This window comes from Caballeronia sp. J97 (assembly GCF_905220305.1).
In the GTDB taxonomy this organism is placed as follows: domain Bacteria; phylum Pseudomonadota; class Gammaproteobacteria; order Burkholderiales; family Burkholderiaceae; genus Caballeronia.
This window is the reverse complement of record NZ_CAJMZL010000035.1, coordinates 1-56,489: the sequence shown is the minus strand read 5'-3', so window position 1 is coordinate 56,489 and position 56,489 is coordinate 1. Positions and strand designations below refer to the sequence as shown.

Sequence of the window (56,489 nt, the reverse complement as noted above, 5' to 3'; positions counted from 1 at the left end):
AGATCGCCGGATCGGTCTCCATCGGCGCGGTCGATTCGGCGATGGGCGCGCTCGCGTCCGTCGTCACCGAACTGAAAGGTCAGTATCCCCGGCTCGATGTGCGGCTCTTCACCGGCAAGGCGCTCGCGCTCGCGCCGCAGGTCGAGGCGGGCGAAATCGACGCGGCGGTGATCGTCGAGATGGCGGGCAAGACGCCGGCGAGCCTCAACTGGACGCCGCTCTATTCGGAGCCGCTCGTCGCGATCGGCTCGCCGGGAGGCGCGGCCGCGAGCGCCGCCGAGATGCTCGCGAGCCGACCGTTTCTGCGTTTCGACCGCGCGCAGCGTACTGGCGCGCTGATCGAGCGCGCGTTGAAGCACAACCGACTTGCGGTGAACGAATTCCTCGAACTGAATTCGCTGGAAGTGATCGTCGAGCTCGTGCGGCAGGACGCGGGCGTTTCCGTCGTGCCGCTGCTCGAATACGGCTCGTGGGCGAGCGACCCCGCATTGCACGTAATTCCGCTCGCGAAGAACACGCCGCGCCGCGTCGTCGGCATGCTGGAGCGCAAGATCCACGATCGCCACGCGGTGATGAGCATCGTGCAGGAACGCATCCGCACGCGTTCGCATGGCGCGGTCGGCACGGAGCAAAGCTAAAGCTTTCCTTAAGTCGCGGACAAGAAATATCAGCTTTCGCTGTGAATTCCGGCCGTCGACAATGCTTCGGGCGAGGCAATGCAGCCCGCTCACTTCATCGAACAAGAGGAAAGCATGTCGATCATTCCCGAGATCGCACGGTCGCGCGACGAGATTCAGGCCATTCGCCGCGATATCCACGCGCATCCCGAACTCTGCTACGAAGAAGCGCGCACCGCCGAACTGGTCGCGCAAAAGCTCGAAAGCTGGGATATCGAAGTGACGCGCGGGCTCGGCAAGACGGGCGTCGTCGGCGTGTTGAAGAAAGGTACGGGCAAGCGCGCGATCGGCCTGCGCGCCGACATGGACGCGCTGCCCATTCCCGAGCTGAATACCTTCGCGCACGCATCGCGCCACGAGAACAAGATGCATGCATGCGGTCACGACGGACACACTGCAATGCTGCTCGGCGCCGCGCAATATCTCGCGAAACATCGCGACTTCGACGGCACGGTCGTTTTCATCTTTCAGCCCGCCGAAGAAGGCGGCGGCGGCGCGAAAGCGATGATCGAGGACGGCCTGTTCGAGCGCTTTCCGGTCGATGCCGTGTTCGCGCTGCATAACTGGCCGGGCATGCCGGCGGGCGAGTTCGGCGCGCGCGTCGGCGCGACGCAGGCATCGAGCAACGAGTTCGAAATCCGCATCGAAGGCGTCGGCGCGCATGCGGCGATTCCGCACGACGGCGTCGATCCCGTGTTCACCGCGCTGCAGATCGGCACGGGGTTGCAGAGCATCGTGACGCGCAACAAGCGGCCGATCGATGCCGCCGTTCTCTCGATCACGCGCATGCAGGCGGGCCATGCCGTGAATGCGATCCCGACCACCGCGACGCTCGCCGGCACCGTGCGCACGTTTTCCGTCGACGTGCTCGATCTGATCGAGACGCGCATGAAGGAGATCGTCGCGGCGACGGCGGCGGCGTATCGATGCAAGGCCGAGGTCAGTTTCGTACGCAACTATCCGCCGACGGTGAACACGGAAAGCGAAACGCACTTCGCGCTCGGCGTGATGCGCGATGTCGTTGGCGCGGAGAAGGTGAACATGAACATCGATCCGACGATGGGCGCGGAGGACTTCTCGTACATGCTGCTCGCGCGTCCTGGCTGCTATGCGTATATCGGCAACGGATCGGGCGGGCATCGCGATCACGGGCATGGCATCGGGCCGTGCATGCTGCACAACAGCAGTTACGATTTCAATGACGACGTACTCACGCTCGGCTCGACGTATTGGGTGCGGCTCGTCGAGAAGTTTCTCGCGCGCGGCTGAGGAGGCGTCCATGTTTTCATCGACATACCGTGAGGCGCGCCAGCGATTTCTCGATGCGGCCGCCGCGCGGGATCTCGCCGTCGATACGCGCGTGCTCGAAAGCGTCGCCGGTCTGGAAGGCGAGACGCTCGCGACCGATGTCGTGCGCGTCGGTCCCTCAGATGCGAAGCGCCTGCTCGTGCTGACATCCGGAACGCATGGCGTCGAAGGTTTTTGCGGCTCGGGCGCGCAGATCGCGCTGCTGCGCGACGAGGTGTTGCATGCCGCGATGGAGCAACTCGGCGTCGCGATGCTGCTCGTCCATGCGATCAATCCGTACGGCTTTTCGTATCTGAGCCGCACGACGGAAGGCAACGTCGATCTGAATCGCAACAGCGTGGATTTCAGCGGGCCGTTGCCGCAGAACTCCGGCTATGCGGCGCTGCACGACCTGCTGATCCCCGCGGCCTGGCCGCCCGACGAGGCGAATGTCGCGGCGCTTCGCGGGTATATCGAAACGCACGGCCAATGGGCCTATCAGCAAGCCGTGACGACGGGCCAGTACACGCATCCGCAAGGCATGTTCTACGGCGGCGCGCAGACGGCGTGGAGCACGCGCACGATGCGCAGTCTGCTCGCGGAATACGGCGAGACGTGCACGGCGATCGGCTGGATCGATTTTCATACGGGACTCGGGCCGAGCGGCTTCGGCGCGAAGATATGCGTGGGCGATGTAGCGCGCGCGCGGCGCTGGTGGGGCGCGGACGTGACGAGTCCTTCGGACGGCACGTCGATCGCGGCGGATGTCGCCGGGCCTTTGCTCGATACGCTGCGGCAGACGTGCGCGCATGCCGCGATTGCATCGATCGCGATCGAGTACGGCACCGTGCCGCTCACCGACATGCTCGACATGCTGCGCGCGGACGTGTGGGTGCGTCATCATCCGGACGCGCCCGATGCGCTGAAGGCCGGCATTCGCAGGCAGATTCGCGCGGCGTTCTACATCGACGACGATATCTGGCGCGGCATGATCGTCGGTCAGGCGCGCGCCGCCGTGTTGCAGGCGCTCTACGGCCTGTCGCGCGAAGAGGGCGCCTAGTGCAATTCGAGCCACATCGGCTGATGATCCGATGACCGGCTCGACCGATCCGCTTCGCACCCGGCGATGTGCGGCTTCAGGTCTTCGGTGACGAAGATGAAGTCGCACGCGAACGGACCATCGGGCCACTGATCGTGATCGTACAGGTATGCATCGGTCGTTGGATCGGTTCGTAATGGCGCGATGACAGTGGCGGCTGCGTCAGCGATTGCGACCTGCACCGCTGACGAAATCATCGTTGAAACCACGCCGGGCGGTCAGACCTATCGCCTTGGCGAGCTTCAACGAGGCAATCGATCTTGCGATGACCGGCGCTGGTGGCATGGACACGGGCGCGCCGGTATCGGGCTTCGCCGCCATCTCCGTCATCTACAACTCAAGGAACGGCGCGACGGCGCTGCTCGGCGTGAACGCGACGGCAAGCAGTGTTCGGTTGCCCGCAAGATTCGCAAGGGTGGTCACATCAGGGAGTCATCGGTGCGAATGATGCGCGATAAAAACCGAACGATTGAGCGCTGCCTGCTGGAGCTCAGGAAGGCCTTTAAACCCCGTCAAATTAGGAACAGGGCTGCACGAACGATCTGATCAAGCCCTATACGCTCTGATTTGTCAACGCGGAACGGCGTTCGCCACGCCTCCGATGCAGGAACGGCCGCTCAACGAGTGCGTAGGAAATCGTGGCGGCAACGATCGAACACATTGTCGCAATGAAGGCCCAGTGCCAGAAATGCGCAATGCTCCATTGCGAGATCGGCTCCAATCGATCCGCCATTCGGATGGAGATCTGCAGGACAGTCAGATGAAGGAGATACAAACTGTAGCTGATCGTTCCGAGCATTACTAATGGTCTGAGCCTCAGTATGCCGGGTTTCATTGCCATAGCCACGGAGAACATTGCGCTTACGATTACCCATTGAATCAAGACAACGAAAAGATCGGCGAACGGGCTAACGCCTGCGACCGCAGAAAGGGCGGTTGCGATTACTTCTTTCGGGAACATGATGTAGCCCAACGCAAGAATGCAGAATGCGAGAGAGCCCAACAACGGACGGGATTGGGAGCGAAAACGAATCTCTGCGGTGACGGCTCCCGACAAGAAGAAAAGTAGCAAATACCATTTGACGTCGTAGGCGATTATCAGCACTGCGAGAACGAACAGCCCTACAGCCGTCGTCCATCGCCTCGTTCTCAAGCCAGCAAGCAATGGCAGTAACACATAGAAGCCCCATTCGTACGGGAGCGTCCAGGTAATCGTATTGAACATCGTGGTATCGCTTCCGTTGAAGCGACGCTGCTGCACGATGCCAAGCGCCAACTGTGCGAATATATCGTGAGCGAGCCCGAGCGCGGTTGTGTGCATCTTGAATCCGTCGATTACACTCAGTGTGAGCATCATCGACACTGCGAAGAGCAAGTAAGCAGGAGCGAGTCGCAGAAATCGATTTCGATAGAATTGTGCCCAGTCGGTGGGTTTTCCAGAAACTACGACCTTCTTCCAGAACAGATAGCCTGTAATGCAGAAGAATAATTGGACACCGAGTGACCCAAGATACCCAGGGACGTAAAATCGCTGGCTCCCTTTAACGAAACCAAAAAGTGCGGGATATGTCGAATCCAAAGACACCGCTGCAAACGGAATGTGATTTAGGACGACGAAGAGCGCCGCAATGCCGCGCATTCCTTCAATCTCAACATCTTTTATTTCGTCTTTCATGTGACGCGAATTTCCACAGATCAAACGATTGAGATAGCAACCCAGCCTCAGAAGGTCGAAATTGTATGAACTCGGGCTTGGCACTTTGGACAGGCGCCTTGTCGTATCGAAGGTTACGGTACATTGGTGCGCGATTTTACCTGAGACGCGCGCCGTCTTTCCTGGACAGGCCCAATTGGTGTAGTGATACGACCGTCGAACGAATCTCCAGCCGCCTTCGGGCGGCTTTTCCATGCCCACGCGGTTCAACGGAGGAAACACCAGATGTCGGAGTTCTGGACCAAGGGCTTCAAGTCGATTGTGTCGGCTCTCGGGAGCGTGGGCACCTTCTGGGCGGTAGCGTTGAGAGCTGACGCTCTCTTCACTCGGCAGCAAGCCGCATGCTGGGTCCGATCATCCCGGCTTATTGCAAAAAATCTGAAATTAAGTATTTCTTACCGTCCCCGGCGAAGACAGCGATACAATCTGCGCCGGTGAAACAAACGTCGTCCGCAACATGAAAGCAAGCATCCGCCTCTCCCTCGCCGCGCTCCTCCTGGTCTCGGGCAGCATCGCCTGTCAGGCGCAACAAGTCCAACCCGCGCAGCAAAAGATTCAACCGGTTGCGCAATCGCTCACGAAAGAGCAGCAGGCCGCGCTCGACAAGCAGGATCAGGATATCGCGCAGGTGGCATCGAGCATCATCAAAATGATCGATCAGAACAAGGCGGCCGAAGTGTGGGACGCGGCGTCGCCGATCGCGAAACAGATCATTTCGCGCGAAGACTTCACGAAGAAGGTCGCCCACGACCGTTCGCCGCTCGGCACGCCGGGCGTGCGCATGCCGATGGGCGTGAAGCACTATCGCTACGACGGCAGCGGCAACATGCCCGCCGGCGCGTATATCAACGTCGTCTTCGATACCCAGTTCAGTCAGGCCGCCCAGTCGTCGCGCGAGATGGTGACATTCATCCTCGACTCGGACAACATGTGGCGTTTCGTCGGGTACTCGGTGCACTGAATCCGCGTCACATGTTCGTCCAGGACGCGCACCATCCCTTGCCGGCTACGAGTTTGTCGTTGAACAGCGTGCAGCCGCTCCACGCGTCGCTCTCCTTGCCCTGATACAGCGAGCAGTTGGCGCATGTCTGCCCGGCCGCGAAGTTCGGATATTTCGCTTTGTCGACCTTCGCGGCATCCTCCTTGTAGCCGACGGCGACCGCCGCCGGGTCGGTTTCGCTCAAGTGCGGCACATCGGCGCGGGCTCGCGTGAGCCACAACGCGGAGCCGATGCCGATGCTGACAAACATGAAGCTGCGACGGGACGTGTTCATTGTCGTGGGCCGGTTTTTTTGTCTGTGGGGAATGTCGTCGTGCGCGCTCGGGCGCTAATCGAACGATACGCCTGCGCACGCCGCCGCGCCCGAATGGCGAGACTCGTCCGGCATACGTTTGCGCATCGAACGAGCGTTCGCCGCACGAAAAGCGCCGTTTTTCGCTTCCTCCTTCAACGTGGCCTCAACGTCGTTCATTCCTTCTCGCTAAACCTTTGCGCGCGCGTGCCGTAAATCAGGCCAGAAGAGTTTGCAATTGCGTGAATCACCCCCGCGGCGCCCCGGCCGCGGATCAATTCGAAGGAGAAGAACCGTGAGTGAAATCGATTGGATGATGGCGGGCGTGTATCTGGCCGCGCTCGTGTGCGGCACGCTGTTCATGAGCGTGCTCGCGCGTCGCAGCTTGAACCGGGTGGAGGATCGCGGGCACTGAGCGGGTCGAAAGCGTCGTCTCATCGAAGTCCCGTTGCCTGCCGGGTATCAAACTGGAGTTTTCGATTTGCGAGCAACGGGGAAATGCATCGATCACGGCACCGGCGCGGATCATGCGAATCATTCATCGGCAAAAGCAACGCGCGCCGTGAGCCGATCGATGCATCGGCCCGCCGGCGCGCGGAAGCACCCTTCAGCGAACTACTGAAACAGCTTGATCGCCTGCGTGAGCGTGTTCGTCACGCCCCATGCGAGCGGAATCAGCACATACGCCCAGAACAGCAGGAGCAGTCCTTTATTCGACGGGTGCATTGCCTGAGTATCGATGCGGTCGTTCATCGCGAATCTCCTCGTTGACGCTTAGCTTGCGGTCTGTACCGACGTGTTCATGTGATGCTTCTCATGCACGCGCGAGACGAGCAGATTGCAAACGAAGCCGATCACGAGCAGCGCCGCCATGATTTGCAGCGTCATCGTGTAGGCCGCCGCGCCGACGACGCCGTGCGACACCTGAAAAGCGCGCACGTAGTTGACCAGCACCGGACCCGCGACGCCCGCCGCCGCCCACGCGGTCAGGAGCCGCCCGTGAATGCCGCCGACGAACGCCGTGCCGAACATGTCGGCGAGATACGCGGGAATCGTCGCGAAGCCGCCGCCGTACATCGACAGGATGATGCCGTAGGCCAGCACGAAGAGCGCGATATTGCCGGCGCTCGCGAATTGCGGCACGAGGAAATACAGCACGGCGCCCAGCGTGAAGAACACGAAGTAGGTGTTCTTGCGGCCGATCCAGTCCGACGCCGATGCCCACACGAAACGTCCGCCCATGTTGAAGAGCGACAGCAGGCCGACGAAGCCCGCGGCCGCGCCTGCCGTGATCGACGCCTTGAAGCTTTCCTGGATCATCACCGATGCCTGGCCGAGCACGCCGATGCCCGCCGTCACGTTCAGAAACAGCACGAGCCACAGCAGATAGAACTGCGGCGTCTTCAACGCCTGGTCGATATGCACGTGGTTCTTCGTGATCATCTTCTTCGCGGTCGCGGGCGGCGTCCAGCCAGCCGGCTTCCAGTCCGCCGGCGGGATGCGGATCGCGAGCGCGCCGATCGTCATCGAGATGAAGTAGAGCACGCCGAGCACGAGAAACGTTTCGGCGACGCCGGCGCTCGTCGCGCTCTTGAAGTGGTTCATCAGCGCGACGGAGCCGGGCGCGGCGATCATCGCGCCGCCGCCGAAGCCCATGATCGCCATGCCGGTCGCCATGCCGCGACGGTCCGGGAACCAGCGGATCAGCGTCGATACCGGCGACACATAGCCGAGCCCGAGCCCGATGCCGCCGATCACGCCATAGCCGAGATACAGCAGCCAGATCTGATGCACGTAGACGCCGAGCGCCGAGACCAGAAAGCCGCCGCCGAAGCAGCAGGCCGCGGTGAACATCGTGCGGCGCGGGCCGACCTTTTCCAGCCACTTGCCCGCGAACGCGGCGGACAAGCCCAGAAACACGATAGCGAGCGAGAAGATCCAGCCGAGCGTCGTCAGCGACCAGTCATCGGGCGCGGACTTCGTGATGCCGATGATCTTCGTCAGCGGCGCATTGAACACCGAGAACGCATACGCTTGCCCGATGCACAAGTGAACAGCCAGCGCGGCGGGCGGCACCATCCAGCGCGAGAAACCGGGCCGGGCGATGGTCGCTTCTTTCGAGAAAAAACTTGTCGGGCCGTGCACGGCCCCTTGATTGATTGTGCTGTTCATTCTGGTCTCTGTGGCGCGTCATGCATGCGCGTGCGCGCTCATCGTTTGCTCTTGACATGCCGTACGGGGTCGCCGCACAGCAGCCCGCCGTGGTCATGCGCGCGCGCGACACGGTACGCATCGGGCGCTTGCAAGGCCATTTCGCGCCGCCCAAACATGCGTTGAAACGACATATAGGTGCGACGCTGTGCCACGGCTGGCATGACCATAGACAACTGCACAAGCCTTTGCAATATGAACACTCGTGCCATAAGCGTTTGCCCGCAGCGCTGGCGCGTCTCGCGCGGCAATCCTCGCGCATCCCGGGCACCGTGACGGAATGCGATCGTCGCTGTATCGCATCGCTACAGAGCGGGGCAGGTGTTCTGAATGTGAACAGTGCGCATAGCCCTCGTATAAACCCTGACGATGTCCCGCGAAACCGCGTGACGATGCGGCTTGCGCGCCCGTCGCACTCGCGCTCGCGCGATGGCATGGAACTCGCAGACAAGAGCGACCGGCGCCGGACATCGGCAGTGCCGGCCCGTTCACGTCGACATGCGAGGAGCACATAGAAATGAATCACGCAGAGATGCAGTTCCTGAGCACCGAATTCCCCTACAAAAAGCAGTACGGCAACTTCATCGGCGGCAAGTGGGTGCAGCCCGCGGGCGGCGAGTATTTCGACAACATTTCGCCGATCACCGGCGAGCCCTTCACATCGATTCCGCGCTCGCGCGAAGCCGATATCGAAGCCGCGCTCGATGCGGCGCACGCGGCGAAGACATCGTGGGGCAGGACCTCCGTCACCGATCGCGCGAATCTGCTGCTGAAGCTCGCCGATCGCATGGAGCAGAACCTGCCGCGCCTCGCGCTGGCCGAGTCGATCGACAACGGCAAGCCGCTGCGCGAGACGATGGCCGCGGACATTCCGCTCGCGATCGATCACTTCCGCTACTTCGCGAGCGCGGCGCGTTCGCAGGAAGGCGGCATCTCGGAGATCGATCACGATACGGTCGCGTATCACTTCCATGAGCCGCTCGGCGTGGTCGGGCAAATCATTCCGTGGAATTTCCCGATCCTGATGGCCGTGTGGAAGCTCGCGCCCGCGCTCGCGGCCGGCAACTGCGTCGTGCTGAAGCCGGCCGAGCAGACGCCCGCGTCGATCCTCGTGCTGCTCGAGGTGATCGAAGATCTGCTGCCGCCCGGCGTCCTCAACGTCGTGAACGGCTTCGGTCTCGAAGCGGGCAAACCGCTCGCGTCGAACAAGCGCATCGCGAAGATCGCCTTCACGGGCGAGACCACGACCGGGCGGCTCATCATGCAGTACGCGAGCCAGAACCTGATTCCGGTCACGCTGGAACTGGGCGGCAAGAGCCCGAATATCTTCTTCGAAGATGTGCTCAATGCCGACGACAGCTTCTTCGACAAGGCGCTCGAAGGCTTCACGATGTTCGCGCTGAATCAGGGCGAAGTATGCACGTGCCCGTCGCGCGCGCTGGTGCAGGAGTCGATCTACGAGCGCTTCATGGAGCGTGCGTTGAAGCGCGTCGCGGCGATCGCGCAGGGCCATCCGCTCGACACGAAGACGATGATCGGCGCGCAGGCTTCGCAGGAGCAACTGGAGAAGATTCTGTCGTATATCGATCTCGGCAAGCAGGAAGGCGCCGAGTGCCTCTCCGGCGGCGAGCGCAATACGTTCGACGGCGAGCTGAAGAACGGCTACTACATCAAGCCGACGGTCTTCAAAGGCCACAACAAGATGCGCATCTTCCAGGAGGAAATCTTCGGGCCGGTGCTCTCGGTGACGACGTTCAAGACGGAGGAAGAGGCGCTCGAAATCGCGAACGATACGCTCTACGGTCTCGGCGCGGGCGTGTGGACGCGCGACGGCACGCGGGCCTATCGCTTCGGCCGCGCGATTCAGGCGGGACGCGTCTGGACCAACTGCTATCACGCTTATCCAGCGCACGCGGCGTTCGGAGGTTACAAGCAATCGGGGATCGGCCGCGAGAATCACAAGATGATGCTCGACCACTATCAGCAGACGAAGAACATGCTCGTCAGCTATAGCGACAAGCCGCTCGGCTTCTTCTAAAGCGCGTGGGGCCGCCGCCGGTTTCGGCGGCGGCCGGATCGAACAACGGGGACATCATGAGCGAACACGAAGTGCAGCGCGTGACCGCGACGCCCGCCGCCATCGACCTGATCGAGAAGCTCAAGGCCGAGCACGGCGAGGTGCTGTTCCATCAATCCGGCGGATGCTGCGACGGCAGCGCGCCGATGTGCTTTCCGGTCGACGAATTCCTGGTCGGCGGTTCGGACGTCAAGCTCGGCGCGATCGGCGGCGTGCCGTTCTACATGACCGAATCGCAGTACGAGTATTGGCAGCATACGCAGCTCATCATCGATGCGGTGCCGGGCAACGGCGGCATGTTCTCGCTGGAGCGCCCGAGCGGACTGCGCTTTCTCACGCGTTCGCGCTTATACAGCGACGAAGAGAACGCGTGGCTCGAGAAGCATCCGGTCGAGCACGTGAGCTGAAGCGTTCAATCCCAGCGCGGCGGACGCTTTTCGATGAAGGCTTGCGTGCCTTCGAGCGTTGCGTCGTCCATCATGTTGCAGGCCATCGTTTCCGATGCGAGCGCGTATGCAGCTTCGATGCCGGTCTCGAGTTGCCGATAGAACAAACCCTTGCCCGCCGCGACCGCTTCGCGCGGTTTGGCGGCGATGGTCGCGGCCAGTGTGCGCACGGTATCGTCGAGTTCGCCCGGCGACGCGACGCGATTCACGAGCCCGCGTTCGCGCGCCGTCGCCGCATCGATGAACTCGCCGGTGACGAGCATCTCGAACGCGGCCTTGCGCGATACGTTGCGCGTCAACGGCACGCTTGGGGTCGCGCAGAAGAGCCCGAGATTCACGCCCGACACCGCGAAACGCGCTTCGCTCGATGCCACCGCGAGATCGCACATCGCGACGAGCTGACATCCCGCCGCGGTCGCGATGCCCTGCACCCGCGCGATGACCGGCTGCGGCATGCGCTGGATCGTCAGCATCATGCGCGAGCAGCGCGCGAAAAGCGCCCGGTAGTATTCGACCGCAGGTTGCGCCCGCATCTCTTTCAGGTCATGGCCCGCGCAGAACGCGCGGCCTTCACCGCCGAGCACGACCACGCGCGCATCCGATTCGGCGATGTCGTTCAACGCGCGTTCGAGCGCTTCGAGCATTGCTTCCGATAGCGCATTGAACGCGTCGGGACGGTTTAGGGTGAGCCTGACGACACCCCTGGTTTCATACGCATCGCGTTCGATCAGAACGAGTTCGCTCATTGTCGTGTGCTCCATCAGACGTCGATCGCGGCGACGGACCCCGCGCGCTTGCGCAGCTCGAACTTCTGGATCTTGCCGGTCGATGTCTTCGGCAATTCGCAGAACTCGATCGCGCGCGGCACCTTGAAGCCGGCAAGATGCTTCTTGCAATGCGCGACCAACTCCTCGGCGCTCGCCTGCGCGCCATTCTTCAATTCGACGAACGCGCAAGGCGTCTCGCCCCAACGCGCATCCGGCTTCGCCACGACGGCGACGGCGAGCACCGCCGGATGCCTGTACAGCACGTCCTCGACTTCGATGCTCGATATGTTCTCGCCGCCGGAAATGATGATGTCCTTGCTGCGATCCTTGATGCGCACATAGCCATCCGGGTAGGCGACGGCCAGATCGCCGGTATGGAACCAGCCGCCGCGAAACGCTTCTTCCGTCGCGGCTGCATTCTTCAGATAGCCCTTCATCGCGATGTTGCCGCGGAACATGATCTCGCCGATGGTCTCGCCATCGGAAGGGACGAGCTCCATCGAGATCGGATCGCGCACGGTGACCGCATCCTGCAAGTGATAGCGCACGCCCTGCCGCGCATTGAGCCGCGCGCGTTCGCCGATATCGAGCGCGCTCCATTCGGCCTGCTGCGGACAGACGGTGGCTGGCCCGTAGACTTCCGTGAGCCCGTACACGTGCGTCAGTTCGAAACCCATGCGCTCCATGCCTTCGATCATCGCGGCGGGGGGCGCGGCGCCCGCGACCATCGCGTGGACTTTCTGTTCGATGCCGGCCTTCATTTCGTCGGGTGCGTTGACGAGCAGATTCTGCACGATCGGCGCGCCGCAATAATGCGTGACACCTTCACGGCGAATCAGATCGAAAATGGTCTTCGCGTCGACGCGGCGCAAGCACACGTTCACGCCCGCGCGCGCGGCGACGGTCCACGGAAAGCACCAGCCGTTGCAATGGAACATGGGCAGCGTCCACAAGTACACGGCGTGCTTGGGCATGTCCCATTCGAGGATATTGCTCACCGCATTCGTGTACGCGCCGCGATGGTGATAGACGACGCCTTTCGGATTGCCCGTGGTGCCCGACGTGTAGTTCAGACAGATCGCGTTCCATTCGTCCGACGGCGGCGACCATTCGTATGCGGGATCGCCGCTCGCAAGCAGCGCCTCGTATTCGATTTCGCCGATACGCTCGCCCGCGCCCGCATACTGCGTGTCGTCGACATCGATGACGAGCACATCCTGCGGCACGTCCTTCAACGCCTTGCGAATCACGTCCGAGAATTCGCGATCGACGAGCACGGCCTTCGCTTCGCCATGGGTGAGCATGAACGCGAGCGTGGCTGCGTCGAGCCGCGTGTTGAGCGTGTTGAGCACGGCGCCCGTCATCGGCACGCCGAAGTGCGCTTCGACCATCTCGGGCGTGTTCGGCAGCATGGCGGCGACGGTATCGTTCACGCCGATGCCGCGTACCGCGAGCGCCGACGCGAGCCGCCGCGTGCGCGCATAAGTTTCGGCCCAGTTGCGCCGCACGTCGCCGTGCACGATGGCGGCGCGCGTCGGATAAACGGATGCCGCGCGCTCGATGAACATGAGCGGCGTCAATGCCGCGAAGTTGGCGGCCGTCTTGGGAAGGCCATCGTCGTACATGCTGGCTGTCATGGTGGTCGTCTCTCCTGTCGATTTGTGCATTCTTCTGTGCTTCTCCTGTTCTTATATTATGCGCGCGACTTACGTGAGCCTGACACAGTCGTCCACGAGACCTCATGCGATGGTTGCAGCGCCACTCATCTCGTAATCAGCCGACACATCTTCATGCGGTGAGCGGGTCAATTCCGTTTGCGCAGGCGCGTTATTCACCGCAGTGCCCTTCATTGCGATGCGTGTCGACATCGCGTGGACGGGTACGTCGAACTCATAGAGTTCGATTCGAGCAATTCAAATAGTTAGGAAATCGAAGTGAAACGAATCATTGCTGGCATCGCTTTTTCAAGCGTCGCGCTCACGGCTATCACCGCCATGGCGCAACCCATGAATCATTTTTCCGGCTTCGAGGCCGAGCAGCACATGATCGATGACACGATCAGTCGCGTCGAAGCGCAGCGCGTCGATGGCCGTGGCCAGTTCGACGGTCACGCGGAGAAAGCCGAAGCGTTGCTCCGTCAGGCGAAGGCCGAGCTGACGGCGGCGACCCAGTATCGCCTGCATCACTGAGTCCGGCGCCTCATGTCGGGCCGATTCCTGGCACCGGGCATGAGGCGCGACGAGGCGTCAGGCGAGGTCGTCGAGTTTCACCTCGAAGCCGCGCTTGACGGCCGGACGCGCGAACAACGCTTCATACCAGCGTTTGACATTGGGGTAGTCATCGAGCGAAACCTGATGGCGCTCATGCCGCCATGCCCAGCCGAGAATCGCGAAATCGGCGATGGACAAATCTCCCGCGACGAATTCCACTTGCGCGAGACGCTTGTCGAGCACGCCGTATAGGCGGCGCGTTTCATCGGAATAGCGCTTAAGGCCATAGCGCCGGTCGGTTTCCGCTTCGACCATGCGGAAGTGATGCACCTGTCCCGGCATCGGGCCGAAGCCACCCATCTGCCACATCAGCCATTCGAGCACCGGCACGCGATCGCGCAGGCTCGCGGGTAGAAATTGGCCGGTCTTCTCGCCGAGATAAAGCAGGATCGCACCGGATTCGAACACGCTGATCGGCTGGCCGTCCGGTCCGTCCGGATCGACGATCGCCGGAATTCGATTGTTCGGGCTGATGCGCAGAAAGTCGGGCGCGTGCTGTTCGCCCTTCGTGATGTTCACCGTCGTCACGGCATAAGGCAGTTGCATTTCCTCCAGCGCGACGCTGATCTTGCGTCCGTTGGGCGTGTTCCACGCGTGCAGTTCGATAGTCATGGCGATGCGTCCCGGATCAGGTCAGCGCAGGCGCGACATGACGCGCGAAGCCCGGGCGCTGCGTGATGCCCGCGTACCAGCGTTCGAGTTCGGGAAGCGCGGGCCGAGTTAGCTCCGCGATGCCGAACCAGCGACGCGCATAAGCGGCGATGACGAGATCGGCGAGGGTGAACGTGTCGCCTTCGAGATAGCCGCGGCCTGTCAGGCGCTTGTCGATCACGCGCCAGAGCTTCTCCACTTCGCTCGCGGCGGCGGCGAGCTGCTTCACGTCGCGATCGGCGGCGCTGGTGCGGATATAGCCCCAGAAGACCGGACGCTCGGCGGGTTGCAGCGTGGAGAGCGACCAGTCGAGCCAGCGGTCCGCGCTCGCGCGCACCTTCGGCTCGGCGGGGTAGAGCGTGCCGCCCGCGCCGTATTGCATCGCCAGATAGCGGAGGATCGAGTTCGACTCCCACAGCACGAAATCGCCGTCGTCCAGCGTGGGCACGCGGCCCATCGGATTCATCGCGAGATAGTCGGGCTCGTCGTTGCGCCCGAATTGCAGGCCCGCGTCGATACGGTCGTACGCGAGCCCCAGTTCCTCGCAGCACCACAGCACTTTCTGCACATTGACCGAGTTGGCTCTGCCCCAGATCGTCAGCATTCGATGTCTTCCTCCGTACGTGTCGAAGGGTCCATCTTAGCTGTGTTCGCCGGCACGCGGCGCGAGCAGCACCGGCCGCGTTCGAGCGACGCGCCCGCTTCGGACAGAACCGAGTCTAAGGACGCGGCATGGCGCGAACGGGTGACGAAACGCGCAAAGACATCGAGAAACCTCTCACACGCTTTCGAGCCCGACCTGATCGAGTATCCGCACTTCCTTGCCTCGCGCATCGACTACGCCTGCCCGCTGTAGTTTGGAGAACATCCGGCTCACCGTTTCCAGCTTGAGTCCGAGATAACTTCCGATCTCCTCGCGGGTCATCCGCAACACGAACTGCGCGGGTGAATAACCGCGCGCCTTCATGCGCGTCGAAATGTTGAGCAGGAAAGCCGCAACGCGTTGCTCGGCGGTCATCGTGCCGAGCAGCATCATGAGGTTGGACTCGCGCACGATCTCGCTGCACATCATGCGATGCACGTGGTGCTGAATCGCCTTGACCTCGCGGCACAGCAGTTCGAGCAGGCCGAACGGAATGATGCAGACGACACTGTCTTCGAGCGCGATCGCGTCGCATCCGTGGTGGTCGGAACTCACGCCGTCGAATCCGAGCGCGTCGCCTGCCAGATGAAAACCCGTGACCTGTTCGTTCCCGTCGCGGTGCGTGACGACGGTTTTGAAGCAGCCGCTTTGCACGGCATACAAGCTCTGAAACGCATCGCCGGAACGATAGAGCGGCTCGCCGCGCCGGATGATCCGGGTCGCGCAGATGATCGCGTCGAGCCGCTCGCATTCATCCGACGAGAGCCCGCTGGGTATGCAGACACGCTGCATCAGACAGGTCGAGCAGCGCATGTGCTCGCGTGTCGCGGTCGTCCGGGAGACATGCGCGATCGGAAAAGCACGACGCGGCGCCGGCGCATTGGATGGCCGGGCGTAGGAGCCGCCTTCGCTATCAGGGAACATGCTGTGCCTCCGGTAAAAGCTGGATTCGCGCATACGAGCCAGATACCAGGGAAACTCAGCGTCTCGATGCGCGCTGGATGAATCTATCCCTTGAATTATTCGTCACGCCGTCACCGAATAATGTCGGCGATGGCGGAAAGTTCGGTAGGAATTCTGGAAGGCGTGTAGGGAAATCCTGACGGACGAACACTCAGGCGTCGTCGCATTCGTCATCGAAGAGATTGTGGCGCACTGCGTAGCGCACGAGGGCCGCTTCGTGCGGCAACTGCATCTTCTCCAGTACGCGTGCCTTGTACGTGCTGACGGTTTTCGCGCTCACGGACAGCGCCTCGCCGATCTGATTGATCGACTCGCCCGCACAAAGCCGCCGAAACACTTCGAACTCGCGATCCGACAAGCGTTGATGCGGCAGCGCGTCGGCGGCCTCGGTCAGGCTCTGCACGAGGCGCTCGGCCATCGAGAGGCTCACGTATGCTCCGCCCGCAGCCACTTTGGTCACGGCGGCGAGCAGTTCGGCGCTGGCGCTTTCCTTGGTCAGATAGCCTGACGCGCCGCCCTTGAACGCGCGGTTGGCGTACTGCTGTTCGGCATGCATGGTGAGCACGAGAATGCGCAGAGCGGGGTTCTCCTCCTTCACCTGCTTGAGCAGATCGATGCCGCTGCGGCCCGGCATCGACAGGTCCAGCACCAGCACCTGTGCCGGCGTCGAGCGCACGAGGGCCAGGGTACTGGCTGCATCGCTGGCTTCGCCGGCCACCTCGAAACCGCTCGCGTTGGCGAGAATATGGCGCAGTCCGTCGCGCACCATCGCGTGATCGTCCGCGATCAGCACTTTCGTGGTCATGGTTGCGATTCCCTTTCTCGCACGATCCCATTGATGCCGATGCGAAGCACGCAGCCGTCGTCCTGGACAATGAGCGACGATCGACGCGGCTCGCATGCGCATGGCGAACGGAATTCGTCGGCCCTTCTTCGATAATACGGAAAAAATCGCGGTCGCCGCGACTGTCGCCGCTTCGCTTGCTTCGCCGAGCGTGAGTTTATTACGCAAGCTATTCGAAAGTATCGTGGGTCATTCATGATCTTTTCGCATGATCGTCTTTATCGTTATTACTGATTCAGTGCATGAAAGGCGAGTGCTACTGTTTGTCGGCAAATCCTTAATTGCTGCAAGTGTCATGTGTCTGGCTGGCGTCGCTCCACGATCGATTACAAAGAGGAGACTGATGATGTCAAAGGGCAAGACGTGGCGGGGAATGAGCACCGTCATTGCAACGGGTACGGCGATAGCGGGGCTGGGCCTCTCGGTCACGGCGCATGCAGCAGGGGAGCCGATCAAGATCGGCGTCATCAGTGAAGAGTCCGCCGTGGCGGGCGCCTCGATCAGCAAGGCCGCGCAACTCGCCGCGGAAGAGATCAACGCCAAGGGCGGCGTCGATGGGCGGCAAATCCAGATCATCGCGTATGACGATCATTCGTCGGCCTCCGACGGTGTGCGCGCATTTCAACGCGCCGCGAGCCAGGACAAGGTGGTCGCGATCATCGGCAGCTATATCAGCGAAGTCGCGCTCGCGATGGAGCCGTGGTCCGCGCGCCTGAAGATGCCGTTCATCACGCCGGGCGCGGCGAGCAACGAAATCTCGAAGCGCGTGCACGACGACTACAACAACTACAAGTACACCTTCCACGGCTGGATGACCTCGGCCTTCATCGCGCAGTCGATCTGCGATTTCTCGCATGACGTGCTCGTCGGCGAGTTCAAGATGAAGACGACGGTCGTGATGAGCGAAGACGCGGCGTGGACCAAGCCGCTCGATGAGCGTTACCTCGAATGCCTGCCGAAAGCGGGGCTGAAGGTGCTGGATCACATCCGCTTCAATCCCGACACGTCCGACTTCACGCCGATCTTCAACCAGATCGAAGCGAAGCATCCGGACACGATCACAACGGGCATCAGCCATGTAGGCGTGCAGCCAACGGTGCAATGGCACGATCAGCAAGTGCCGATTCCGATGTCGGGCCAAAGCTCGCAAGCCACGACGACGAGCTTCTGGAAAGACACCAATGGCGCGACCGAGGGCGTCATCACGGCATCGGCGGCGGCGCCCGGCGTCGCGATGACGCCGAAGACCGTGCCGTTCGTCGAGTCGTACCAGAAGCACTTTGCCGGCGTGTCGCCCGCCTATGACGGCTTCACGAGCTATGACCTCGTGTACATCATCGCGGATGCGATTCATCGCAATCAAGGCTCGACCGATCCCGACAAGATGGTCGATGCACTGGAGAAGACCGACTACGTCGGCACGATCGGACGCTGGCAGTTCTACGGCAAGAACGATCAGTTCACGCATGCGTTGAAGTACGGCGAAGGCTATATCACCGGCATCAACCTGCAATGGCAGAACGGCAAGCAAGTGGCGATCTGGCCCAAGTCCGTCGCGAACGCGAAGGTCAAGTTCCCGGCCTTCGTGAAGGTGCAGGCGGCCGCGAACTAAGCGCCTTTTCGTCGTGCGGCGCGTGCGCTGTCGAAAGCGCGCGCGCCTTGCGGCGCATGTTGCGGGGACCGGTTCCACGTTGGCATCGACATGGAAAACATGAAAGGGCCGCTATGTTGCCACTGCAAATACTCATTGATGGCTTCGCGATCAGTTCGCTCTATGCGCTCGGCGCGATCGGCTTCACGCTGATCTTCGGCGTCTCCGGCGTGCTCAATCTCGCGCACGGCGGCGTGATGCTGATTTCCGCGCTGCTCGGCTGGGCGCTCGCGGGCGAAGCAGGCCTGGGCACGTATCTCGGCACGCCGCTCGGCGTGATCTGCGGGATGATCGCCGCGTACATCACCTATTTCATGGTGGTGCGGCCCATTCAACGTTCCACCGCGATTCCGCGTGAAGAGAAAGAGATCTTCGTGCTGACGGGCACGCTCCTCTGGGGCATCATGATCCAGCAGGGCATGGCCTATCTCTTCTCCGACAATCCCATCACGATGCGTCCGCTGATTCCCGGCGTCGCGAGCGTCGCGGGCGTGCGCGTGCCCTACAACGAGATCATGATCGCGATCGTATGCTGGATCGCGATCGGATTGTTGTGGCTCTTCGTGAATCGCACCAAAGCGGGCAAGGCGCTGCTTGCGGCGTCGATGAATCCACGCGGTCTCACGCTGCTCGGCTTCGAGCTCTCGAACATCTATCTGCTCGCGTGGACGATCTACGGCGTGCTCGCGGGCATCGCGGGCGTGCTGCTCGCATCGTTTCTCGGCGTCAGCACGAACAACACCGGGCAGCTCACGGCGAGCGCGTTTTCCATCGTCGTGCTCGGCGGTCTCGGAAGCGTGTCGGGCTCGTTGATGGCCGCGTATGTCGTGGGCTATCTGGAGACCGTCACCGCGTATCTCATCTCGCCGACGCTGCGGCCGCTGCCCGCGCTGCTGCTGCTCGTGCTCGTCGTGTATGTGCGGCCGCAAGGCTTTCTCGGACGGCGGTAATCATGAAAGACATCGCTCGTTCGCGTCTGGTCTGGTCCGCGGTCCTGCTCGCGATCGTCGCCGCGACGCTGCCGTGGTGGCTCACCGGCTATATCCTCGGCGTGCTGACCGTCGCCTATTACTTCGGCGTCTTCGCGATGTCGTGGGACTTGCTGTTCGGATTCGCGGGTGAAGTGAACTTCGGGCCGACGTTTCTGATCGGCCTGGGCGCCTATTCCGCCGCGATCCTGAACGCGCACGCAGCCGCGCCGATAGCGATATGCGTGATGGCGGGCGGCCTCGTCGCGCTGATCGGCGGCTTGCTGCTCGCGGTGCCCGCGTTGCGATTGCGCGGGCCGTACTTCGGCCTCGTCACGCTCGTCGCGGTGCTGCTGCTGCAAAACGCGATCGTGATCTTCGCGGGCATCACGGGCGGCGAGATCGGCATGATGGTGCCCGATGTGATGTCCGTCGATGCGAGCAACAACTACTGGATCGCGCTCGCATTCCTCGTCGTCTGCGCGATCATGCTGTTCGGCCTGTCACGCTCGGCGATCGGCCTCATTCTGCAGGCGAGCGGCCAGGATACCGTCGGCGCGCAGGCGCTCGGCTTCAACGTCGTGAAGCACAAGCTCGCGGCGTTCTGCATCAGCGCGGTGTTCTCCGGCGTCGCGGGCGCGATGCTCGTGTTCTATCAGGGCACGGCGTCGGTGAGCACGGTGGTCGATATCGGCATCGGCGTGCAGATCATCATCGCCGCGGTGCTCGGCGGACGGCGCACGATACTCGGCGCGGTGCTCGGCTCGATCTTTCTGATCGTCGCCGGAGAATTCCTTCGTCCTCTCGGTCAGATCAACACGTTCGTGGTCGCGGCTGTCGCGCTCGCGGTCATTCTGTTCTTTCCGGATGGATTGCTCGGCAACATCCTGCGTGTGAGGGAGCGCGAATGAGCGATAACGACAATCGCGCGCCATTGCTCGCCGTGCGCGGCCTGACGAAGCGCTTCGGCGGTCTCGTGGCGGTGAAGGACATCGGCTTCGATATCCGGCCCGGCGAGATACTCGGTCTCATCGGGCCGAACGGCTCGGGCAAATCGACCGTGATGAAGCTCATCATGGGCATCGAGCGGCCCAACGCGGGATCGATCGAAGTCGATGGCGTCGAGATGGCCGGCTGGCTGCCGCATAGGATCGCGAGGGCGGGCGTGGGCATCGTGTTTCAGCATTCGCGGCCGCTGCATCGGCAGACGGTGCTCGAACATATCAAGCTCGCGCTGTTGCCCGATTCGCTCGTGAAGCTCGCCGCCGATCCGCACGTGAATCGCCGCGCGCGAGAGATCGCCGAGCGCGTGGGCCTCGCTCGCGTGATGCATCGGCATCCCGCGACGCTGCCGTTCGCCGATCTGCGCCGCATGGAAATGGCGAAGGCGATTGCGCGTGATCCGCGCGTCGTGCTCGTCGACGAGCCGTTCGCGGGTCTCACCGCGGCCGAGTCCGAAGCGTTCTCCGAGTTGATTCGCGGCTTTCGCGCGGAAGGTCGCGCGGTGCTGCTCGTCGATCACAACGTGAAGAGTCTCGCGGCGCTCGCGGATCGCGTGCTCGCGATGTATCTCGGCGAGTACGTCGCCGAGGGCACGGCCGAAGAGGTGATGCGCGACGAGACCGTGCGACGCGTGTATCTCGGCGGCAAGATCGAGGCGCGCGAACGGGGCGCGGAAATCGTGAACACCAGGCCGTCGCTGCTTCAGGTCGAGCATGTCGGCGTGCTGTACGGCAAGGCGCGCGCGCTCGACAGCGTGAGCATGCACGTGCGCGAAGGCGAGTTCGTGTCCGTCGTCGGATTGAATGGCGCGGGCAAGACGACGCTCTTCAATGCGATCTCCGGGCTCGTGCCTTATCAGGGTGCGATTCGATTCGGCTCGCGGGATCTGAAGGGCATGAGCGGGGCGGCGATCGCGCGCGCGGGCATCGTGCAATGTCCGGAAACGCGCGAGTTGTTCGGCGACATGACCGTGCGCGAGAACCTCGATCTCGGCGGCTATCATCTTCCGGACAAGACACGCGCCGATCAGCTCAAATGGCTCTTCGAGCTCTTTCCGATACTCGAGTCGCGTCAGGCGCAGACCGCGCGCACGCTGTCGGGCGGCGAGCAGCAGATGCTCGCGATCGCACGCGCGCTGATGATGCAGCCGAAGCTGCTCATTCTCGACGAACCGACGCTCGGCCTCGCGCCCGTGATACTCGAGCAGTTGTCGAAGGCGATGGAGCTGATGCAGAAGACCACGCCTATCACCGTGCTGCTGGGCGAGCAGAACGTCACCTTCGCGCTGCCTCATGCGGATCGGGTTTATGTGCTTGAGCATGCGCGCATCGTGTGGGAAGGCAGTCCATCGCGCTTCGAGAAAGAGATGGGGAAAGGCTTTCTCGAAGCAGTGCCTACCGAGCCTGCGCAGGCGGCGCGCGCGAAAGCATGATGCGCTCGCCGCGCAACGAATCGAATAGCCGCTGTTGCACAAAAACACCACACGTATTGCACCGGATCAGCGCCACGACAATCGATGTGTTAAAAAATCGCGTGCTTTCATGCGTCGCGCCCGAGCTGCATTCGTTCAGACAGCGAACTGAAAGGCGATGCAACGAAGGCCATTGAACACTTCCAATAAATACGCGCTCCCGACACATCATGAAGACAATTGCATCGCGTGCCATCGCAGGCGTCGGCGCATCGGCCATCGCGCTCGCGTGTCAATCCGCATTCGCGCAAAGCTCGGTCACGCTCTATGGCGTCGCCGACGTGAGCGTGCGCTATCTCACGAACGCCAACGCCAACAACGACGGCAAGCTGTTCATGACCAACGGCGCGATCACCAACAGCCGTATCGGCTTCAAAGGCACCGAAGATCTGGGCGGCGGCCTGAAGGCGATCTTCCAGTTGGAGAGCGGCGTGGAACTGGAGAACGGCCAGTACTCCGATAGCGCCCGCGCATTCAATCGCGCGGCCTTCGTCGGTCTGTCGAATCAATATGGCACGTTGACGCTCGGCCGGCAGAAGACGCCGCTCTTCGACATGCTCGGCGACACGTACGATCCGCTCACCGTCGGCAATTACTTCGAGAACGCGTGGCTGCCGGTTGCATTGGGCGCGGGCCTCTATGCGGATAACGCCGTCAAGTACAACGGCACGTTCGCGGGCCTGACGATCGGCGCGATGTACTCGTTCGGCACGAACTATACATCGACCGGCGCGGGCGGTTTCTCGGGGCAGGTGCCGGGCCATATGGGCGCGGGCAACATGTACGGCTTCACGGCGTCATATGTCATGGGTCCGCTTTCCATCGGCGGCGGCTATCAGCAGAACAGCGACAACTCCGCGAACAAGCAGAAAATCTGGAACGCGAACGCGGTCTATGCAATCGGCGCGGCGAAGCTCTATGTCGGTTATCTGCATTCGACCGACGACACCGGCTTTGTCGACAGCATCCTGCAGCAGCGCGGCCTCGTGGCGGGCACGGATATCCTGAAGGGCTCGGGCCGCCGCGACGATGGCCCGTTCGCCGGCGTCACGTATCAGGTCACGCCGGCGCTGTTGCTCACGGGCGCGTTCTACTACGACCACATGAAGAACGCGGCGACCGGCGGCGGTGCGACGGGCAGCGGCAATCGGTACACGGGTGTCGCGGTGGCGGAGTATGCGTTGTCGAAGCGCACCGAAGTCTACGGCACGGTGGACTTCAACAAGGTGACGGGCGCGGCCGATGTCGAACTGCCGGGCCGCTCGAATCAAACCGGCGTGTCGATCGGTTTGCGCAACATCTTCTGATGCCGCGTCAGCGTACTCGCAACGTATAGCGCGTGCGCTGACGATAAGCCTCGCCGGGACGCAGCACGGCGAGTTCGCTGCTGTCCATGTTGATCTCGTTCGGAAAGCCGCCGGCTTCGAGACACAGTCCCGCATGCTTGCAATAACGCGACCCGTCGCGCGCGGGCACGCCTTCCAGATAGTTTCCCGAGTAGAACTGCAAGCCGCGTGCATCGGTCGACACGCTCAGTTCGCGTCCGCTCGATGGCTCGAACAGCACGGCAACGGTGCGCGGTTCCAGCGCGCCAGGTTCATTCAATACATAGCAATGGTCGAAGCCGCCCGCGAGTGCGAGTTGCGGATGAGATGCATCGAGACGCATGCCGATCGATGCGCTCGCGCGCAGATCGAACACGCTGTCCTTCACGCCCGCGTGCGCGACGGGGATCGATGTTGCATCGATCGCGAAGTACGCATCCGCTGCAATGGATATCTCGTGATCCCGGATGCTCGCAGCGCTGCCCAGATTGAAATAGGCATGATTCGTCAGATTGACCGGCGTCGGCGCATCGGTGCGTGCTTCGTAGTCGATCGATAGCGTGCCGTCGTCGTCGAGCGCATAGCGCACGCTCACATTCAGATTGCCGGGAAAGCCCGCCGCGCCGGCGGGCGAATGCAGTGTCATGAAGAGCGCGCCATCGATCTCTTGCACGCCCCACATCTGCCGATGAAAGCCCGCCGAGCCGCCATGCAGATGATTCGCGCCTTCGTTGCGCTCGGCCTGATGCGCGACGCCGTCGAGCACGAAGCGCCCATCGCGGATGCGATTGGCCCAGCGCCCGATGATCGCACCCATGAACGTGCTGCCGTTCAGATAGTCGTCGGGCGTATCGTGACCGAGCAGCACATCGGCGAAACGTCCTTCGCGGTCGGGCGCGAGCCACGAAACGAGCGTCGCGCCGAGATCGCCGATGTCGACGCGCATGCCCGATGCATTGCGCAACGTGTAGAGAGTCACATCGCCCCAAGGGCGCGCATCGATGGAAGAAGAGGTCGTCATGCGCGCGATCATCTCATGTTTCGACGTGCTTCAAGGCCGCGCGGCGACTTCATCGAGATGCAGCAGCAGATCCGCCGGATCCTCGTACACGCGCAACGCGCCGGAGCGCTCCAGTTCATCGCTGCCATAACCGCCCGACAACAAACCGACACCCAGCGAGCGGCAGCGGCGCGCCGCCAGCATGTCCCAGATGCTGTCGCCGACGACGACCGTATGCTCGATCGGCACGTTCAGACGCGCGGCCGCCGCGAGGAACAGATCGGGGTCGGGCTTCGCATACTTGACCATGTCGCGCGTGATGACCACCTGTTTCGACGGATCGACGCCCAAGGCTTCGAGATTGACCTGCGCGGTCTCCATGCGTCCGCTCGTCGCGATGGCCCAGCGCGTGCCGGCCTGCGTCAACGCTTGCAGCAGTTCGCGCGCGCCGGGCAGAGGACACACCTGCGCGCGCAGCCGCTTGTACGCTTGCGCATGCAACTGACGCAAGTGCTCGACGCGATCCGCGCTGATCTCGCCATGCGTCTCGCGCAGCAACTGATTGGTGAAGAGGCCGCCGCTCATGCCGATCTTGCGATGGATGCGCCACACGGACAACTCGATGCCCTCGGCGTCGAGCGCCTCCTTCCATGCAAGCACGTGCTGATAGACGCTATCGACGAGCGTGCCGTCAAGGTCGAAAAGGAATGACGTTTCGATGCGCATGATCTACTCCCTTTGAATGAGTCCGCGTGTGCCGTATCGGCTTCATCATACGCAGGATCGAGCGAGCGGGCTGCCGCAGATGCGATAATGGATGTTTGCGCCGCGAGCCGGTTGTGTCGCGGAAAACGCGCATAAAGTCCCTGAATTTTGCATCAATCACGCATGACGGAGCCTATCTTGACCCGCATCGACAATCCCTCCCGCGATCAGGAGGCAGGCGTGGCCGACTCCACGCAAGACACGACCCGCATCGACGATACGCGCATCGGCGCGGTGCGTCCGCTGATCTCGCCGGCTTTGCTGCTCGACGAACTGCCGGTGACGCCCGGGGTGCAGACGCTCGTCGAGGAAAGCCGCGCGGCCATCGCGAACATTCTGCATGGACGCGATGACAGGCTCGTCGTGGTGGTCGGCCCGTGCTCCATCCACGATCACGATCAGGCGATGGAATACGCGGAGCGCCTGAAGAAAGTCGCGCACGCACTGCGCGACGATCTCTTCATCGTGATGCGCGTGTACTTCGAAAAGCCGCGCACCACGGTAGGCTGGAAAGGCTATATCAACGATCCGCGTCTGGACGGCAGCTTCCGCATAAATGAAGGCCTGCGTCGCGCGCGCGAGCTTCTGCTCGACATCAGCGGCCTGGGTCTTCCGACCGCGACGGAATTCCTCGATCTGCTGAGCCCCCAATACATCGCCGATCTGATCGCGTGGGGCGCGATCGGCGCGCGCACGACGGAGAGCCAGAGTCATCGTCAGCTTGCTTCGGGGCTGAGCTGCCCGATCGGCTTCAAGAACGGCACCGACGGCGGCGTGCAGGTCGCGGCGGACGCGATCGTCGCGGCGCGCGCGAGCCACGCGTTCATGGGCATGACGAAAATGGGCATGGCCGCGATCTTCGAAACGCGCGGCAACGACGATTGTCACGTCATCCTGCGCGGCGGCAAGACGGGGCCGAACTACGATGCGCAAAGCGTCGCGGCGGCATGCGGCGCACTGGCCGCACTCGGCCAGCGCGAGCAGGTGATGATCGATTGCTCGCACGCCAACTCGAACAAGTCGCATCTGCGCCAGGTGGATGTCGCACAGGACATCGCGCGGCAACTCGAAGCAGGCGAGCGGCGCATTACCGGCGTGATGATCGAGAGTCATCTGGAAGAAGGCCGTCAGGATCTGAAGCCGGGTGTGCCGCTCAAGCACGGCGTGTCGATCACCGATGCATGCCTCGGCTGGACGCAAAGCGAGCCGGTGCTCGAACTGCTCGCGCAAGCCGTGAGAAAGCGCCGCGCTGGGTGATCGGCATGGCGCGAGCGGGGCGCATGGGCCCCGCTCAACGCATTGGCCTCGCGGCCGAAGCTAGCTGGTGTTGCGGTGCGGAGGAAACATTGGTTAGCGGGCCGGAATCCTCGACTCCCTATCCGCCACGTCGCTCAACGCCCCCGTTGCGGGTGCGTTCGGCGCACCCTTCGTCCGGATGATTTTTCCCGACGATGAGACGCTACGTCAAAGAAGCGACTGCGTGTGAAGGCGCGCTGCGCGCATCGCCCTTAGCGCACCACCGCCGAATTCAACGCCTCGATCAACGCGAGCGGATCGAAAGGCTTGCGCAGTTGAATGGCCTTGGGCAAAGCGCGCCGCTCGTCATCGCGGAGCGCGAGATCGTAACCCGTCACGAACACGACGCCGAGCCCCGGCGTCTTGCGGCAAGCGACAATGGCAAGCTCCACGCCCGATCGTCCCGCGAGGTCCACATCCGTCAGCAGCAACTCGAAGCGATGCTCGCGCAGCAGCGCGAGCGCCTCATCGACGCTTGCGGCTTCCATCAGATCCAGCCCGAACGTGCGCAGCAATTCAGCCGTGCTCGTGCGCACGAGTTCGTTGTCTTCGACGAACAACACGCGCATCCGCGAGAGCGCATCGTCTTGTGCGACGCTCGGCGCGGTCGTGCCGCTGTCCGCCGGAGCCGGCGCCGATGCCTGCATGCGTTGCCCCAGCACCTGCCGCACTTTGCGCGCCAATGACTCATGCGCATAAGGCTTGCTCAACAGATCGATGCCCTCGTCGAGCCGTCCCGCATGGACGATCGCGTTATCCGTGTAGCCCGACGTGAACAGCACCGCGATGCCCGGCACGCGTTCCCGCGCCTTGCGCGCCAGCTCGGTGCTGCGTAACGGACCGGGCATCACGACATCGGTGAAGAGCAGATCGATCGGCACGCCGCTCTCGACGATCGCGAGCGCGCTCTGCGCATCCTTCGCCCGCAATACGCGATAGCCGAGATCGGCGAGCAGTTCGACGACGGTCGCGCGCACTTCCTCGTCATCCTCGACGACGAGAATGGTCTCGCTGCCGCCCTTCGCCGGGCCCGCGTCGACGTCGGTTTCGAGATCCTCCTGCTCGCGCGCCCGCGGCAGATAGATGCGCACTGTCGTGCCGTGTCCTTGCTCGCTGTACACCTTCACGTGACCGCCGGACTGCTTGACGAAGCCGTACACCATCGACAGCCCGAGACCCGTGCCCTGGCCCTCGCGCTTGGTCGTGAAGAACGGCTCGAACGCGCGTTCCTGCACTTCCGGCGACATGCCCGCGCCCGTGTCCGTCACCGCGACCATCACGTACTGGCCGGGTGAAACGTCGACGTTGCGCATCGCGTAGGCGTCGTCGAGCGATGCATTGCCGGCTTCGATCGTGAGCTTGCCGTGGCCGCTCATCGCGTCGCGCGCGTTGATCGCGAGATTGAGCAGCGCGTTCTCGACCTGGAACGGATCGACGAGCGTATTCCACAAGCCGCCCGACACGACGGTCTCGATCTCGATGCCGTCGCCGAGCGCGCGGCGGAACATGTCGTCGAGGCCGCGCACGAAGCGGCCCAGATTCACGACCTTCGGCGCGAGCGGCTGGCGTCTGCCGAACGCGAGCAGTTGCGACGCGAGATTCGCACCGCGCGCGACGCCCGCAAGCGCGCTGCGCACGCGCTGCTCGGGCTTGTCCTGCCCGGCGACATCCTTCGCGAGCAACTGCAGATTGCCGCCGATCACTTGCAGCAGGTTATTGAAGTCGTGGGCGACGCCGCCCGTCAGCTTGCCGATCGCTTCCATCTTCTGCGCCATGCGCAGCGCTTCTTCGGCATGACGCAGCGCGTCGGCGGTTTCGCGGTCCGAGGTGACGTCGCGGCCCACGCCGTGGATGCGCCGCGTGCGCGGATCGAGCGATACCGTCCATGCGATCCAGCGCCAGCCGCCGTCCGAGCGGCTCAGGCGGCATTCATGGCGCACCGGCTGGCCGCTCGCGCGCAGCTTGTCGAGTTCCGCGGCGGCGGCGGGCGCGTCGTCGGGATGCACGAGGTCCATCACCGTGTGCGAATGCAGGCGCTGGGAATCGAAGCCGAGCACGGTCGTCCATGAAGGACTCACGCGCAACAGCGCGCCGTCGAAGCTCGCGACGAAGAACAGATCCTCGCTCAGCTCCCACAGACGGTCGCGGTCCGCGACGGCATCGGCGACGCGGCGCTCAAGCGTTTCGTTCAGGTCGTGCAGCGCGTCCTGCGCCTTCGTGCGCTCGGCGATCTCGTCCTGCGCGGCCTGAAAGAGCCGCGCGTTGTCGATAGCGATCGCCGCCTGCGATGCCACGCCGGTCAGGATACGCTCCGAACGCTCCGTGAAGACGCCCGGCTCGGGATGACCGAAGAACAGCCCGCCGAGCACTTCGCCGTTGCGCGAGACGACAGGCGCGGCGAGATAGCTGCGCAGGCCGAGATGGCCTTTCGGCATGCCGTGATGCGGCGCGTTGCGGCCGTAGCGGGGGTCTTTCGTGATGTCGTCCGAGCGCACGATCCCTTCGCCCGCGAAGGTCGGGCCGAACACGGCGGTGTTGCGCGGCATCGGTAACCGGGCGAAAGTGTCCTTCGGCACGCCCGACAGCGTGTAGAGCGTGTAGCTGCCGCCCTTGTCGTCGAGCACGTTGTAGAAGAACGAGCCGAAGGCGGCGCCCGTCAGCTCCGTCGCGGCATCGACGACGACCTGCACCGCGCGGCTCAGATCGAGCTCGCCCGCGACCGTCGTGCCGACGCGATTGAGCGTCTCGAGGGTGTGCGATTCGTCGCGCAGCCGCTCTTCGGTCGCATGACGCAGCCGCGCGAGCCGCAGGTTGCTTGCCACGCGCGCGAGCAGTTCGCGCGCGGAGAAGGGCTTGGTCAGATAGTCGTCCGCGCCCGCTTCGAGGCCGCCGACGCGCGCCTCCTCGCCCGCGCGCGCCGACAGCAGCACGACGGGCGTCTCGCGCAACGCTTCGTCGTCGCGCAGCGCGCGCAGGAGCGCGAAGCCGTCGAGGCGCGGCATCATCACGTCGGAGACGATCACTTCGGGATGCACGTTGCGCGCGATCGTTAGCGCGGCTTCGCCATCGGGGGCGACGCTCACGTCGTGGCCCGCCGCGATCAGCATGCGGCGCATGTAATCGCGCAGGTCGGCGTTGTCGTCGACCACGAGCACGCGGCCCGGCGAGGCGCCGGCGGGCGTCGGTTCGTCGGTCGCGCTCACGCCGAGCGGCGTGTCTTCCTCGCTTTCGACGACGGGCTGCTCGTCCGCATCCGGCATCCAGCGCATGGCCGCGTCGACATACGAGCGAGCGCGCACGCTCGCTTCGGCATGCGCCGCGCCGGCTGTGCCGAGCGCCTTCTGCTGCGGCGCGGGCAGCGTGACGATGAAGCACGTGCCTTCGCCGAGCCTGCTTTCGACGCGGATCGTACCGCCGTGCAGCTTGACGAGCTCCTGCACCATCGCGAGGCCGATGCCGCTGCCTTCCACCGAGCGGCCCGCTGCGCCCGCGACGCGATGGAAGCGCTCGAACACGCGCGTGAGCTCCGGCTCCGGAATGCCGATGCCGGTGTCGCGCACGCGCATCTCGATGCCGGATGCGGCGCGCGCATGCAGCGAGAGCCCGATGACGCCGTCGAACGTGAACTTGAACGCGTTCGACAGCAGGTTCATCACGATCTTTTCCCACATGTCGCGATCGATATCCGCGACGACCGGCGCCGAAGCGACATCGATCGCGAGACGCAGGCCGGCCGATTCGATCGCGGAGCGAAAGAGCGATGCGAGCTCGGCGGTGAACAACGCGAGGTCCGTCGGCTGGCGATGAATCTCGATGCGCCCGGCCTCGATGCGCGAGAAGTCGAGCAGCGCGTTCACGAGCTTCAGGAGCCGCAGGCCGTTGCGATGCATGATCTCGACGAGCCGCAGATCGTCCCGGCTCACGCGCCCGGGGCTCGCGAGCAGCTCTTCGAGCGGGCCGAGCATCAGCGTGAGTGGCGTCCTGAACTCGTGGCTGATGTTGGAGAAGAACGTGGTCTTCGCGCGGTCGATTTCGGCGAGCGCTTCGGCGCGGCGGCGCTCTTCGTCGTAGGCGTGTGCGTATCCGAGCGCGGCGCCGATCTGGCTCGCGACCAGATTCACGAACGCGCGATAACCTTCGTCGAAGAGCCGGTAAGGATTGAGCGCGGCGATCAGCACGCCGGCGCGCCCGGTCTCGCCCGAAGGGGCGATCGGCACGATCACGGCGCTGTCCGGCGCGACGCTCCATGCGCCGGTGGGAAGCGGCGCCCCGATCAGGCGCTTCAGGTTCGTCACGACGCGCGGCTGGTTGTCGCGCAGCGTCGCCAGGCAGGGCCAGGGATCCGCGTCGGTGGCGTGCAGGATCGCGGGCGCGCCCGGCTGCCCCGGCTCGATGCCGCATGTGCCGACGAGCGTCGCCGTTGCGCCGCCCGGCTCGGCGGCATAGAGCAGCGCGAAGGGCATGTCGCGCGAGGCGATCCCGAGCGCGCTCATCGACAGTTCGCAGGCTTCGCGCCACGAGCGCGCATCGGCTGCGGAAGCCGCGAGCTCGCGCAGCACGTTCAACTGGCGTTCGCCGAGCACGCGCTGCGTGTCGTCGCTGTTCGCGCAGATGATGCCGCCCGTGCCGCCGCGATCGTCGGGAATCGGGCTGTAGGAGAACGTGTAGTACGTTTCCTCCGGGAAGCCGTTGCGCTCCATGATGAGGAGCTTCTGTTCGACGAATGTGCCTTCGATGCCCGCGAGCGCGGTTTCGAGCAGCGGGCCGATGTCGCCCCAGACCTCGCGCCACACGGACGCCGTCGGCTGGCCGAGCGCCTGCGGATGCTTGCCGCCGATGATCGACTTGTACGCGTCGTTGTAGAAGAAGAGCAGATCGGGATTCCAGCCGATCCAGATCGGCTGGCGCGAGGTCAGCATGATGCGGATGGCCGTCTTGAGGCTTTGCGGCCAGTGCTCGGGCGAGCCGAGCGCGGTCTGCGTCCAATCGAATCCGCGGATCAGCGCGCCCATTTCGCCGCCGCCCAGCAGGAAGCTCGGGTCGAGCCCGTCCGTCCTGGAATCCGCGATCAGATTGTCAGCTTTCATCGACGCTTGGTCTCCTCGTCCGGTCTCTCGATGCGGCGACGTCTTGGCCTGTATTGGGGATCGAATCGCTCGCGCGGTGTGCCTTTAGCGCGCACGAGCAATTCCGAATTCTCGCACGGAAAACGCGTCGAATCGCACCCGCGACGCGTGGCAGGGCCGTTGGCAAAGGCGTTCAGGGCGACGCGACCGGATCGAGGCCCGTGGCGCGCACGGTGTGCTGCGCTTGCGGCGACGCGAGAAAGCGCAACCGGGCGCGCGCTTCTTCGGATGCCGCGCGCTGACAGGAATGCCGGCGGCGAAGCGCGTGACCGATTGCATTGCCTCGGGAATCCACACGACGAATCGCGCACCCGGCACCGGTAGCAATTCGCTGACCTGCTGGAAGCCGATCTCGTAATCGCCACTCGCGACGACCGAAGCGACCGGAATCTTCGGGATCATCTGCGCCATCGGCATCGCCTGTTCGTCGATGCCGAGCTTGCCGAACAGCTCGTTCTGGATATAGACGCCGCTCGCGCTATCCGGTCAGGCGATCGACTTCGCATGCAGCAGCGTTTGCCTGAGCGCATCCACAATGCCGATATCGGGCTTTGGGGTACCCGAGCGCACCGCGACGCCGATGCGCGAATCAGCCAGCTCGACGCGCGAGCCGATTGGGAACCGCTTCAGGCGCCTGACCCATCGATGGACCGAGCGCGGTATCTAGCGTATCGCCGTTCGCGGCGGCGAACTTCGGGCCGAGGATTTTGTACGCGGCGGTGAACCCGCCGGAACTCATCACCTGAAGCTCGGCGGCGTGGGCGGCGATACTGCCGAGGGCGATGAAAGAGAAGGCGGCAAGTTTCGTCGATAGCGATTTCATGAGCGGAACCAGGGCCATTTGGACATAACTTTTTGCACTATACTGGCTTGAATGGTTTATCGTTTGTGTCCGTCGCCCGGCGAAATGATGCGAATTTCAAAATAGTGTGCCGATTAATTCGCGGTGCAAATCAATTTAGCCGATTTGTGACGCTTTTGGCAGATTGAGCGGAATGCCGTTGATCTGCTTCCTCGTTGATGCGCATTCTGCGGGAGCGCAGTCAGGTTATCCGACGACATTATTTCGCGTATCGCCTTCCCATCAATACCCGGGCCGATTTTCGTCCATAAGTGATTTTCCATGAATCAAGAAAACAGTCAGATCGTGTCGAACCTGGAGGAGGCGGAAACGGCGCTTCGTCAGGAAATGGCCGAACGTCCGGATTCCGTCGCGACATATAACAATCTCGCGCTCGTGCTGAGGCAACTCGGACGGCAGGCCGAGGCGGAACAATTGCTTCGTCAGGCTTTGAAGCTGCGGCCGGATCTAGCGGATATTTATACCAATCTCGCACTCGTCTTGTCTGACCTCCAACGCAGTGCCGAAGCCGAAGCGGCGATTGGCGAGGCATTGAAACTACAACCGGAGAATGCGAAGGCCCTTTATTTTCACGGCTGCTTCCTGCTCAGCAACGACCGCCTCGCGCAAGCTCAAGCGAAGCTGGAGAAAGCTGCCTCTCTCGATCCCGAATTCGCAGACGCCCATTTCGCGCTGTGCGATGTCCTGTTCCGTCAGGCACGTTTTCTTGAAGCGGAAAGCGCGCTTCAACGTGGAATCGGACTGGGTCCCGATCGGATCGACGGCCATCTCAGACTCGGAGACGTACACTGCGCGACCGGCAAGCTCGCCGCCGCGGAGGAAGCATTCAATCATGCACTCGCCATGAACCCGGATTCGGCCGAGGCGCATTGCGGTTTGGGCAACGTCGCCCAGCGACGAATGGATCTCGTCGAGGCCGACGCGCAATTCAGACTCGCGCTGGCGAAGCGTCCGGTATTTTTCGAAGCGAGCCGGGGTCTCGGAATCACGCTGATCGACCGCGGGCACTTCTTCGAGTCCGAAGCGACGCTCAGACAGGCATTGTCTATTCGTCCCGACGATGCGCTTACCCAAGATGCGTTGAAGTTCGTTCTCGCGCGGAAGATGGATACCGACAGAGCCGGACTGCAGACCGACGCCCGCACGCTGGTGAGCCAATGCCTACCCGCTTCCGACCTCGGAAAAGCCGGCGAGCGATCGTGAGCCGGGTACACCCCTGATTCATCTTCGGCGAGGTTCGTCGCGCGGGCGCCGAACTTCGCAGTCTTCATCGCTGCCGTTTCTCCAGCCAGCGGCCCGGTCCCCTGCCGCTGCGCCGAGACTCGCGCGGAATACTTTTTGCTGTGCCTGTCACGTGAATCAAACACGTGTTTCATGTGCCAACACGCATACCGCGAAAAGACATGTCCAGATCGATGCCCAAAGCCACACCGACATCCGAAGCAGGGACATTTGAAGGCTTCGACATCTACGCATCGTACGTGGTCAACGCGACGGGCATGCATATCGGCACCCTGAAGGTCGTTCGAAAGCGCGATAAGCGCGTGCTTTATCCGTTCGACGGCTGCGAGACGATCGGTCCGTTCGAATCGAGCGAGGATGCGCGGCGCGCGGCCGAGGCGCTCGGCAGGCGCATCGTCGCGGCGGATGTCGCCAATCCGGAACCGTGATCGCAGCGTGCTCGGCGATTGTCCTATGACACATCGCGGTAACGCGGTAAGAAGCCCCGCAACATGCCTTGGGCGATCGGCAAGAATCGCTCGCGCTTCGGGGAAAACCCCAGCGCTACGATCGTCCTAGGACATGCGAGGCGGGCGGTGTGCGTCTGTATCTTGGACTCATGGCGGTGCGAGGCGCGCGAGCTTGGGCGCAGCACCGGGTCAATGACGCATCCGGACAACGACTATGAGCTACGTGCAACCCTCCACGACACAGGCCGATCAGACGCCGGCGCACGCGCCGATCAGGCGCGCGATGGCAGCCTCGGCCATCGGCAATGCGACCGAGTGGTTCGACTACGGCATCTACAGCTACGGCCTCACCTATATTTCAGCCGCGCTTTTTCCCGGCAGCACCGCGCAAGCCACGCTCTTCGCGCTCGCTACCTTCGCGATCTCCTTTCTTGTGCGGCCACTCGGCGGACTCTTCTGGGGACCGCTCGGCGACCGGCTCGGCCGCAAGCATGTGCTCGCGCTGACCATCATCATCATGTCGATGGCGACGTTGCTCGTCGGCCTCTTGCCTTCTTATGCGAGCATCGGCTTTTGGGCTCCCGTGGCTCTCGTCGCATTGCGCATGATTCAGGGGTTCTCGACTGGCGGCGAATACGGCGGCGCGGCGACCTTCATGGCCGAGTACGCGCCCGATCACAAGCGCGGCTTCTGCGGCAGCTTCCTCGAATTCGGCACGCTCGCGGGCTTCTCGCTCGGCGCATTCCTGATGCTGGGCTGCTCGGTTCTGCTCGGCAATGAGGCGATGCATTCGTGGGGCTGGCGCCTGCCGTTCCTCGTCGCCGCGCCGCTCGGTCTCATCGGGCTGTATCTGCGCTCGAAGATGGAAGACACGCCGGTGTTCCGCGAATGCGCCGAAGCGGCGGAGCGCGAGCACCATGCCGGCGTGCCGCTGCGCGAGCTCTTCGCGGACTACTGGAAGCCGCTGCTGCAACTCGGCGGCCTGGTCGTCGCGCTGAACGTCGTGAACTACGTGCTGCTCGCCTACATGCCGACCTTCATGAAGAAGGAACTCGGCATGAGCGACAACCTTTCGCTGCTACTGCCCTTGATCGGCATGTTGTCGATGATGGTGCTGCTGCCGTTCGCGGGCGCGCTGTCGGATCGCATCGGCCGTAAAAAGGTGTGGTGGCTTTCGCTCGCCGGCATCTTCGTCGCGGCCGTGCCGATGTTTTCGCTGATGTCGCACGGCATCGCGGGCGCGCTGATCGGTCTCGCCGTGCTCGGGCTGCTGTATGTGCCGCAGCTCGCCAGCATCTCGGCGATGTTTCCCGCGATGTTCCCGACGCAGGCGCGCTACGCAGGCATGGCGATCGCCTATAACGTGTCGACGTCGATCTTCGGCGGCACCGCGCCGATGGTCACCGACTGGCTCATCGGCCGCACCGGCAGCACGCTCGTGCCGGCTTATTACATGATGGCCGCTTGCGCGGTCGGGGCGGTGGCATTGCTGTTCGTCACGGAGACGGTAGGGTGTTCGCTGCGCGGGCGCGGAATTCCGGGGGCGAAGGAGGCCATGCGCGAGACGCGCGCTGCCGATGCGCATCATGAGGCGATGCCGGATCATCGGCACGCTTGAGACGGCAGGCAAAAAAGACAATGGCCCGATGCGGAAGCATCGGGCCATTGTCTTTTCGTGACGCATGCACGGCGCGGCTGATCGCCGTGCCGTGCGGCGCAGAGACTTACTTCGCCGGGCGGATCACTTCCTGAGCAGGCATTTCGATGACCTGCTGCGCGTCCGAAGCGCCGACAGACTTCGCCGCGCGCGGTTTGTACTGTGCCTGTCCGACGGTGACCGGAATCGACACGGCCTTCGTCATGCCGTTCACGGAAGCGAACACGTTCAGGAAGTACACACCTGCCGATTTCGCCTGCACGACGACCTTGTCGTGCGCAAAGCCTTTGCCGTCGGCTGTCAGTTGCTTGCGCGCGGGACTCGTGAGCGTGAGATCGCCTTCGGTCGCGTAGCTGACGCTGGCGGCTGCCGATTTGGGCAGGCCAGTGAAGTCGATTTCAACGCCGATCGGGCTTCCCGGCGCGCCTCGGGCTTCGGTGGAGGCCTGCACGCGCGTGCTGCCTGCATTCGTTCCGGCCGTAACCGTCGAAGTGCCGACTGCGAGGATCAGGCCGAACATGGCGATAAGTGTTTTCATGGAAGGTCCCCGTTAGTTGACGCGCTGCAGCGACACCGAGATGCACGAGGGTGTCGCGCTTTGCGCAGTGCTTTCATCGGCATTGGCGGTCGGCAGAATGTCGGCGCTGTAGTCACCCGCCGAGTCCAGTCGATATGTGTACTCGGAGTCGGTCGCCGACGCCGCGGCGATTTCCTTGCCAGCGAGGTAGACGGAAACCCTGTAGTTCTCCGGACTCACGCCGTCTTGCAAGGCACCCAGCGTCAATTTATATCTGCCCGCGGCCGGAACGGTCAGCCGCGCATGACCGAAATTGCCTAGCTTGTTACCCGCGCCGAATGCCGTCGTGGTGCAGGAGGTCGCGCTGGTATCCGGCTTCAGAGGCACGTATATCGGGTAAATCGCCGGAATATTTGGATTCGAGTTTTGCGGCGGCATCATGCTCGTGCCCCATTCGTCGAGTTGGGGCCCGCCCGGGACTCCGAGTTGAGTCAGCATTGCGTCGAGCTCGGTTTTGCCGGCATCGCTCAGCGTGGGGCGCAGCGCCGTCGCGAACGAGAAGACGCTCGTGAGCGCCGGCGTGACCTTCTCGCCGTTGCGCATGGCTCGATAGATCGGCTCGAAGCCGATGTCGGGCGACGCATTGAGCGAATACAGGAAGTTGCCGACGGCCGCTTCGTTGAACCACGCTTTGACGTCCGTCGCCGAAACCTGATCGAGTCGCATCGCGACGCCGGTCTGTGACTGCTGCGATCCGACCGTGTCCGTGTAGACCGGCGTTCCGCGCATCATGGACGAGAATGCGTTGCCCCACGCTTCGCCGAACGCGACCCGCATGTCGAGCGCGTTGCCCAATCCATGGGGGCCGCCAATGTTGTCGGAGCGCGAAAGGTTGGCTTCCACGTAGTGTCCGAACTCATGGACCACCACGCTGGCGTCGTATTCGTCGGTGTCGACGTTTTCCGCGCCCAGAATGTACAGTCCTTTCCCCGCGCCTGCGCCCTCGTAGTGGCTGGTGTTGATGAAGCCCTTCGACTGGTCGCCCGCGGTCGGGCGGTTGTCGATGCTCCAGAAGACGTTCAATGCGGGCAGCGGCACATCCGTCGCGGTCGCGCGCATCTTCTGCGCCGCAGTCACGATTTCGTCGAGAATCGCGAACGGTGCGGCGGCGCGGGTCTGTCCGTATCCGTTGCCGGTCCAGCCGGAGGCCGCATTCAGGTCGACTTTGGTGCCGGCGCCTTCGTTGCTGAAAGCGCTGCTGCGCATCGAATAGATCGACGCGAGGCCCGGTGCGATCGCGTACATCATCGAACTGTTGTCGCGTATGCTGAGCGAATAGCCGGACGCGTTATCCGGGCTTTCGGCGGCCGTGGCCGAGACGCGCACATAGACTCGCGTGGCCACCGGAACGCTGATCGAATAGGCGCCGTTGTCATCGGAATAAGTGTTGCCGAGCACTTTCGTACCGTCTTCCGAGAGAACTTCGACGAACGCATGGCGCACCGGCTTGTGTTCGATCTTCGTGTAGTCGAGTTTCGCGCCCACCGTTCCGTCGTCGTTCTCGGTGGTGGACGTGGGCACGAAGTCATAGGTGAGCTTGCCGGAAACGTCAGCGTGAGCGACGCTCGGTGTGTTTCCACCGTTGCCGCCGTCGGGCGCGGTTCCGTTATTCTGGACCGGGTCGCCGCCACTGTCCGAGCCGCCTCCACACGCCGAGAGCATGGCGGTGGACAATGCGAAGAGCGAAAACCCGATGATCCTCGAGCGCAAGCGCGGCGTTTTATTTTTTCTAACCATGCCTCAGCATTCCTTTCGTTTTGATGAACGTGGAATGCTAGGTCTCGTCCTAAATCTCGTGCTATCGGAAAGGTCCGATTTGGCGAGGCTCTCGAAGGCTGATGCGACAATCGCTGCATGGGCGCGCAGGCCGATGCAAACGCCCGCTGCGCAGCAACGCGCAACGCAAGCGGGGCGATGGGAAATCCGGAGGGAGGGCCCGGCGTCGCGGAGCCTCTAGTGTGCGACCTTCGAGGCATCGGGGCGCCGCTTCAGCACCCGCGCCTGCAATACGATCACGAGCAGCAGGAACAACCCGCGAATCACCGACTGCCAGTAAGCGGACAGGCTGATATACCCCAGCCCGTTTTCGAAGTTCAGGAGATTGAACACGAGCCCGAGCAACGTGACGCCGGCGACCGTCATCGCAATCGATCCGTCGCCGCCCGTCAGTCGCGTACCGCCGAGCACCACGGCCGAAATCGCGAACAGCTCCCATCCGACGCCTTCGTTCGGCTGTCCCGCACCGAATTGCGCGGCGAGAATCGCGCCCGCGATGCCCGCGAGCAAGCCGCTCGCGGCATACACGAAGACCAGCGTGCGATCCACGTTCAAGCCCATCAGACGCGAAGCCTCTTCGCTGCCGCCGATGGCGAGCGCATGCCGCCCGAATCGCGAACTGCGCAATGCGATCCATCCGGTCACCGCCGCCGCAGCAGCGACGATGCCGGGAATCGGCAGGCCCAGAAAATCGCCTTGACCAAACGCGGCGAAGCGCATATCCGACGCTATCGCGACTGCATCGTTATGACCCAGCAAGAGCGCGAGCCCGTGTGCGCCGAGACTCGTCGCCAGCGTGACGATGAACGGCAGAATCCGCATATGCGTGATGACGAGCCCGTTCAGCACGCCGACCGCGAGACCCGCTATCGATCCCGCGAGCACGCCCGCCAGCGCGCCGTGCGGACTCGCCAGCGCCGATACGACGCTCGCGAGCGCCGCTACCGCACCCACCGACAGATCGATGCCGCCCGTGATGATCACGAACGCCATGCCGATCGATATCAGCAGGAACATCGAGTTGTAACGCCAGAACGACGTGATGTTGTACGCGTCCGCGAAATGTTCGTAACGGGTGACGCCGAGCACGAGCAACGCGACGAGCGCAATCAGGACAGGCAGGTTCTTCTTCATGGCAGAGTCAGCCTCGCTTGCGTTGCACGTATACCGCGGCAATGATGATCGCGGCCTTGAGCACGAGCGCGGCTGCATCCGGAATGCCGTGCGCGAGCAGCGTGTAACGCAGCAACTGGATGATGAGCGCGCCGATCAGCGTGCCGGTGATATACGCCTTGCCGCCCGTCAATGCGGTGCCGCCGACAGCGACCGCCGCGATGGCGTCGAGCTCCACGCCGAGGCCCACGACATTCGCATCCGACGACGAATTCACCGAAATCGAAATGAGTCCCGCGAGCCCCGCGAGCGCCGCGCATACGGTGTACGCGATCATCTTCACACGCGCGGTCGGAATGCCGGAGAGATAGGCGGCGTCCTCATTGCCGCCGGTCACGAGCAGGTATTTGCCGAACAGCGTCTTGCGCACTATCCACGTGAACAATGCGACGAGCGCGAGCATCAACAGGATCTGGAACGGCACGCCCGCGATCTTCCCGAGCGCGATCCATTGAAACGCCGGATTGTTGAACGCCTGCAGACTGCCATCGGTGACGACCTGCGCGACGCCCCGGCCCGCGATGAACAACACGAGCGTTGCGACGATCGGCTGAACATTGAGGCGCGTCACGAGAAAGCCGTTGAAGACGCCGCACGCAGCGGCCGCGAGGACCGGCAGCGTGAAGGCGAGCACAATGCCGAGCGGGCCATCGATATTCATGAAGAGCATCGGCGCGAGCGCACCGGCGATCGCCATCGAAGCGCCCACCGACAAATCGATGCCGCCCGTCGCGACCACGAGCGTCATGCCGATGCCGACGATCACGATCGTCACCACCTGCGTGAGATTCACGTTGAACGTCTGCAACGAGAGGAAGTGCTGCGTGAAGATGAGATTGAACACGATCATCGCGAGCAGCACGGCGACTTCGCGCTGAATCGCGACGCCGCGTTTCTTCTTCAAGGGCGCTGTCTGCGTCAGGGAGGCTGCCGGTTGCGTCTTGTCGATCATCATTCGCTTCCTCGCGCCGACGATTGCACCGCTTCCGCCAGCGTCGATTGTTCTCCCGCGCCGTAGGCGATCGCATCCATGATGGAGGCCTCGCTCATCTGCGCGCCGTCGAGTTGCGCGACCGTCTCGCCGTCGCGGATCACGACCGCGCGATCGGCCACCGCCGTCAGTTCTTCCAGTTCCGATGCGGACAGCAGCACCGCCAGCCCCGCATCGCGCAATTCGCGCACGATGTTCGCGACATCGGCTTTCGCACCGACGTCGATGCCGCGCGTCGGCTCATCGAGCAGCAGAAGGCGAGGGTGCGTCGCGAGCCAGCGCGCGAGCAGCACCTTTTGCTGATTGCCGCCGGAGAGCTCGCGTATCGGCTGATCGGGCGAACGCAGCTTGATGCCGAGCGATTCGATGAAACGATCGACGATCTCGCGCTGCTTCGCGACATCGACGACACCGCGCTTCGTCAATGCGGGCAGGCAGACGAGCGTGAGGTTGTCGCGCACGGACAGTTCCGGGACGATTCCCTCGGCCTTGCGGTCCTCAGTCAGATAAGCGATGCCGCGCGCGATCGCATCCTTCGGCGACTTGAACGCCGCGCTTGCGCCGCCTATCTCGAGCGTGCCTTTCGCCGGACGATCCGCGCCGAAGAGAAGGCGCATCGTCTCCGTGCGTCCCGAGCCGAGCAGACCCGCGAGACCGACGGCTTCGCCCGCATGCACGTCGAGCGATACGTCCGTGACCTTCGCGCCCGCCGCGAGCCCTTGCGCCGACAGCGCCACCGGCCCGCGCTTCGCGAGATTCGCTTCCTTGACCGCGCTGTCCTCGTGCACGACGGCGGCAAGCGTGCGGCCGAGCATCGTCGTGACGAGCCTGAGCTTGTCCATCTCCTGCATCGGGCTTTCAGCGACGGTCTGCCCGTCGCGCATCACGGTGACGCGGTCGCACAGCGCATACAGTTCATCGAGCCGATGCGACACGAAGATCACCGCGCGCCCGTCGTCACGCAAACGGCGCACGACGGTGAAGAGCAGTTCCACTTCGCGTTCGTCGAGCGAGGACGTCGATTCGTCCATGATGACCAGCTTCGCATCCGACGAAACCGCGCGCGCGAGCGCGATCATCTGCTGGATCGCGGTGGAGAACTCGCGCACGGGCCTTCTGACATCGATTCGCAATCCGAATGATTCGAGCAATTCGGCCGCGCGCCGCTGCACGGTATTCCAGTCGATGAGACCGAAGCGGCGAGGCTCGCGCCCGAGAAAGATGTTCTCCGCGACCGAGCGGAACGGCACGAGATTGATCTCCTGATAGATCGTGCTGATGCCTGCCTCGCGCGCGTCCTTCGGCGTGCGGAAATCCACCGTGCGCCCGTCGAAGCGGATCGTGCCGGCGCTCTTGCGATAGGCGCCCGTGAGAATCTTGATGAGCGTCGACTTGCCCGCGCCGTTCTGGCCGATGAGCGCGTGCACTTCGCCCGCCGCGACGCTCAGGCGCGCGCGCTTCAGTGCAGCGACACCGCCGAATGCGATGTCGATGTCCTGCATGTCGAGAAGGAGAGGTCGAGTCATGCGTTGAGGTCCGTCGCAATGAAAAAGCGAGCGCCATTGTTCAGACGCCCGCAAGTCACACACACTTCGCTCAGTACCCGTACTGCATGCTTGCGTCGACGTTGCTCTTGTCGTAGAAGCGATCCGAGACTTTCACCCACGGCGGGACCGTCTCGCCCTTCGCGTATTTCTGCGCGACATCGCATGCGAGGGGACCGAAGAACGGGCTCGATTGCACGCTCGCGCCGAGTTCGCCCGCCTTGATCGCTTCGAGGCCGCCCTTGGTGCCGTCGATGGTCACGAGGACGATGTCCTTGCCCGGCTGCTTGCCCGCGGCCTTGATCGCGGCGATCGCGCCGAGCGCCATTTCGTCGTTGTGCGCGTAGACCGCGGTGACATCAGGATGCGCCTGCAGCAGCGTCTCCATCACCTGACGTCCCTTGTCGCGCGCGAAATCGCCGCTTTGCGACGCGACGATCTTCATGCCCGGATTCTTCGCGATGACATCATCGAAGCCCTTCTTGCGATCGTTCGCAGCGGAAGCGCCCGTCGAGCCTTCCAGCTCGATAATGCTTGCCTTCCCGTTGGTCGCCTTCACGAGCCAGTTGGCGGCGCGCTGCCCTTGATCGATGAAGTCAGAGCCGATGAACGTGATGTAGTCCTTGCCCGCTTTCGCCATCGACTGGTCGATGTTGCGGTCAACGAGGATCACCGGAATGCCCGCCTTCTTCGCTTGCATCACCACCGGCACGAGCGGCTTCTCTTCGCGGGGCGGGAACACGAGCAGATCGACGTGCTGCGCGATCATGCTCTGGATGTCCGAGACCTGCTTGGCGGCGGAGCTGTTGGCGTCGGTCATGACCATCTGCCAGCCGCATTTCGCCGCGATGTCCTTGAAGCTCTTGGTTTCCGCGAGACGCCACGGATTGTTGCTCTCGGTCTGGGCGAAGCCGACCTTCAATGGCTTCTTGTTCGGGATCTTCGGCAGGGCGTCATCGGCGGCGTGCGCGACGGTGAAGCCGGCGGCGAGCGTCAGCGCGGTCAGTGCGGCTGCGAGCGGGCGCGAGCCCGGACGCGATTTCTTCTCTAGCGACAGCATGTCTTCCTCCATGGGATGGTTTGCCTTTTTGTAGTCGTGCCGATGCTTGTCCTGCCCGGTCTGCCTACTGCGAGAGTTGGGTAAGGCGTCCTTCTGTGGCGATTATTTCATTCGATTTTATTAACGGTCAATCGCTAATATTATTGCTTGCGAGCAGCTTGATGTCGGTGATTTCCCTGACCGAGCCGCGTTCGATCAGCGGTCCGTCGAGCTTCACGGTGCGGCGCCTGACAGGCGCGCCCGCAGCGCGGTTCTCTTCCTCCTGCAGCAGCGTCTCGACCGCCCAGCGGCCGAGCTCGTAGTTCGGCAGCACGACGGTGGAGAGCGGCGGATGCGTATGCCGCGCGATTTCCTGATCGTCGTAGCCGAGCACGGAGACGTCGTCGGGCACGCGCAGGCCGAGTTGCTTCAGCGCCTCGATCGCGCCGAGCGCCATCAGATCGTTCGCGCAGAAGATCGCGGTCGGCGGATTCGGCTCGCGCATCAGCGAGAGCGTCTGTTCGAAGCCGGTGCCGGGACTCCAGTCGCCTTCGCGCACCAGTTCCTGCGCGAACGGCAGATCGGCCGTCGCGAGCGCGGTGCGATAACCCTTCAGCCGATCGCGCGCCGCGTCCTGCCACGGCTCGCCGTTGATATAACCGATGCGCTTGTGGCCGGCGGCCAGCAGATGATCCGTCGCGGTATGTCCGCCCGCGACTTCTGCCGGCACGACCGAGGACACGCTCGCGTCGCTCGTATAGCAGTTGAGCAGCACGGTCGGCACCCTGGCAAGCGCTGCGGGCAAGGTGACGCGGCGCGTGTAGACGGTCGCGTAGATCACGCCGAGCACGTTCGGATTGCCGAGCGTCGCGTCGAGCACGCGCGCCTCGATCTCCGCGTTGCCGTGCGTCGAATAGACGGCGAGCATGCGGCCGTTGGCGAACGCGGCATCGCGCGCGCCGTCGATGCTCACGACGGGATGCGGGCTCGTCGAGATTTCATCGGCGAGATAGACGATCAGATTGCGTTCGCCCTGACTTTCCAGCGCGGTGACGGGCTCGCGCTGCGTCATGCGATATCCGAGTTCCTGCGCGGCGCGCAGCACCTTGTCGCGAGTGGTGTCGGAAAACTTGGCGCCGCTCGCGTTGTTCAGCACGAGCGAAACCGTCGATTGCGAAACTCCGGTGAGCTTCGCGATGTCGGTCATCGTCGGGCGGCGTTGCGTGGATTTTTTCATTGTGCGGGCCGCATCGGGCGGCTGAACTGTTCGCGGATCATGCGTCGCGGTCCGGAGATGCTTGCCACTAATATTAGTGATGAACGACGCGGAAAGCACGGGTTTATTGGTCATTTTCGCTCAGGGTTTTCACGAGTTATTACTAATAATATTGACGAACGGATTACACGCATGCGATTCTGTTCTCGCGCCTGAAACAGGAGACCGCGCATGGGCAAGTACGACGAGAGCATGCGAGACGCGCTTGCCGAAGCCTTCGAGCGAGACGGCTTCGTGCTGCTGCGCGATCATTTCCCGCGTGCGACGCTCCATGCCTGGCGGGACGCGTTCGCGCCGCTCTTGCAACCGCACGTCGATGCCGCGCTCGAAGCATCGGCAAGCGGCAATCGCGGGCCGGGACGCTACTACGTCACGCTGCCGTTCGAAGACGAATTCGCGGATCCGTCGATCTTTTGCGATGCGGATATCGTCGGGATCGTGGAGCGCGTGGCTGGAGGCGATCCGGTGATGTGCCAGCTCGCCACCGACACGCCCGTGCTCGGCTCCGAGTATCAGGACTGGCATCGCGACACGCCGCCGCTGTTCGACGATGCGCCAGAAACGCCTTCATTCCAGCTTGCGGTGAATATTCCGCTCGTCGATGTCGATGATCGCAACGGCCCGCTCGAAACGACGCGCGGCACGCATCGCATGTCGCGTGACGACGCGCTGGCGGGCCTGGAAGCGGGTCGCTTCGTCGCCGAACGTGTGCCCATGCGAGTGGGCGACGTCATGATTCGCGACGTGCGCGGTCTGCACCGCGGCACGCCGAACCTGACTGGCGCGCCGCGCCCGATGGTCGTGATCGGCTATAGCCGCGCGTGGTATTTGCGGCCCGAGGTGCATATCGACGTGCCGCGCGATGTCTTCGCCGAACTGCCCGCGCGGGCGCGGCGTCTGTTGCGCTTCAATCCTCTCGTCGAGAAGACGGCGCGCACCTTCGACGAAAGCTACCGGCAGTTCGCATATTGAGCGCCGCGCCGTCCGATACGCTCGTCGAGCTGCGTCACGGCGCGCGGCGCGTGCTGCTCGCGCCGCACGTCGGCGGATCGATCGCGGCATTCGACGAAACGCGCGATGGCCGTTCGATCGACTGGCTGCGTCCCGCGACGCCCGCCGCGCTCGCCGCGCGCGATCCGCTCGGCATGGCGAGCTTTCCGCTCTTGCCGTATTGCAACCGCATCCGCGATGCGCGTTTCATGTTCGACGGCGCGCTTATCGATCTTTCCGGCGATGGCAATGCGTTCGCGCATGCGCTGCATGGCAACGCGTGGCGCTTGCCGTGGCGAGTGGGCGACGTGTCGAAGTCGCGCGCGCGTTTGCATTTTTTGCACGAACCTTCGCGAGACGCGGCGCGTCATTGGCCGTTCGCGTATGAAGCGACGCAGGACATCGCGCTCGATGCCCACACGCTAACGGTCACGCTATCCGCGCGCAACCTGTCCGATCGGCCGATGCCGTTCGGCATGGGGCATCACCCGTACTATCCGCGCACGCGCAACACGCGCGTTCGAGCGTGCGTCGCGGCGATGTGGCACAGCACGCCCGATCTGCTGCCGACGCACGCGGGGCCGCATCCATGCGTCGATGCGATGGCGTCGAAAGAAGGCATGTCCGCCGATTCATTCGATCTCGACAATAACTTCGCCGGCTGGTCGCGCACGGCGACGATCGTGTGGCCGGACGAGGCGCGCGCGATCACGCTCGACGCCGAAGCGCCTTTCGATCACATGGTGGTGTACGCGCCGGCGGCGCATCCCGAACTGCTGTGCGTCGAGCCGGTGAGCAACGTGGCGGACTGGGTCAATCTCGATACCGGCGGCCCGATGAAGGGCGGCGCGGCGCTGAAACCGGGCGAGTCGGTCAGCGCGAAATTCGCCTGGACGACTCGCGTGAATTGAAGCGTCGGCGCTTACTGACCGAAGAACGTGTTGCAGCTCGCCACGTTGCAGCCGCCATCGCGGCGCCCGCTCGCGGAGCCGGGCGTCATGCCGCCGTATGCCGAGCCGTCATCGGATGACTGTTGCGGGTCGGCGGCGGTTTGCGCCGGCGCTGCCGCGGACATGTCCTGCGCCATGTACATCGGCCGCATCGTCTGGACGAGTTGCTGCGCGTCGGCGGGCATGCCTTGGGCGTGCGCCGCAGCGATGCCGGCGACATTGGCGACCGCGGCGCATGCGGCCATCATCGCTAGCAATTTCCGGTTGATCTTTGCCTTCATGTTTGAGCTCCTTGAAACGAATGCCCAAGCAGCCGGGAACGCGATTCTCGGACTCCTTGCAGCGTTGTCGATGGATGGATCGAGCGGGCACGCTTCGTCCGGCGCGACAAGCAAAGCCGCGCCGGGCGCGACGCACGGCGCGCTCAGGGACTAAGTTAAGGCGATGCGGGAGCGTGAGAAATCCCTATCTGGGAGGGATGCTTTGGAGGGGTAAGCACGAAAGGCCGGAAACCGTGGCTGCACGGATCGAATGAAAAGCGCGCCCGGGCTCGCAGAAAGCCCGAGCGCGCTGAAGTGTCTAAATCGTTACGCTCAATACGACTTGGCAGCGCCGCCGCTCGACGCACCGGAATCCGAACTGCTCTTTTTGTTCTTCTGCATCTTGTTGCTGTGAGACGAGTCCATCGTATTCGCGCCCGATGCGCCCGAGGTCGAGCCCGTCACGCCGTTGCTGTTCGGCGTGCCCATGCCGGTGCCGCCCTGGCCGGCGCCATTGCCGCCCGCCGTTCCGCCGCCGGCGCCGCCACCCGCGCCCTGCGCGAACGCCGCGCCCGACAGACTCAGAATCATGGCCGAAACAAGCAGACCTCTCTTTGCTTTCTTCATGGTGTCCTCCCGGTGATCGATGGTCTTGAAGCGCGCCGCCTCGCACGAAAGCGGCGGCGTCGCGACTTGGCTGGCGCAATCGCCGTGCCGCGGGAAGACGTGCAATTGCGTGCGATTGCTACGCGAGCGCCTCGTCACACCATTCGATCGCCCATGCTCTCGCGCAATGGACGGCATCCGACTCGCTCGTGAACGCGTCCAGTTCGCCGGATTCGTAGACTTCCACATGCGCCGTGCGCTGGCCTGGCGAGCGCGTGATTCGCGCGTGCGCGTAGTAGCTGCCGTCTTGATCGTGATGGGCGGTGCAATCGATGTGAAACGTCTTGTAGTCGAATCTCATGAACGGCTCCGGATACGAGGTTTAGAGAGCAGGCGCGAAGCATGCGCAGGGTAATTGCGTTTGACTCCACAGGCCTCGTGAGATACTGTATATACATACAGTATCATATTCAAGATGGATCTCTCCGAAAAGCTCGAAATTCTCGCCGACGCCGCCAAATACGACGCGTCGTGCGCGAGCGGCGGCGCGCCCAAGCGCGAGTCGCGCGGCATCGACGGTCTGGGCGCGAGCACCGGCTCTGGCATCTGTCACAGCTTCACGCCCGACGGGCGCTGCGTCTCGTTGCTCAAAATTCTGCTGACGAACTTTTGTCTTTACGACTGCCGGTACTGCATTAATCGCCGTTCGAGCAACGTGCCGCGCGCCCGCTTCACGCCCGAGGAAGTCGTCAGCCTCACGCTGGACTTCTACCGCCGCAATTACATCGACGGTCTCTTTCTCAGTTCCGGAGTGATTCGTTCATCGAACTACACGATGGAACAGCTCGTTCTCGTTGCAAAGACGCTGCGCGAGAAGCATCGGTTTCGCGGCTATATCCACCTGAAGACGATTCCCGATGCCGACTCCGAACTGATCGCGCAAGCGGGGCGCTATGCCGACCGCCTGAGCGTGAACATCGAGTTGCCGACGGAAATCAGCCTCGAGCGTCTCGCGCCCGAAAAAAGCAGCCGCACGATCAAGCTGGCGATGGGCAATATCCGCGTCGCGCGCGAGGAGTCGGAAGCGGAGCCGCGCGCGCCGAAATTCGCGCCGGCAGGGCAGAGCACGCAGATGATCGTCGGCGCCGACGAAACCGACGATCGCACGATCCTCGGCACCGCCGAAACGCTCTACGGCTCGTATCAGCTAAAGCGTGTCTATTACTCGGCGTTCAGCCCGATTCCCGACAGCCCGTCGGGCGTGCCGTCGAAAGCGCCGCCGCTGTTGCGCGAGCATCGGCTCTATCAGGCGGATTTTCTGATGCGCGGCTACGGTTTCGCGGCGGCCGAGCTGCTCGGCGATGCCGGCAACCTGCCGCTCGACGTCGATCCGAAGCTGGCGTGGGCGCTCGCGCATCGCGAGCGTTTTCCGGTCGATCTGAATGCCGCGCCCGCACGCATGATCGCGCGCGTGCCGGGCATCGGCATGCGTAACGCGAAGCGCATCGTGGAGTTGCGGCGCGCGCGGCGCGTTCGCTATCAGGATCTCGTGCGGCTGCGCTGCAGCATGGACAAGGTGAAGCCGTTCGTCGTCACGGCGGATTACCGGCCGCCGCTCGCCGAAGCACCGTCCGACGACTTGCGACGCGCGCTCGCCACCGCGCCGGTGCAGCTTTCGCTGATCTGATGCGCGTCATCGTCATCGACGACGAGTTCGACGCATGGCGCGCCGCCGCGCTCGACGCGCTCGCCCAAAATCTCGCGCCGGAATCGGTCGACTGGCGCACGACGTCGCAAGCGGAGCCGGGCTTGTTCAGCGAATCGGCGCCATCGGCGACGGCAGCGGACGCGCCGCACATCCGCGTGTCGCGTGAGTTGGCCTCGTTGCTGAACGATGCCGCGCACTTTCGCGATGCGCGCCGCTGGAGTTTTCTCTATCGCGTGCTGTGGCGTTGGGCGCAGGGCGACCGCTCGGTTGCATCGGCCGCCGATGAAGACGGTGCGCGTCTCTACAAGATGGCGAAAGCGGTGCGCCGCGCGCAGCACGACATGATCGCCTATGTGCGTTTCCGGCAGCGCGACGCGTCGCTCGGCGCGCCGGAATACGTCGCATGGTACGAGCCCGATCACGATGTGCTCGCGTGGGGCGCGGAACATTTCGCGGCGCGCATGGGGCGTTCGACATGGCTCATCGCGACGCCCGACGGCGCTGCGATGTTCGACGGCGAGCGTCTGCAACTGGAGCGCCGCCGTGCGCTCGCGTCGGATCGTGCAGCCGACGTACCCGACGCCGCCGAAGCGCTCTGGATGACCTACTACCGCAGCATCTTCAACCCCGCGCGCCTGAACGAGTCCGCGCTCGAACAGCATATGCCGGTGCGTTTCTGGAAAGGATTACCGGAAGGCGCATTGATCCCGAAGCTCGTGAGCGATGCACGCGGCGGCGCGCGGCGTGTCGCGCAGGCGAAAAGCGTCGGCGCGCTCGGCGGCAAGGCGGTGCAAGTGGATGCGCACGAAGCCTTGCCTGAACGCGATGCGCCCACTTCGCTCGACGCGTGCCGCCGCTGCGATCTGTGGCGCAACGCGACGCAGGCGGTGCGCGGCGCCGGTCCGCCCGATGCGCGCATCATGCTGCTCGGCGAACAGCCCGGCGATCAGGAAGATTTGAAGGGCGAGCCGTTCGTCGGACCGGCGGGGCAACTGCTTCGGGACTCGATGCAGCGTGCCGGCGTGCCGCGCGAGCACGTCTATCTGACCAACGCCGTGAAGCATTTCAAATGGGAGCCGCGCGGCAAGCGGCGTCTGCACAAGACGCCCGCGCAGCAGGAAATCGAAGCGTGCTCGTACTGGCTCGAGCAGGAACTGCGCGAGGTCGGCGCGAAGGTGATCGTCACGCTCGGCGCGACGGCGTTGACGGCGCTTTTCGGCCGGCGCGCGACGCTGTCGGCGCATGTCGGGCGCGTCGTGCCGTATCGGGACAAGCTGGTCGTCGCGACGTATCACCCGTCGTATGCACTGCGGCAAACCGACGACGCCGCGCGCGAGCGCACCGTCGCGGCCATCGTGGCTGCGCTCGAGCTGGCGTCGTCGCTGAAAGCGTAGTGCGGCGATGCGGCGCTCAGAACGCCGCGCGCACGACGCCGCCGTCCGCGCGCAACGCCGCGCCGTTCGTCGCCGAAGACAGCTCCGAGCACACATACGCCACCATGTTGCCGATCTCCTCGGGCGTGATGAAGCGCTTGAGAATCGAAGTCGGCCGCGCTTCCTGGAAGAACTGCTTCTCGAAGTCCTGGAAGCTCTTGCCGCCTGAAAGTTTTTCGACGAAATCGGTGACGCCTTCCGAACTCGTCGGCCCCGGGAGCACCGAATTGACCGTCACGCCCGTGCCTTCGCAGCTTTCCGCGAGGCCGCGCGCGAGCGAGATCTGTGCCGATTTCGTCACGCCGTAGTGAATCATCTCGACGGGAATCTGAATGCCGCTCTCGCTGCTGATGAACACGACGCGGCCCCAGTTCTTCTCCTTCATCTTCGGCAGATACGCGCGCGACAGCCGCACGCCCGACATCACGTTGGTGTTGAAGAAGCGCAGCCATTCGTCGTCGGGAATCTCCTCGAACGGCTTCGGATCGAAGATGCCCATGTTGTTCACGAGAATATCGACGTGCGGAAAGCGCGTCACGAGTTCGCCGACCTGCGCGGCGTCCGAGACGTCGCCGGCGAAGCCTTCGGTCTGCGCGTTCGGCACGAGTTCGCGCAGCTTCGCGAGCGCCGCGTCGACGGAGGCCTGCGAACGGCCATTGACGATCACTCGCGCGCCTTCACGCGCGAGCGCCACGGCGATGGCATGACCGATGCCCTTGGTCGATCCGGATACCAGCGCGAGCTTGTCGGCGATCTTGAGATCCATGTCTGCTCCTTCGAACGAGTTGGCGGTGCGCGTCGATATGCTTTCCGACGCGTCCACAGGATGTTATCCAGAAGTGTAGAGATTTGCAGAAATCGGCCATCTTCATAGAATTCAAACGGACTGGTTAGGAACAATCTAATAAGGATTGCAAATATATGAACCTATAATGAAAGATCTTTGCAAACCGGAAGAACCCGCTCAGGAGTTCCATGAACGCCCCCGTTCCGCCCACGCACCTTTATATCGCGACCCCTTCCTACGGAGGCTGCGCCGCGACCTGCTACATCAACGGCCTGCTCGATTTGTTGAGCTCCGGCCCACAACATGGACTGGCCTTCACTGTCGGGTTCAACAATTTCGAGAGTCTGATCACGCGTGCGCGCAATGCGATGGCGGCCAACTTTCTTGCCGACGAGCGATTCACGCATCTGATGTGGATCGACAGCGATATCGGCTTCACGGCCGCCGACGTGCTGCGGCTCGTGCAGGCGGACCGGCCGGTCGCGGCCGGCGTCTATCCGATGAAAGTCGATGGCTGGCCGCAGTCCGGCCTGAACGAAGCGCTGCCCGCGGGCACCCGGCGCGCCGATTTCCAGACGCGCTTCGGCAGGTTTCCGGTGAGCACGAAAGTGGCCGCCGATGCACCCGATGCGGACGGCTTTCTGGAAGTCGTCGATGCACCCACGGGCTTCATGCTGATCAAGCGCGAGGTGTTGCTCGACCTCAAGCAGCACTTTGCGGAGCTGCGCTACAAGCCGTACGCGAGCGATTCGAATTTCGCAGCGAGCGCCGGAAACGACGACTGCCACTACGCGTTCTTCGACACCATGATCGATTCCGAAACCGGCCGTTACCTGTCCGAGGATTACGCGTTCTGCCGGCGCATGGCGGTTCTCGGCGTGCGGCCCGTCATCGACACGCGCTCCAGGCTCGTCCATCAGGGCAGCATGAAATTCGAGGGGGACTTCGGCCGCTGGTTCGAGTTGCAGCGCGACGCGGTTAGTGAAAGAAAGATCGATCCGGAAAACGTCCGATCGATCGATCCGTTCGGATTCTTAAGCCGCTGAAGCCTTGTCCCACGGGCCTTTCGCGCCCGTGAAACCCCTCGACATAAATGCTCGATAGCTTGCGCCGCGGGCATCGTCCATAGTTGCGCCAAGCGTGAAACGAAACGAATGCAGCAGCGAGAACGAAGAGCCGTATCACGCATCCACGAATCCCCATATCAATGATTCCCGGCGCGGCCGGTACGGAGGTGCAACATGTCGAACTCGATCAAACTCTCGTCGCTGAATTCGGTTTTCAAGAAGGTGCGCGGTGCGGCGCTTGCCGGACTCGTCGTCGGCACCGCGCTGCTCGCGGGCTGCGCGAGCAATCCCGCGCAGGCGTCGAGCCAATACAACGCCGGCCAATACGTGCAGACGGCCGGCACGGCGCCCGCCGCGCGCCCGGACACTATCTACGTCTACGCATTCGCCAGCGACGCGAGCGAAGTCAAGCTCGACAATCACGGCCTGATCTCGAAGATCGGCTCCGCGATGTCCGGCGATTCGCAAGCGCAAAAGCAGACGCAGGACGCCATCGCGGCGCGCGAGGAAGTCGCCAACGAAATCGTCGCCAAACTCCAGTCGATGGGCCTTTCCGCCGTCCGCGCCGACGCGCCGCCGCCGCAAGACCAGAACGTGCTCGTCGTCGAAGGCAGCATCAACACGATCGATGCGGGCAATCGCCGCCGCCGCATGGTGATCGGCCTCGGCGCGGGCGAAAGCAAGGTCGGCGCGACCGTGCAACTCGTCTTCAAGCCTGCGCACGGCGCACCGCAACTGCTCGAACAGTTCGACGCGAAAGCCGACAGCGGCCATGCACCGGGCGTTGCGGAAATGGCGGGCGTGGGCGCGGCGGCGGGGCATGTCGCGAGTTCGATCGCAGTGTCGGGCGGGCTGCACGCGGTATCGGAAACGAAGCACGCGGGTGTGTCGTCCGATGAGAAGCGCCTCGGCGACAGCATCGCCAAGCAAATCGCGAAGCTCGGCCAGCAACAGGGCTGGATGCCGGCGAAGAGCTGAGCGAAAAAGGAGGCATGCGCGGTCCGGAACCTGCTTACACTATGGTTCCGGACGAATGTTCGCTTCGTGAGGCCGCGCATGCCGACGATTGCCCTGATTGTCCTGACCGTTGTGGTGACGCTCGTCGTCGTGTTGGTGATCGCGAATCTGACGAGCGGTGAAAAGAAGATCGAGCACAAGATCGAACGGCTGTACGCCAGCGACGATCCGCAGTTCGTGCGTTCGATGGGCCTGCTGCTCGGTCCGCCCGTCATTGGCGGCAACCGCTTCGAGGTGCTCGTCAACGGCGACGAGATTTTTCCGTCGATGCTCGAGGGCATTCGCTCGGCGCGCGAAACCATCACTTTCGAAACGTTTATCTACTGGTCGGGCGCGATCGGCGAGGATTTCGCGCAGGCGCTCTCCGACAAGGCCCGCGCGGGCGTCGCGGTGCATGTGCTGCTCGACTGGGTCGGCTCATCGAAGATGGACGGGCGCTACCTGCGGATGCTGCGCGAGGCGGGCGCGGAGGTCATCCAGTATCACAAGCCGCACTGGACCGGCCTCGGGCGCATGAACGACCGCACCCACCGCAAGCTGCTCGTGATCGATGGCCGCATCGGATTTACGGGCGGCGTGGGCATCGCGGAGGAATGGACCGGGCACGCGCAGGACGAAAAGCACTGGCGCGACACGCATTTTCGCATCGAGGGCCCGGCGGTCGGCCAGATGCAGGCCGTGTTCATGGACAACTGGATCAAGGCGACCGGCAACGTGCTGCACGGCCCGCGCTATTTTCCGGACATCGACGACGCGGGCGAAGGCTTCGCGCACATGTTCAGCAGCTCGCCCTCGGGCGGCAGCGACGACATGCAGTTGATGTATCTCATGGCGATCACCGCCGCGACGAATTCCATACACTTGTCGAGCGCGTACTTCGTGCCGGACAAGCTGACGATCAATGCGATCGTCGAAGCGGCGAAGCGCGGCGTGCGGGTGCGGATAATCACGCCGGGCAAGCGCATCGATACGCATACGGTGCGCGAGGCGTCGCGCGCTTGCTGGGGCGACCTGCTCGCCGCAGGCGTCGAAATGTTCGAGTATCAGCCGACCATGTTCCATTGCAAGCTGATCGTCGTCGACGAATTTCTGGTGTCGGTCGGCTCGACCAATTTCGACAGCCGCTCGTTCAAGCTGAACGACGAGGCCAACCTGAACATCTACGACCGCGACTTCGCGCGTCAGCAGACGGCGATTTTCGATGACGACGTCGCGCACGCGAAACGCATCACGCTCGATGACTGGCGCCGCCGCCCGCTTGCCGAAAAGCTGCTGGAGCGCGTCGCGGCGCTGCTCGACTCGCAGCTTTGACGTTTGCGCGAGATGCGCCGCTAATATTTCTCGATTATTGCCTAAAGATCGCCGCACGTAAGCCGATAAGACGCTCACGCAAACAAGTCTTTTCCGGGCTACTGGCACTCATGCACGGCACCTACAACTTATGGCTGGTCGCGGCATCGCTGGTGGTCGCGACGCTCGCATCCTATACCGCGCTCGATATTTCAGGCCGGATCGCGTCGCTCGCGCGGTCGCGCACACGGCACGTCTGGCTGGCGGGCGGCGCCGCGTCGATGGGCATCGGCATCTGGTCGATGCATTTCATCGGCGTGCTCGCTTTCGAGTTGCCGATTCCGCTCGGCTATGACCTGAAGGTCACCGCGGGGTCGCTCGGCATTGCGGTGCTGGTGTCGTTTTTCGCGCTCCTCGTCATCACGAGCAAGCAGTTGACGGCGAAGCGGATCGTCGTGAGCAGCGTGCTGATGGGCGCGGGCATCGCGGCGATGCATTACACGGGCGATGCCGCGATGCGCATGCAGCCCGCGATCCAGTACGATCCGCGCCTGTTCGCGGCGTCGATCGCGATAGCGGTGGTGGCGTCGGGCGCGGCGCTGTGGATCGCGCACACGCTCTCCGATGCGAACCAGACGCACGTGCTCGCGAAGCGCGCGGGATCGGCGCTGGTGATGGGTCTCGCGATCACCGGCATGCACTACACGGGCAACGCGGCGGCGCAGTTCCTGCCGGGCTCGATCTGCGGCGCGGCCAACGACGTCGACGTGCGCTGGCTCGCGACGACCATCGTGCTCTTCACGCTCGCGATCCTGATCATCACGCTGGTGCTCTCGCGCTTCGACGCGCGCACGGCGCTGCTTGCCGGATCGGTGTCGCGACTGAACGGCCAGATCGTGCGCATGGCGACCTTCGATACGCTCACGGACTTGCCGAACCGCCGCACGATGAACGAGCGCATCGCTCGGGCAATCAAAAGCGCGAAGCACGGCGGCAGCAGTTTCGCGATTCTCTTCATGGACCTCGACGGCTTCAAGACGATCAACGATTCGCTCGGCCATACGGTCGGCGACGAGGTGCTGAAGGCGTTCGCGCGACGCCTGCAGGAATGCGTGCGCGGCGGCGATACGGTGGCGCGTCTGGGCGGCGACGAGTTCGTCGTGATGCTCGAGAACCTGCATGCGCCGACCGACGCCGAGAAGATGGCCGAGCGCATTCTCGACACGATGAAGAAGGGCCTCCTCGCCGGGAATCATCCGTTGCAGGTGATGCCGAGCATCGGCATCGCGCTGTATCCGCAGGACGGCGACAACGTCGAGGCGCTGCTCAAGCACGCGGATGTCGCGATGTACGAGGCAAAGCGGGGCGGGCGCAGCACGTATCGCTTCTTCGAGGCGAGCATGAACGAGGCGGCGGTGCGGACGCTGCAGATTCAGCAGGCGCTGCACGAGGCTTTGAGCAGCGGACATTTCTACCTGCTGTTCCAGCCGAAATTTCGCGGCAAGAGCGGCGAGCTGGCGGGCGCCGAGGCGTTGATCCGGCTGGATCATCCGGAGATCGGCACGCTGACGCCGCTCGAATTCATTCCGATCGCGGAGCGTTCCGGGCAGATCGTGCAGATCGGCTACTGGGTCGTGCGCGAGACCTGTCGGCACCTCGCGCGCTGGCGGGCGGAAGGGCGTCCGCCGGTGAAGGTGGCGATCAATTTGTCGCCACGGCAGATGCATGAGGCGGATCTCGTCGCGAACGTCATGAAGATCGTGCGTGAGCAAGGCGTCGAGAGCGAGCAGATCATGTTCGAGATTACCGAGACGGTGGCGATGCAGGATGCGCCGCGCACCATCGAGATGATTCGTGCGTTTCAGGAGAACGGGTTCGAGATCGCGATCGACGATTTTGGCACTGGATATTCGAGTCTCGCGTATTTGCAGCGATTTCGCGCGAAGCAGTTGAAGATCGATCGGTTCTTTACGAACGGACTCGACGAGAACGGGCAGGAAGGGCGTGCGATCGTGTCGGCGATTATCGCGCTTGCGCATTCGCTCGATATGGATGTGGTCGCGGAAGGGGTCGAGACGGGGTCGCAGCTCGACAGGCTGCAGGACATGATGTGTGATGAGATGCAGGGGTTTTTGTTGGCGATGCCATTGTCGGCTGATGCTTTCGGGGGGATGTTGGAGAAGGCTGCTGTTGGGGTTTGAGTTGGGTTTGGTTTTTCGTTTTTTATTCGCCAGATCCCGTATTCGCGGT

The 56,489-nt window shown here is 63.3% G+C and carries 49 protein-coding genes and 2 pseudogenes (1 of these 51 running past the window's edge); 25 read left to right on the top strand and 26 right to left on the bottom strand.

Features of this window, described 5'->3' with window-relative positions:
• From U4Y90_RS30780 to U4Y90_RS30770, 3 genes are all read left to right on the top strand, one after another.
• Window positions 1-638: the 3' portion of a LysR substrate-binding domain-containing protein gene (locus tag U4Y90_RS30780; protein WP_321800345.1), read on the top strand. Its footprint begins 259 nt before the window's first position; the window shows 638 of its 897 coding nt (coding positions 260-897); its start codon lies beyond the left edge, outside the window; its stop codon occupies window positions 636-638.
• Between the two features lie 114 nt (window positions 639-752).
• Window positions 753-1,946, top strand: coding sequence for a M20 aminoacylase family protein (locus tag U4Y90_RS30775; protein ID WP_321800344.1), 1,194 nt, complete (start codon window positions 753-755; stop codon window positions 1,944-1,946).
• A gap of 10 nt (window positions 1,947-1,956) precedes the next feature.
• On the top strand, window positions 1,957-3,024 hold the full coding sequence (locus U4Y90_RS30770) for a M14 family metallopeptidase (RefSeq protein ID WP_321800343.1): 1,068 nt from the start codon (window positions 1,957-1,959) through the stop codon (window positions 3,022-3,024).
• Here the strand turns inward: U4Y90_RS30770 and U4Y90_RS30765 are convergent.
• Window positions 3,021-3,233 (bottom strand): annotated as a pseudogene (locus U4Y90_RS30765) (endonuclease); the annotation flags it as partial. The gene U4Y90_RS30770 and the pseudogene U4Y90_RS30765 overlap by 4 nt on opposite strands.
• A gap of 62 nt (window positions 3,234-3,295) precedes the next feature.
• Between U4Y90_RS30765 and U4Y90_RS30760 the strand changes: the two are divergent.
• Complete coding sequence (locus U4Y90_RS30760) at window positions 3,296-3,511, top strand: hypothetical protein (protein ID WP_321800342.1); 216 nt, start codon at window positions 3,296-3,298, stop codon at window positions 3,509-3,511.
• Window positions 3,512-3,616: 105 nt separating this feature from the next.
• Here U4Y90_RS30760 and U4Y90_RS30755 read toward each other — a convergent pair whose 3' ends face one another.
• A complete protein-coding gene (locus tag U4Y90_RS30755) occupies window positions 3,617-4,738 on the bottom strand; it encodes an acyltransferase (protein ID WP_321800341.1) in 1,122 nt (373 codons plus the stop codon).
• A 496-nt stretch (window positions 4,739-5,234) separates the two neighbouring features.
• On the opposite strand from U4Y90_RS30755, the gene U4Y90_RS30750 reads away from it, so the two are divergent.
• Entirely contained in the window at window positions 5,235-5,738 is a 504-nt protein-coding gene (locus U4Y90_RS30750; RefSeq protein ID WP_321800339.1) for a DUF4019 domain-containing protein, read from the top strand.
• Between the two features lie 7 nt (window positions 5,739-5,745).
• On the opposite strand, the gene U4Y90_RS30745 is transcribed toward U4Y90_RS30750, so the two are convergent.
• The 3 genes from U4Y90_RS30745 to U4Y90_RS30735 form a co-directional block, all read right to left on the bottom strand.
• On the bottom strand, window positions 5,746-6,051 hold the full coding sequence (locus U4Y90_RS30745; RefSeq protein WP_321800337.1) for a high-potential iron-sulfur protein: 306 nt from the start codon (window positions 6,049-6,051) through the stop codon (window positions 5,746-5,748).
• 633 nt (window positions 6,052-6,684) lie between these two features.
• Window positions 6,685-6,822 carry an MFS transporter small subunit gene (locus tag U4Y90_RS30740; protein ID WP_321800336.1) on the bottom strand — a complete coding sequence of 46 codons (138 nt, stop codon included), beginning with the start codon at window positions 6,820-6,822 and terminating at the stop codon, window positions 6,685-6,687.
• A gap of 21 nt (window positions 6,823-6,843) precedes the next feature.
• The gene (locus U4Y90_RS30735; RefSeq protein ID WP_321800334.1) at window positions 6,844-8,241 is read right to left on the bottom strand and encodes an OFA family MFS transporter; all 1,398 of its coding nucleotides are present in this window, start codon (window positions 8,239-8,241) and stop codon (window positions 6,844-6,846) included.
• 556 nt (window positions 8,242-8,797) lie between these two features.
• Here U4Y90_RS30735 and adh point away from each other — a divergent pair.
• Together adh and U4Y90_RS30725 are read left to right on the top strand one after the other, a co-directional pair.
• Window positions 8,798-10,318, top strand: coding sequence for an aldehyde dehydrogenase (gene adh, locus U4Y90_RS30730; protein WP_321800332.1), 1,521 nt, complete (start codon window positions 8,798-8,800; stop codon window positions 10,316-10,318).
• Window positions 10,319-10,374: 56 nt separating this feature from the next.
• Window positions 10,375-10,764 carry a DUF779 domain-containing protein gene (locus U4Y90_RS30725; protein ID WP_321800330.1) on the top strand — a complete coding sequence of 130 codons (390 nt, stop codon included), beginning with the start codon at window positions 10,375-10,377 and terminating at the stop codon, window positions 10,762-10,764.
• Window positions 10,765-10,769: 5 nt separating this feature from the next.
• Here U4Y90_RS30725 and U4Y90_RS30720 read toward each other — a convergent pair whose 3' ends face one another.
• Together U4Y90_RS30720 and U4Y90_RS30715 are read right to left on the bottom strand one after the other, a co-directional pair.
• Window positions 10,770-11,549, bottom strand: coding sequence for an enoyl-CoA hydratase (locus tag U4Y90_RS30720; RefSeq protein WP_321800329.1), 780 nt, complete (start codon window positions 11,547-11,549; stop codon window positions 10,770-10,772).
• Between the two features lie 14 nt (window positions 11,550-11,563).
• Window positions 11,564-13,207 carry an acyl-CoA synthetase gene (locus U4Y90_RS30715; RefSeq protein ID WP_321800328.1) on the bottom strand — a complete coding sequence of 548 codons (1,644 nt, stop codon included), beginning with the start codon at window positions 13,205-13,207 and terminating at the stop codon, window positions 11,564-11,566.
• Between the two features lie 369 nt (window positions 13,208-13,576).
• On the opposite strand from U4Y90_RS30715, the gene U4Y90_RS30710 reads away from it, so the two are divergent.
• Window positions 13,577-13,759: a hypothetical protein gene (locus U4Y90_RS30710; protein WP_321800327.1), complete on the top strand. Its 183-nt coding sequence runs from the start codon at window positions 13,577-13,579 to the stop codon at window positions 13,757-13,759.
• 57 nt (window positions 13,760-13,816) lie between these two features.
• Here U4Y90_RS30710 and U4Y90_RS30705 read toward each other — a convergent pair whose 3' ends face one another.
• The 4 genes from U4Y90_RS30705 to U4Y90_RS30690 all read right to left on the bottom strand — a co-directional run bounded on the left by U4Y90_RS30705 (window position 13,817) and on the right by U4Y90_RS30690 (window position 16,902).
• Window positions 13,817-14,452 carry a glutathione S-transferase family protein gene (locus U4Y90_RS30705; protein WP_321800326.1) on the bottom strand — a complete coding sequence of 212 codons (636 nt, stop codon included), beginning with the start codon at window positions 14,450-14,452 and terminating at the stop codon, window positions 13,817-13,819.
• 16 nt (window positions 14,453-14,468) lie between these two features.
• The gene (locus U4Y90_RS30700; protein WP_321800324.1) at window positions 14,469-15,095 is read right to left on the bottom strand and encodes a glutathione S-transferase family protein; all 627 of its coding nucleotides are present in this window, start codon (window positions 15,093-15,095) and stop codon (window positions 14,469-14,471) included.
• A 174-nt stretch (window positions 15,096-15,269) separates the two neighbouring features.
• A complete protein-coding gene (fnr, locus tag U4Y90_RS30695) occupies window positions 15,270-16,058 on the bottom strand; it encodes a fumarate/nitrate reduction transcriptional regulator Fnr (RefSeq protein ID WP_321800322.1) in 789 nt (262 codons plus the stop codon).
• Between the two features lie 190 nt (window positions 16,059-16,248).
• The gene (locus U4Y90_RS30690; protein WP_321800368.1) at window positions 16,249-16,902 is read right to left on the bottom strand and encodes a response regulator transcription factor; all 654 of its coding nucleotides are present in this window, start codon (window positions 16,900-16,902) and stop codon (window positions 16,249-16,251) included.
• 412 nt (window positions 16,903-17,314) lie between these two features.
• Between U4Y90_RS30690 and U4Y90_RS30685 the strand changes: the two genes are divergently transcribed.
• The 5 genes from U4Y90_RS30685 (at window position 17,315) to U4Y90_RS30665 (ending at window position 23,340) form a co-directional block, all read left to right on the top strand.
• Window positions 17,315-18,553 carry an ABC transporter substrate-binding protein gene (locus U4Y90_RS30685; protein ID WP_415749431.1) on the top strand — a complete coding sequence of 413 codons (1,239 nt, stop codon included), beginning with the start codon at window positions 17,315-17,317 and terminating at the stop codon, window positions 18,551-18,553.
• Between the two features lie 113 nt (window positions 18,554-18,666).
• On the top strand, window positions 18,667-19,542 hold the full coding sequence (locus tag U4Y90_RS30680; RefSeq protein WP_321800321.1) for a branched-chain amino acid ABC transporter permease: 876 nt from the start codon (window positions 18,667-18,669) through the stop codon (window positions 19,540-19,542).
• A gap of 2 nt (window positions 19,543-19,544) precedes the next feature.
• Window positions 19,545-20,471, top strand: coding sequence for a branched-chain amino acid ABC transporter permease (locus tag U4Y90_RS30675; protein WP_321800319.1), 927 nt, complete (start codon window positions 19,545-19,547; stop codon window positions 20,469-20,471).
• Entirely contained in the window at window positions 20,468-21,994 is a 1,527-nt protein-coding gene (locus tag U4Y90_RS30670) for an ATP-binding cassette domain-containing protein (protein ID WP_321800317.1), read from the top strand. Before U4Y90_RS30675 ends, U4Y90_RS30670 begins: the two co-directional genes overlap by 4 nt.
• Window positions 21,995-22,203: 209 nt before the next feature.
• Window positions 22,204-23,340, top strand: a complete 1,137-nt coding sequence (locus tag U4Y90_RS30665) for a porin (RefSeq protein ID WP_321800315.1) — start codon at window positions 22,204-22,206, stop codon at window positions 23,338-23,340.
• Between the two features lie 7 nt (window positions 23,341-23,347).
• Here the strand turns inward: U4Y90_RS30665 and U4Y90_RS30660 are convergent, their stop codons facing one another.
• Both U4Y90_RS30660 and U4Y90_RS30655 read right to left on the bottom strand, forming a co-directional pair.
• Window positions 23,348-24,379 carry an aldose epimerase family protein gene (locus U4Y90_RS30660; RefSeq protein WP_321800313.1) on the bottom strand — a complete coding sequence of 344 codons (1,032 nt, stop codon included), beginning with the start codon at window positions 24,377-24,379 and terminating at the stop codon, window positions 23,348-23,350.
• Window positions 24,380-24,409: 30 nt separating this feature from the next.
• Window positions 24,410-25,084, bottom strand: coding sequence for an HAD family hydrolase (locus tag U4Y90_RS30655; RefSeq protein WP_321800311.1), 675 nt, complete (start codon window positions 25,082-25,084; stop codon window positions 24,410-24,412).
• A gap of 177 nt (window positions 25,085-25,261) precedes the next feature.
• Between U4Y90_RS30655 and U4Y90_RS30650 the strand changes: the two genes are divergently transcribed.
• On the top strand, window positions 25,262-26,380 hold the full coding sequence (locus U4Y90_RS30650; protein WP_321800309.1) for a 3-deoxy-7-phosphoheptulonate synthase: 1,119 nt from the start codon (window positions 25,262-25,264) through the stop codon (window positions 26,378-26,380).
• 251 nt (window positions 26,381-26,631) lie between these two features.
• On the opposite strand, the gene U4Y90_RS30645 is transcribed toward U4Y90_RS30650, so the two are convergent.
• Both U4Y90_RS30645 and U4Y90_RS30640 read right to left on the bottom strand, forming a co-directional pair.
• A complete protein-coding gene (locus tag U4Y90_RS30645; RefSeq protein ID WP_321800307.1) occupies window positions 26,632-31,506 on the bottom strand; it encodes a response regulator in 4,875 nt (1,624 codons plus the stop codon).
• A gap of 172 nt (window positions 31,507-31,678) precedes the next feature.
• Window positions 31,679-32,368, bottom strand: a pseudogene (locus U4Y90_RS30640) (substrate-binding domain-containing protein).
• Between the two features lie 300 nt (window positions 32,369-32,668).
• Between U4Y90_RS30640 and U4Y90_RS30635 the strand changes: the two are divergent.
• The 3 genes from U4Y90_RS30635 (at window position 32,669) to U4Y90_RS30625 (ending at window position 35,716) form a co-directional block, all read left to right on the top strand.
• Window positions 32,669-33,610: a tetratricopeptide repeat protein gene (locus U4Y90_RS30635; protein ID WP_321800305.1), complete on the top strand. Its 942-nt coding sequence runs from the start codon at window positions 32,669-32,671 to the stop codon at window positions 33,608-33,610.
• 212 nt (window positions 33,611-33,822) lie between these two features.
• Window positions 33,823-34,077 (top strand): DUF6723 family protein, encoded by a 255-nt coding sequence (locus U4Y90_RS30630; RefSeq protein WP_321800365.1) that lies wholly within the window; start codon window positions 33,823-33,825, stop codon window positions 34,075-34,077.
• Window positions 34,078-34,312: 235 nt separating this feature from the next.
• On the top strand, window positions 34,313-35,716 hold the full coding sequence (locus U4Y90_RS30625) for an MFS transporter (protein ID WP_321800303.1): 1,404 nt from the start codon (window positions 34,313-34,315) through the stop codon (window positions 35,714-35,716).
• Window positions 35,717-35,822: 106 nt separating this feature from the next.
• Here U4Y90_RS30625 and U4Y90_RS30620 read toward each other — a convergent pair whose 3' ends face one another.
• From U4Y90_RS30620 to U4Y90_RS30590, 7 genes are all read right to left on the bottom strand, one after another.
• The gene (locus U4Y90_RS30620) at window positions 35,823-36,293 is read right to left on the bottom strand and encodes a hypothetical protein (RefSeq protein WP_321800301.1); all 471 of its coding nucleotides are present in this window, start codon (window positions 36,291-36,293) and stop codon (window positions 35,823-35,825) included.
• Window positions 36,294-36,305: 12 nt separating this feature from the next.
• Window positions 36,306-38,069 carry a hypothetical protein gene (locus U4Y90_RS30615; protein ID WP_321800299.1) on the bottom strand — a complete coding sequence of 588 codons (1,764 nt, stop codon included), beginning with the start codon at window positions 38,067-38,069 and terminating at the stop codon, window positions 36,306-36,308.
• A gap of 216 nt (window positions 38,070-38,285) precedes the next feature.
• On the bottom strand, window positions 38,286-39,242 hold the full coding sequence (locus tag U4Y90_RS30610; RefSeq protein WP_321800297.1) for an ABC transporter permease: 957 nt from the start codon (window positions 39,240-39,242) through the stop codon (window positions 38,286-38,288).
• A gap of 7 nt (window positions 39,243-39,249) precedes the next feature.
• Window positions 39,250-40,233, bottom strand: coding sequence for an ABC transporter permease (locus tag U4Y90_RS30605; protein ID WP_321800364.1), 984 nt, complete (start codon window positions 40,231-40,233; stop codon window positions 39,250-39,252).
• Window positions 40,233-41,798, bottom strand: a complete 1,566-nt coding sequence (locus U4Y90_RS30600; protein ID WP_321800295.1) for a sugar ABC transporter ATP-binding protein — start codon at window positions 41,796-41,798, stop codon at window positions 40,233-40,235. The genes U4Y90_RS30605 and U4Y90_RS30600 overlap by 1 nt, the downstream gene beginning before the upstream one ends.
• Before the next feature lie 70 nt (window positions 41,799-41,868).
• Window positions 41,869-42,876 carry an ABC transporter substrate-binding protein gene (locus tag U4Y90_RS30595; protein ID WP_321800294.1) on the bottom strand — a complete coding sequence of 336 codons (1,008 nt, stop codon included), beginning with the start codon at window positions 42,874-42,876 and terminating at the stop codon, window positions 41,869-41,871.
• Between the two features lie 127 nt (window positions 42,877-43,003).
• The gene (locus U4Y90_RS30590; protein ID WP_321800292.1) at window positions 43,004-44,092 is read right to left on the bottom strand and encodes a LacI family DNA-binding transcriptional regulator; all 1,089 of its coding nucleotides are present in this window, start codon (window positions 44,090-44,092) and stop codon (window positions 43,004-43,006) included.
• Between the two features lie 210 nt (window positions 44,093-44,302).
• Between U4Y90_RS30590 and U4Y90_RS30585 the strand changes: the two genes are divergently transcribed.
• A complete protein-coding gene (locus U4Y90_RS30585) occupies window positions 44,303-45,103 on the top strand; it encodes a phytanoyl-CoA dioxygenase family protein (RefSeq protein ID WP_321800290.1) in 801 nt (266 codons plus the stop codon).
• A complete protein-coding gene (locus U4Y90_RS30580; protein ID WP_321800288.1) occupies window positions 45,100-46,032 on the top strand; it encodes an aldose 1-epimerase in 933 nt (310 codons plus the stop codon). Before U4Y90_RS30585 ends, U4Y90_RS30580 begins: the two co-directional genes overlap by 4 nt.
• 11 nt (window positions 46,033-46,043) lie before the next feature.
• On the opposite strand, the gene U4Y90_RS30575 is transcribed toward U4Y90_RS30580, so the two are convergent.
• From U4Y90_RS30575 to U4Y90_RS30565, 3 genes are all read right to left on the bottom strand, one after another.
• The gene (locus U4Y90_RS30575) at window positions 46,044-46,352 is read right to left on the bottom strand and encodes a hypothetical protein (protein ID WP_321800286.1); all 309 of its coding nucleotides are present in this window, start codon (window positions 46,350-46,352) and stop codon (window positions 46,044-46,046) included.
• Between the two features lie 312 nt (window positions 46,353-46,664).
• A complete protein-coding gene (locus U4Y90_RS30570) occupies window positions 46,665-46,958 on the bottom strand; it encodes a hypothetical protein (RefSeq protein ID WP_321800284.1) in 294 nt (97 codons plus the stop codon).
• Between the two features lie 118 nt (window positions 46,959-47,076).
• A complete protein-coding gene (locus U4Y90_RS30565; protein ID WP_321800282.1) occupies window positions 47,077-47,298 on the bottom strand; it encodes a hypothetical protein in 222 nt (73 codons plus the stop codon).
• A 114-nt stretch (window positions 47,299-47,412) separates the two neighbouring features.
• Here U4Y90_RS30565 and U4Y90_RS30560 point away from each other — a divergent pair, with 114 nt between their 5' ends.
• A complete protein-coding gene (locus U4Y90_RS30560) occupies window positions 47,413-48,624 on the top strand; it encodes a putative DNA modification/repair radical SAM protein (protein WP_321800280.1) in 1,212 nt (403 codons plus the stop codon).
• Window positions 48,624-50,039 (top strand): UdgX family uracil-DNA binding protein, encoded by a 1,416-nt coding sequence (locus U4Y90_RS30555; protein WP_321800278.1) that lies wholly within the window; start codon window positions 48,624-48,626, stop codon window positions 50,037-50,039. The genes U4Y90_RS30560 and U4Y90_RS30555 overlap by 1 nt, the downstream gene beginning before the upstream one ends.
• A gap of 16 nt (window positions 50,040-50,055) precedes the next feature.
• Here U4Y90_RS30555 and U4Y90_RS30550 read toward each other — a convergent pair whose 3' ends face one another.
• Window positions 50,056-50,844 carry an SDR family oxidoreductase gene (locus U4Y90_RS30550; RefSeq protein ID WP_321800276.1) on the bottom strand — a complete coding sequence of 263 codons (789 nt, stop codon included), beginning with the start codon at window positions 50,842-50,844 and terminating at the stop codon, window positions 50,056-50,058.
• Window positions 50,845-51,053: 209 nt separating this feature from the next.
• Here U4Y90_RS30550 and U4Y90_RS30545 point away from each other — a divergent pair, with 209 nt between their 5' ends.
• The 4 genes from U4Y90_RS30545 to U4Y90_RS30530 all read left to right on the top strand — a co-directional run bounded on the left by U4Y90_RS30545 (window position 51,054) and on the right by U4Y90_RS30530 (window position 56,440).
• Window positions 51,054-51,911 (top strand): hypothetical protein, encoded by an 858-nt coding sequence (locus U4Y90_RS30545; protein ID WP_321800274.1) that lies wholly within the window; start codon window positions 51,054-51,056, stop codon window positions 51,909-51,911.
• Window positions 51,912-52,106: 195 nt separating this feature from the next.
• Window positions 52,107-52,910, top strand: coding sequence for a DUF4410 domain-containing protein (locus U4Y90_RS30540; protein ID WP_321800272.1), 804 nt, complete (start codon window positions 52,107-52,109; stop codon window positions 52,908-52,910).
• Window positions 52,911-52,988: 78 nt separating this feature from the next.
• Window positions 52,989-54,260, top strand: coding sequence for a cardiolipin synthase (gene cls / locus U4Y90_RS30535; RefSeq protein ID WP_321800270.1), 1,272 nt, complete (start codon window positions 52,989-52,991; stop codon window positions 54,258-54,260).
• 110 nt (window positions 54,261-54,370) lie between these two features.
• The gene (locus tag U4Y90_RS30530; protein WP_321800362.1) at window positions 54,371-56,440 is read left to right on the top strand and encodes a putative bifunctional diguanylate cyclase/phosphodiesterase; all 2,070 of its coding nucleotides are present in this window, start codon (window positions 54,371-54,373) and stop codon (window positions 56,438-56,440) included.
• Window positions 56,441-56,489: the final 49 nt, after the last annotated feature.

What these genes read in the sequence shown, in the direction of transcription:
- U4Y90_RS30740 (WP_321800336.1), bottom strand. Translation starts at nt 6,822, where the DNA reads ATGAACGACCGCATCGATACTCAGGCAATGCACCCGTCGAATAAAGGA.
- U4Y90_RS30715 (WP_321800328.1), bottom strand. Translation starts at nt 13,207, where the DNA reads ATGACAGCCAGCATGTACGACGATGGCCTTCCCAAGACGGCCGCCAAC.
- U4Y90_RS30595 (WP_321800294.1), bottom strand. Translation starts at nt 42,876, where the DNA reads ATGCTGTCGCTAGAGAAGAAATCGCGTCCGGGCTCGCGCCCGCTCGCA.
- U4Y90_RS30550 (WP_321800276.1), bottom strand. Translation starts at nt 50,844, where the DNA reads ATGGATCTCAAGATCGCCGACAAGCTCGCGCTGGTATCCGGATCGACC.
- U4Y90_RS30575 (WP_321800286.1), bottom strand. Translation starts at nt 46,352, where the DNA reads ATGAAGGCAAAGATCAACCGGAAATTGCTAGCGATGATGGCCGCATGC.
- U4Y90_RS30635 (WP_321800305.1), top strand. Translation starts at nt 32,669, where the DNA reads ATGAATCAAGAAAACAGTCAGATCGTGTCGAACCTGGAGGAGGCGGAA.
- U4Y90_RS30645 (WP_321800307.1), bottom strand. Translation starts at nt 31,506, where the DNA reads ATGAAAGCTGACAATCTGATCGCGGATTCCAGGACGGACGGGCTCGAC.
- U4Y90_RS30685 (WP_415749431.1), top strand. Translation starts at nt 17,315, where the DNA reads ATGAGCACCGTCATTGCAACGGGTACGGCGATAGCGGGGCTGGGCCTC.
- U4Y90_RS30670 (WP_321800317.1), top strand. Translation starts at nt 20,468, where the DNA reads ATGAGCGATAACGACAATCGCGCGCCATTGCTCGCCGTGCGCGGCCTG.
- U4Y90_RS30605 (WP_321800364.1), bottom strand. Translation starts at nt 40,233, where the DNA reads ATGATCGACAAGACGCAACCGGCAGCCTCCCTGACGCAGACAGCGCCC.
- U4Y90_RS30610 (WP_321800297.1), bottom strand. Translation starts at nt 39,242, where the DNA reads ATGAAGAAGAACCTGCCTGTCCTGATTGCGCTCGTCGCGTTGCTCGTG.
- U4Y90_RS30750 (WP_321800339.1), top strand. Translation starts at nt 5,235, where the DNA reads ATGAAAGCAAGCATCCGCCTCTCCCTCGCCGCGCTCCTCCTGGTCTCG.
- U4Y90_RS30770 (WP_321800343.1), top strand. Translation starts at nt 1,957, where the DNA reads ATGTTTTCATCGACATACCGTGAGGCGCGCCAGCGATTTCTCGATGCG.
- U4Y90_RS30745 (WP_321800337.1), bottom strand. Translation starts at nt 6,051, where the DNA reads ATGAACACGTCCCGTCGCAGCTTCATGTTTGTCAGCATCGGCATCGGC.
- U4Y90_RS30600 (WP_321800295.1), bottom strand. Translation starts at nt 41,798, where the DNA reads ATGACTCGACCTCTCCTTCTCGACATGCAGGACATCGACATCGCATTC.
- U4Y90_RS30680 (WP_321800321.1), top strand. Translation starts at nt 18,667, where the DNA reads ATGTTGCCACTGCAAATACTCATTGATGGCTTCGCGATCAGTTCGCTC.
- U4Y90_RS30655 (WP_321800311.1), bottom strand. Translation starts at nt 25,084, where the DNA reads ATGCGCATCGAAACGTCATTCCTTTTCGACCTTGACGGCACGCTCGTC.
- U4Y90_RS30560 (WP_321800280.1), top strand. Translation starts at nt 47,413, where the DNA reads ATGGATCTCTCCGAAAAGCTCGAAATTCTCGCCGACGCCGCCAAATAC.
- U4Y90_RS30735 (WP_321800334.1), bottom strand. Translation starts at nt 8,241, where the DNA reads ATGAACAGCACAATCAATCAAGGGGCCGTGCACGGCCCGACAAGTTTT.
- U4Y90_RS30705 (WP_321800326.1), bottom strand. Translation starts at nt 14,452, where the DNA reads ATGACTATCGAACTGCACGCGTGGAACACGCCCAACGGACGCAAGATC.
- U4Y90_RS30590 (WP_321800292.1), bottom strand. Translation starts at nt 44,092, where the DNA reads ATGAAAAAATCCACGCAACGCCGCCCGACGATGACCGACATCGCGAAG.
- U4Y90_RS30775 (WP_321800344.1), top strand. Translation starts at nt 753, where the DNA reads ATGTCGATCATTCCCGAGATCGCACGGTCGCGCGACGAGATTCAGGCC.
- U4Y90_RS30700 (WP_321800324.1), bottom strand. Translation starts at nt 15,095, where the DNA reads ATGCTGACGATCTGGGGCAGAGCCAACTCGGTCAATGTGCAGAAAGTG.
- U4Y90_RS30555 (WP_321800278.1), top strand. Translation starts at nt 48,624, where the DNA reads ATGCGCGTCATCGTCATCGACGACGAGTTCGACGCATGGCGCGCCGCC.
- U4Y90_RS30585 (WP_321800290.1), top strand. Translation starts at nt 44,303, where the DNA reads ATGGGCAAGTACGACGAGAGCATGCGAGACGCGCTTGCCGAAGCCTTC.
- fnr (WP_321800322.1), bottom strand. Translation starts at nt 16,058, where the DNA reads ATGTTCCCTGATAGCGAAGGCGGCTCCTACGCCCGGCCATCCAATGCG.
- U4Y90_RS30755 (WP_321800341.1), bottom strand. Translation starts at nt 4,738, where the DNA reads ATGAAAGACGAAATAAAAGATGTTGAGATTGAAGGAATGCGCGGCATT.
- U4Y90_RS30570 (WP_321800284.1), bottom strand. Translation starts at nt 46,958, where the DNA reads ATGAAGAAAGCAAAGAGAGGTCTGCTTGTTTCGGCCATGATTCTGAGT.
- U4Y90_RS30615 (WP_321800299.1), bottom strand. Translation starts at nt 38,069, where the DNA reads ATGGTTAGAAAAAATAAAACGCCGCGCTTGCGCTCGAGGATCATCGGG.
- U4Y90_RS30630 (WP_321800365.1), top strand. Translation starts at nt 33,823, where the DNA reads ATGCCCAAAGCCACACCGACATCCGAAGCAGGGACATTTGAAGGCTTC.
- U4Y90_RS30565 (WP_321800282.1), bottom strand. Translation starts at nt 47,298, where the DNA reads ATGAGATTCGACTACAAGACGTTTCACATCGATTGCACCGCCCATCAC.
- U4Y90_RS30690 (WP_321800368.1), bottom strand. Translation starts at nt 16,902, where the DNA reads ATGACCACGAAAGTGCTGATCGCGGACGATCACGCGATGGTGCGCGAC.
- U4Y90_RS30710 (WP_321800327.1), top strand. Translation starts at nt 13,577, where the DNA reads ATGAATCATTTTTCCGGCTTCGAGGCCGAGCAGCACATGATCGATGAC.
- U4Y90_RS30725 (WP_321800330.1), top strand. Translation starts at nt 10,375, where the DNA reads ATGAGCGAACACGAAGTGCAGCGCGTGACCGCGACGCCCGCCGCCATC.
- U4Y90_RS30665 (WP_321800315.1), top strand. Translation starts at nt 22,204, where the DNA reads ATGAAGACAATTGCATCGCGTGCCATCGCAGGCGTCGGCGCATCGGCC.
- U4Y90_RS30540 (WP_321800272.1), top strand. Translation starts at nt 52,107, where the DNA reads ATGTCGAACTCGATCAAACTCTCGTCGCTGAATTCGGTTTTCAAGAAG.
- cls (WP_321800270.1), top strand. Translation starts at nt 52,989, where the DNA reads ATGCCGACGATTGCCCTGATTGTCCTGACCGTTGTGGTGACGCTCGTC.
- U4Y90_RS30620 (WP_321800301.1), bottom strand. Translation starts at nt 36,293, where the DNA reads ATGAAAACACTTATCGCCATGTTCGGCCTGATCCTCGCAGTCGGCACT.
- U4Y90_RS30530 (WP_321800362.1), top strand. Translation starts at nt 54,371, where the DNA reads ATGCACGGCACCTACAACTTATGGCTGGTCGCGGCATCGCTGGTGGTC.
- U4Y90_RS30545 (WP_321800274.1), top strand. Translation starts at nt 51,054, where the DNA reads ATGAACGCCCCCGTTCCGCCCACGCACCTTTATATCGCGACCCCTTCC.
- adh (WP_321800332.1), top strand. Translation starts at nt 8,798, where the DNA reads ATGAATCACGCAGAGATGCAGTTCCTGAGCACCGAATTCCCCTACAAA.
- U4Y90_RS30625 (WP_321800303.1), top strand. Translation starts at nt 34,313, where the DNA reads ATGAGCTACGTGCAACCCTCCACGACACAGGCCGATCAGACGCCGGCG.
- U4Y90_RS30675 (WP_321800319.1), top strand. Translation starts at nt 19,545, where the DNA reads ATGAAAGACATCGCTCGTTCGCGTCTGGTCTGGTCCGCGGTCCTGCTC.
- U4Y90_RS30720 (WP_321800329.1), bottom strand. Translation starts at nt 11,549, where the DNA reads ATGAGCGAACTCGTTCTGATCGAACGCGATGCGTATGAAACCAGGGGT.
- U4Y90_RS30660 (WP_321800313.1), bottom strand. Translation starts at nt 24,379, where the DNA reads ATGACGACCTCTTCTTCCATCGATGCGCGCCCTTGGGGCGATGTGACT.